The sequence below is a fragment of the Pseudoclavibacter sp. AY1H1 genome (assembly GCF_002931055.1).
Taxonomy (GTDB): domain Bacteria; phylum Actinomycetota; class Actinomycetes; order Actinomycetales; family Microbacteriaceae; genus Pseudoclavibacter.
In genome coordinates, this window is sequence record NZ_PSXX01000009.1 from 1 (window position 1) to 55,918 (window position 55,918).

The following is a 55,918-nucleotide window of genomic DNA, read 5'->3' on the forward strand; positions in this document are numbered from 1 at the left end:
GAAACCGCCACCTGGAACCTCAGCGACTTCTGCAAAAACCATCACATCGTCAAGCACCACACCGCCTGGACCGTCACCCAACACGACGGCGGCACCCTCCAATGGACCACCCCAAGCGGAAAAACCTACACAGACCACCCCAAACCCCACGGCCCCACCTTCACACCCACCGACCAACTGCCCTGGCGGCGAGGCGGCAAACCGCCCCGCGAACGAGACGAGGATCCCCCGCCCGCGGCACCCAGTGCCCCTGCGGAGCCACCGTTCTGACTCGACTCCACTCGAGGGTTGAGGAAGGGGTCCGTCGGCGTGCCGTCTGGGCCGGCGGCCCGCCGGCTTCGCCTGGGAATAGGCGAGAAAGGGGCCCTGTTGCATTGCGTGTGACGACAGCAGCGCAGAACACATCTCAGGCCGCATCGACCCAGGCTCCGATCCGCATCGACATCTGGTCGGACATCGCCTGCCCCTGGTGCTACATCGGCAAGCGGAAACTGGAGAGCGGCATCGAGCAGTTCTCCGCGTCGGGTGACGCCCCGGCCGTGGAGATCGAATACCACAGCTACGAGCTGTCCCCCGATACGCCCATCGACTTCCACGGCTCGACCACCGAGTACCTCGCCGAGCGCAAGGGGCTCCCCGTCGTGCAGGTCGAGCAGATGCTCGACCGTGTCACCGGCATCGCGAAGGACGTCGGCCTCGACTACGACTTCGACTCCGTCCAGCACGTCAACACCGTGCGCGCGCACGAGCTCATCCACTTCGCGAAGGCCAACGGCCGCCAGCTCGACGCGAAGGAGCGCCTCCTCAAGGCCTACTTCGTCGAAGGACGCGACCTCAGTGACATCGCAGTGCTCGCCGACCTCGCCGAAGAGCTCGGCCTTGACCGCGCCGCTGCCGTGCACGCCCTCGAGGAGCGAGTCCATCACGACGATGTCCTCGCCGACCAGCAGCAGGCGTACGGCATCCAAGGCGTCCCGTTCTTCGTCATCGACGGCAAGTACGGCGTCTCCGGGGCCCAGGAAGCGGCGACCTTCGCGGATGTCCTGAACAAGGTCACCACCGACCGCGACAACACGACCGCGTGACCGACCACTTGACCGACGGCGTGAACGAGTCCGCCACCGCCACGACCGACGCCCCCACCACTGCTGCGGCCGTGGATCCAGCTGCGGCGGCTCCGGAGACGGCGACGGCGACGGCGACTCCAGGTGCAACTACGGATGCGGCGGCGACTGCGGGCACGGGCACGGGCACGGGCACGGGCACGGGCACGAGCACTTCGAGCGTGAGCACTGGCACCCTGAGCGCTTCGGGCGTGACGCCAGCTGCAGTGGACGCAAACTCGGACGCCGCTCAGGGGTCCGTTCAGGCAGGCGGCTTCACGATGCTGGGGGACGCAGGCATCGCCTGCGAGGGCGACGCCTGCCTGATCTGAGTAGAGCAGGGCAGGGCAGAGCTGCGTCGCGCACAGCAGCTCGGCTCTGAACTCCCCCGCCGCCGAGGCAGCAGGAAGAGCGCGAGTTGGCTCCGGCCCGCGTCTCCGCTCCTGAGCGGCGCGGGCGCTCCGGTGTGATGGACTCTCCCCATGGGATTCACGAGTTTCGTCGCCGTTGGTGACAGTTTCACCGAGGGCGTGGGCGATGAGCTGCCGGATGGCCGGGTGCGCGGCTGGGCTGACCTCGTCGCGCAGGGTCTCGCCGTCTCTTCGCCGGAGCCGGTCACCTACGCGAACCTCGCCATCCGGGGGCGACTTCTCGACGCGATCCTCGAAGAGCAGCTCCCCGCCGCCATTGCCCTCAAGCCACAGCTCATGAGCCTCAACGGCGGCGGCAACGACATCCTCCGCCCACGCGTGTCCATCGATGACGTCGCCCAGCGGCTCGTCGACGGCGCCAAGCAGGCACTCGATGCCGGCATCCACGTCATCCTCCTCTCGGGCGCGAACCCCTCGGACCACCTCCCCATGGGTAAGCGCATCGCCGCGCGCGGAGACGCGCTCGCCGCCGCGGTGCACGCCAAGATGCCGCCGCAAGCCGGCATCACCTTCGTCGACAACTGGGCGGACCCTGAGCTGCGCCACCTCGACTACTGGTCACGCGACCGCCTCCACATGGGGGTGAGCGGCCACCGGAGGGTCGCCGCGAACGTCCTCACCGCCCTCGACGTGCCCGCACCTGACTTCGGGCCCCAGACCCCCAGCATCCAGCGCCCCCGCAACTCCGAGTACTGGCGGGAGTACGTGCTTCCCTGGATCGGTCGTCGACTCACCGGCAAGTCGTCAGGCGACTCGCGCACGCCGAAGTACCCGACGCTCGACCCGGTCGCCACCGACTAGCAGCGCCGTCAGCGAAAGAGGCGGGCCGCAGACGCTGCCGTCGATGTCATCGCTCATGAGAAAACCTTCTCATTCAGGCTTCGTGCCGTATAGTGGTTGAGTCGACGCATGGTCACCCCGCTTCTCGCGGACATTCCAGATCCTGCCTGTCGCCATCCGCGCCACCGGATCCGTGGCCACCAGGACCCAAGTCCGAGACGCCCACCCTGCTCACGAGCACGAGTCGGCTGACCAGCAGGCGCCCACAGCGGCGCACACATGCTTGAAAGAACGCGCCCCGCCAACGCTGGCGGGTTGCGCCGCAACGAAACGAAGAATCGCATCACACTCGCAATACCATTCACCCTGCCCGCACCTCGAGTCTCTTGGCGACAAGCCGACGACGACGTGTACGCGGCAACCATCAGCGACGAGTTCGCTGGCTTCATCACGATCGCAGACACCGGACTGCACACCCTCCAGGGCCCCCAGGGACAGAGCATCGGCGACTACGGGACGCTCGACGAAGCCCAGGGAGCCCTCTCCGAGGCGCTCTTCCCCGTCGAGCACGACCAGACGGACGTCGCGGCGGCACGTCCCCGGTGCCGCCGGACCGGACGCCGCGCGCCCGCCAACGCCCGCACAGCCGGATAGCGGAACCAGCCAGATGGCCTGACCAGCTGCAGAGCGGGCACATCTGCACAGTGGGTGCATCCGGACAGCGGGCTCATCTGCACAGCGGTGCGTCCGGATGGCGGGCCCAGCCGCAAGCGGGCGCATCAGGATTTCAGGTGCGTCCGGCTAGCGGCCCAGCCGCAAAACCGGCGCACCCAGCTGGGCTGCCCCGTGCGGCTGCGTCATACCGAGCGCTCCAGTCCAGGGCTGCCCCGCTCAGCGTCGTGCCGGACGCGATCTCGGACACGTCTCCTCCTGCGCGACCTCGAGTCCCACTGTCAGCGAGCGGCCCTGAGCTAGCGGGCCTGTTCGTCCGATCCGGTCGGCACCGGGGCGGGCGGCGTCACTCCATCGGGTGCCGCCACCGCTGACGGCGCCGAGTTCGGCACCACGGGGTCGGGACGCCAGCCGTGTGCGTGGAAGTGCGTGCTCTCACCGGAGCCGCCTTCGTCTCGCCACCTCTCCTCGCCCTCGGGAACTCCCTCTTCGATGTTGGTGACTCCCATGATCTTCGCCGCCTCACTGCGCTCGGATCCTCGCGGGCGACTGACTGCCGCCCCACTCACCCCAGGGAAGCACTCGAGGCTCCGAACGGCGTGCACGCGAGACGTGGACTCGCCCCGGATCCGCGCAACCGGCCAGGTGCCACGACAGCACCGGCGGGCCCATCAGACGGGGCCGGTCAATCCGCCCGGCGAGTCAGTCAACACCGCTCGAAACCCCGCCACCCACCCGGGGACGCCACCATCTGGGCGTGCCGCCCCCTGATGGCCGCTATTCGAGCACCTCGATCTCGGTGATCTTCGCGGACCACGGGCAGTACACGTCGCTGTGGGTTGCGTCGAACATCCGCTCACGGCGACAGCAAGCCCGATTGTCGCGGCGAACGCAAGACCGACGGATGCGGGGCGTGGGAACTCGAGCGTCAGGGACCTCCGTTGGTGGGCACGTGCCACTCGAGCCAGCGCTCGAGCTCGGGGAGCGCCTCGTAGGCGATGGTTCCGTGGCTCGCTCCGGGCACGGTCACGGCGTGAACTTCGATCCCGATCGATTCCTCGTGGGCGACGAACGCAGCTGTGTCGGCGGGGAGCACAAGCTCGTCGGCGCTTCCCTGTGCGACGAAGAGAGGCGCATCGATTTTCTTGCCCCCGGCCGAGTTGTCGCGCAGGAGAGTTGCCCACGGCTCCGCCGTAGTGGGGTCGTGCAGCGTGAACTCGCCGACGAGCGGCTGCCCGATGTCGTGCAGCTCGGTGAGGCTGCTCATCAGGCACAGCGAGTTCATCTGCGGAGCCTTGTCGATCGCGGCCGGGGTGAGGATGCTCGACAGCTCCGCGCCCGGCACACTCGCGTACACCTCGGCGAACGCAGGGAACGCGTACGAGCCGATCGTGACCCCGGAGATGTCGTCCAGGTGCGACCCCATGAGCTTCGTGAGATCAGCGGCGGGTGCCGCGACGGCCACCGCGGCGATCGTGAGCTCCGGCGCATAGCTCGGCGCCTCCTGTGCCGCGAAGAGCGCAGCCTGACCGCCCTGCGAGTGCCCCCAGAGCACGACGTCGTCGCCTGCCTGCACTGGGTCGATCTGTTGAGCGGCTCGCACCGAGTCGAGCATGCTGCGCGCAGCCGTCTCCCCCACGAGGTAGGAGTCCTGCCCCGCCTGCGCGCCGTCCGCGGTGGTGACCCCCATGCCGAGGTAGTCGGTCGCGACGACCGCGTAGCCGCGATCGAGCATGAGGCGCATCCCCTCGATGCCGATGAACGGATCGAAGGCCCGAGACGGCGCACACGATGGTTCCGTGCCGGTCGTCGGATGGCCCCACGCGAGCACCGTCCGCCCGTCTGCGGGGGCTTCGCCGTCCGGGACGACGACGACCCCGGACACGAGCACCGGAGCCCCGTGGAGGTCGGTCGACGAGTACAGGATGCGCCACGCCTGCGAGCCGATCGGGGTCCCGAGCAGCTGCTCGCTGCGCACCAGCGTCCCTGGCTCTGAGGGGACGTCTCCATCCGGCTGCACGTAGAACGCAGCGAGGTCCCCCTGCTCGATGGTGTCGCCGCTCACCCGCAGCACCTCCGCACCTAGGAGAACCGCGGCGACCGCGAGCGCCCCCGTCACGACGAACGCGACGACTCGCCTCGGTGAGCGTGAGCGTGAGCGTGAGCGTGAGCGTGAGGCTGCACGGCCCAGGTTACGAGGCGTCAGCGCCCCTCCCCGCGGAGGCTCCTGCGGCGGGTCCGACGGCCTCTCTGCCACTGGCTGTCCTCTCCCGAATCTTCTTCCACGGCCCGCGAGCCGGAAGCATCCGGAGACGAGCGGCAACGCAGCCAGCGAAGGTATGTCGGCTGCGAGTTCAGTGTCGGCCCGGCCCCGCACCCGGTCAAGGGGTCGCCGCCGAATGCCGCGGAGGTGCGCGAGCCCGCGAGCCGTCCGCAGGGGCTCCCAGAGTGCGCGAACATAGAGCAATGACCGCAACCCTCGTCGCCAAGGACCTCGCGGGTGGCCACGACCACCGCACGCTCTTCTCGTCCCTCGACCTCGTCGTCGCCCCCGGCGACGTGGTCGGCGTCGTGGGCGCGAACGGCGCGGGCAAGTCGACGCTGCTGCGACTCCTCGCCGGCATCGACGAGCCGATGGAGGGCAGCGTGTCGCTGGCCCCGGCGGACGCCTTCATCGGCTGGCTCCCCCAGGAGCACGAGCGCGTCGCCGGAGAGACCGTGGCCCAGTACGTCGGCCGCCGCACCGGCACCACCGAAGCCACCGCGGAGATGGATGCTGCGGCCGAGGCCCTCGCCGAGGAGGCGAAGCCAGGTGCCCCGGACCCCGGCGACGTGTACGCCGTCGCCCTCGAGCGCTGGCTCGCGAGCGGAGCGGCCGACCTCGAAGAGCGCCTCCCGGTCGTCCTCGCCGAGCTCGGACTCGAGCTCAGCGCCGACGCCCTCATGACCTCCCTCTCCGGCGGGCAGGCCGCGAGAGTCGGCCTCGCCGCCCTCCTGCTCTCCCGTTTCGACATCGTGCTCCTCGACGAGCCGACCAACGACCTCGACCTCGATGGGCTCGAACGGCTCGAGGCGTTCATCCAGGGCCTCCGCGGTGGCGTCGTCCTCGTGAGCCACGACCGCGAGTTCCTCGCCAGGAGCGTCACCCGCGTGCTGGAACTCGACCTCGCCCAGCACAGCAACCACGTGTACGGCGGCGGGTACGAGGCCTTCCTCGAGGAGCGGGCAACAGCGAAGCGCCACGCGCGCGAGGAGTACGAGGAGTTCGCCGACAAGAAGGCGGACCTCGTCGGGCGGGCCAGGACGCAGCGCGAATGGTCGAGCCAGGGCGTGCGCAACGCCATGCGCAAAGCACCGGACAACGACAAGATCCGGCGGAAAGCGGCCACGGAGTCGAGCGAGAAGCAGGCGCAGAAGGTGCGCCAGATGGAGAGCCGGATCGCGCGCCTCGACGAGGTCGAGGAGCCGCGCAAAGAATGGCAGCTGCAGTTCACGATCGGCACGGCTCCCCGTTCCAGCTCCGTGGTCTCGACGCTCTCCCGCGCCGAGCTGCACCTCGGGAGCTTCACGTTCGGGCCCGTCTCCGTGCAGGTCGACGCCGGTGACCGCATCGGCATCACCGGCCCGAACGGCGCAGGAAAATCGACGCTCCTGCGCCTGCTGCTCGGGCACATCCAGCCGAACTCGGGAACCGCGAGCCTCGGCTCCAGCGTCGCCCTCGGTGAGATCGACCAGGCACGGGCCGCCCTCACCGGGCCAGCACCGCTCGCGGAGCAGTTCGAAGCCCAGGTGCCCGACTGGCCAACCGCCGAGGTGCGCACCCTGCTCGCCAAATTCGGCCTCAAGGCGGACCACGTGGGACGCCGCGCCGACGAGCTCTCCCCCGGCGAACGAACCCGGGCAGGGCTCGCGCTCCTCCAAGCCCGGGGTGTCAACCTGCTGGTGCTCGACGAGCCGACCAACCACCTCGACCTCGTCGCCATCGAGCAGCTCGAGCAGGCCCTCGAGAGCTACGAGGGCACCCTCCTCCTCGTCACGCACGACCGGCGGATGCTCGAGACCGTGCAGCTGAACCGCGCCTGGCACGTCGAGGGCGGTCAGCTCACGGAACGGTGACGGTCGCGGCGGCGCACCCGGGCGCCTCCGAACGCAGGAGCCTCCCGACAGCAGAGCCTCCCGACAACAGAGCCTCCCGCCGCGCACGGCTCGGACCTGGACGCCCGCACGGCTCCCGCCGCCGCGCACGTCCTAGGCTGTGCCGCATGGCCACCGTCATCCTCGTCCGACACGGACGCACCACTGCGAACGCGAGCGGGCTGCTCGCGGGACGCACCCCCGGAGTCCTCCTCGACGAGACCGGCCGAGCACAGGCCGCAGCGACCGGGGCTCGCCTCGCCGCGGTGCCCCTGGCACGGCTCGTCACGAGCCCCCTCGAGCGCTGCCTCGAGACAGCTGCAGCCATTCGCGCCCAGCAGCCGACCGCACCGTTCGCGGATGCGCACCTGGAGCCGGCCCTCGACCTCGTCGACGACGACCTCACCGAGTGCGGCTACGGGGCCTGGCAGAACCGGAAGCTCGCCGATCTCGCCAAGGAGGAACTGTGGGCGAGCGTGCAGACGCAGCCCTCCGCCGTCACCTTCCCCGACGGGGAGTCGATGGCCACCATGCAGTCTCGGGCAGTCGCCGCCGTGCGCCGCCACGACGCGGAGGTCGAGCGCGAGTTCGGACCCGGCGCCGTGTGGGTCGCCGTGAGCCACGGCGACATCATCAAGTCGATCCTCGCCGACGCCCTCGGCATGCACCTCGACCTGTTCCAGCGCCTCGCGGTCGGCCCCGCCTCCACCTCGATCATCAGCTACGGCAAGGCGCGCCCGAGCGTCCCCATCATCAACTCCGATGCCGGCGACCTCGCCTGGCTCGTCCCGGCCCAGACTTCCCCGGATGGCGCGTCCCACTCGGGCGACGCGACCGTCGGCGGCGGCGCGGGCAGAGCGTCCTGAGCATAGGCTTGAGACCATGACGACCCTCGTGCACGAATTCGACTGGCCGGACCGATTCATCGTCGGCACGCTCGGCAAGCCCGGCGAGCGCACCTTCTACCTGCAAGCCCGCGACGGCGCCCGCGTCATCAGCGTCATCCTCGAGAAGGAGCAGTCGGCCCTGCTCGCCGAGAAGGTCGACGAGATCCTCGACCAGCTGATGCTCGAGGACGGGAACCGCTACAGCGTGCCCAGCTCGACCCCCATCGAGCTCATCGACGAGGAACCGCTCGACACGCCCGTCGACGGGCGCTTCCGCGTGGGAACCATCGGCCTCGGCTGGGAGCCGGCGACCGCGCAGGTCATCCTCGAGGTGATCCCCGTGGTCGAAGTCGAACTCGAGATCGACGCGGATGCGGACACCGAGGCCCTCGAGGCCGAGCTCGCCCGCATGGCGGGCCTCGACGAGCTCGTCGAAGCCGTCGAGCCGGAAGAGCTGCTGCGCGTCCGCATCCCCGTCGGCTCGGCGCGCGCTTTCGCGAAGCGCACCCTCGAGATCGTGGGCGCCGGCCGATCGCTCTGCCCGCGCTGCGGCCTCCCCAAGGATCCCGAAGGCCACGACTGCCCGGCCGACGACGGCCTGTGACCGACCCAGCACCGAACACAGAACCGAACACTGACGTGGCGCACGATGACACACCCGACGACGGGACCTCGTCCGTCGAGACGACGCCGAACGGGCCGACCCTCGAGCTCACCGCGAGGCTGATGGGCGCCTCCAACGCCTCCTTCGTCGGGAACTACACGGTGCTCGGTGAGGAACCCGTCGAAGTCGTCTACAAGCCCTCACAGGGCGAGCGCCCGCTGTGGGACTTCCCGAACAACGACCTCGCCAAGCGAGAGGTCGCCGCCTACCTCGTCTCCGAGAGCCTCGGCTGGAACATCGTGCCCCGCACCTGGCTCGGCGACGGCCAGTTCGGGCCAGGCATGCTGCAGCTGTGGCAGGACATCGACGAGTCTCAGGATGCCGTCGATCTCGTCGACGCCTCCGAGGTGCCCGACACCGGATGGCGGACCGTGCTCACGGGCGAGGACGAGACCGGTCGCGAGGTCGTCCTCGTGCACGAGGACTCCCAGACCATGCGCCACATGGCGATCTTCGACGCGATCGTCAACAACGCCGACCGCAAGGGCGGACACGTCCTCGCCATGGCCGACGGCCACCGCTACGGCGTCGACCACGGCCTCTCCTTCCACGCCGAACCGAAACTGCGCACCGTGCTCTGGGGCTGGGTCGGCGAGGGGTTCACGGGCGAGGAGCTGGCAAGCGTCCGGAAGCTCCGGGCGGCACTCGACGACAAACGCGACTCCGGGCTCGGGGCGCGGTTGTCCGAGCTGCTGTCCGACGTCGAGCTCCACGAGCTCGCAGCGCGCGTCGACCGACTGGTTCAGGACGGTGAGTTCCCCGCCCCTGAAGGCGACATGCCCGCCGCCCCCTGGCCGCTCTTCTGATCGCACCCTGCAGCCGCTCCGACCGGCCCGGACGACCTGACCGACCCGGGCACTCCGGACGCTCCGGATGCTCCGGACGCTCCGGATGCTCCGAGGCGACTCCAAACCGTGGCACCTAGCCTGCTGCCAGCTCGGCTCGCACGCTGACGAAACTGCAGCTGCCCTCGAGTCGACAGAGGCAGAGGAGAGACGCCATGACCAGTCCGGAAGCCGTCGCCCAACCCGAATTCACCCTGCACCGCAGCGTCGGGGCTCCCCGCGAGCGGGTCTGGCGTGCGTGGACCGACCCAGACGAGCTCACCCTCTGGCATCACCCGGCCGGGGTCTCGACGCCGCGGGACTCCATCGCCGTCGACGTGCGCGAGGGCGGCACCTACCGGTACACGATGGTGAACGATGAGAATGGTGAGGAGTATCCGACGGCGGGCACCTACCTCCTCGTCTCGGAACCCGACCGGCTCGTCTTCACGTGGGGCTCCCCCGACGACGACCCCGCCGAGTCCCCCGTCGTGGCCGTCGACTTCACCGCGAGCGGCGACGAGACTGAGCTCGCGCTGCACGTGCGAGGCATCGCGGGCGAGCCGGGCGATGACAACGTCTACGACGGCTGGACCCAGGCCCTCGAGAACCTCGCCAGGCACGTCGCTCGCTGACAGATCAAGCGCTGCAGCGCGCGAGGGAGATCTTCCGTGCCCCGACCAAGCGCCCGCACGGGACGCCTGGTCGGCCTTGCGAGACGCGCAGCGACTGGCAGCCCGTGATCTCTGCCAGCCCGTGATCTGCCAGCCCCTCATCCGCCCGCCGCGGTGCGTCAGCCTCGCTGCATCAGCCGACGTGCATCAGCCGCACGGGTTCAGCCGTCGCGCGTCAGCCTCGGGGCTTCAGGACGACCTTGATGCACCCATCCGTCTTCTTCTGGAACACCTCGTACATGCGGGGCGCGTCCTCGAGCGGCATGCGGTGCGTGACGAGATCCTCGGTGCCGAGCGGATCGCTGCGGTCCTCGACGAGCGGAAGCAGCTCGGGGATCCACCGCTGCACGTTGCACTGGCCCATGCGCAGCGTCAGCTGCTTGTCGAACATCGTCATGAGCGGCATCGGGTCGGCCGTTCCCGCGTACACCCCGCTGAGCGAGACCGTCCCGCCGCGGCGCACCGCGTCGATGGCCAGCATGACGGCGGAGAGTCGGTCGACACCGACCGTCTCGATGACCTTCTTGGCGAGCGCATCCGGGAGCAGCCCGGCGCCCTTCTGCGCGATCTCTGCGATCCCGCTGCCATCACCGGCACCGTGCGCCTCGAGCCCGACCGCATCCACCACCGAGTCCGGTCCTCGCCCCTCGGTCGCGGCGCGGAGGGCCTCCGCGGTCTGCGAGTCGTAGTCGAAGACCTCGACCCCGTAGCGCTCCGCGAGCGCGCGACGCTCGGGCACCGGGTCGACCCCCAGCACCCGGTAGCCGAGGTGCTTCCCGATGCGTGCCGCGAACTGGCCAACCGGTCCGAGCCCGAGGACCGCGAGGGTTCCGCCCGCCGGGACGTTCGCGTACTGGACGCCCTGCCAGGCCGTGGGGAGGATGTCGCTGAGGAACAAGTACCGCTCGTCGGACAGCTCGTGGCCGACCTTGATGGCGTTGTTGTCGGCGAGGCGCACGCGCAGGTACTCCGCCTGCCCGCCTGGCACCGATCCGTACAGCTCCGTGTAGCCGTACAGCTCGGCACCGGTGCCCTGATCGGTGTTCTGCGTCACCTCGCACTGCGTGGAGAGGCCGGAATGACAGGCGACGCAGTCGCCGCAGGCGATCACGAACGGCACGACCACCCGGTCGCCGACGCTGAGCTTCGTCACCCCGTCGCCGACCTCCTCGACGATGCCCATCGTCTCGTGGCCGAGGATGTCGCCCTTCGCGAGGAACGGCCCGAAGACGCTGTACAGGTGCAGGTCGGAGCCGCAGATCGCGGCCGAGGTGACGCGGATGATCGCATCCCCCGTCTCTTGGATCAGGGGCTTCGGGACCGTCTCGACGGTGACCTTGCCGGTCGACTGCCAGGTGAGTGCGCGCATGAGGATTCCTCTCTTCGCGGGAGAACGGGCGCCTGCCTCGAGCGGGCGCCCGGAGATCCCTGGGGTTCGCCCCGAGGCTACGGACCGGCGCCCCTGCGCCGCGCGGGGTTGACTTCCCAGCCGCATCTGCGGCTCGCCGGGAGCTCGCCGAGGCGGTAGCGTCGTGCACGTGAGTCGATCGGGAGCACCCTGGAGCGTCGTGCACGCGGAGCGCGAGGCGCTCATCGCGGACCTCGAGCGGCTCGACGACACCGCATGGGCGACCCCCTCCCTCTGCACGGGGTGGACGGTGCACGACGTGCTCGCGCACCTGGTAAACGACGCGAAGACCACGCCGTTCAGCTTCGTCGCGCAGCTCGCGTCGGCGCGCTTCGACTTCGACGCCCTCAACCAGCGCGGAATGGAAGCCGAGCGGCAGGAGCATCCGCGCGACACGCTCGAGCGCTTCCGAGCCGCCGCCGGACGCACCTCGAGCGCACCGACGCCCGCGGCAACGCGCTACGTGGAAGCGTTCGTGCACGGCGAGGACATCCGCAGGCCCCTCGGCATCACCCACACGTACCCGCGCGCCGCGGTGCTCGAGGCGATCGCCCACCAGCGCAAGTCGCCCGTCGCCATGGGCGGCGGCCGGGAGCTCGCCGCCGACCGCACCCTCGTCGCGATCGACGCGGGTGCCTCACCAGACCGATCTCTGACGCTCGGCCACGGGCCGGCCGTCCGGGGAACAGCCATCGACCTGCTCATGTGGCTGAGCGGTCGCGATGTCGCACCGGAGGCGATCTCATGAACCAGCGGGAACCATCCACCGACAGCACAGCGTCCAGCTCCGAGCACCACGACAGGTCCGAGCGCCACGACTCCGCAGGTCACCTCACGAGCGCCCACCTCGCGAGCGCCCTCGTGCTCGGTGAAGCCCTCGTCGACCTCCTGCCGGGAGACGCCGGCTCCCCGGAGGGGCGCGCCCTGCCGGGCGGCTCCCCCATGAACGTCGCCGTGGGACTCGCGCGTCTCGGCCATCCCTCCCAGCTCGCCGCACGCCTCGCCGACGACCAGCTCGGGCGCCTCGTGCTCGCGCACCTCGAGGAGTCCGGCGTCGCGCTCGTCGACGGAGCACTCGACGGCGAGCGCACCTCGACGGCGAAGGCCACCCTCGACGCGCAGGGCAGCGCCAGCTACGAGTTCGACCTCGACTTCTCGCTGCCGACGCCGCACCTCGATGGCGTCGACGTGCTCCACACCGGGTCGATCGGCGCGGTCGTCGACCCTGGCGGCGCCGTCGTCCGTGCGTCCTTCGCCGAGGCCAGGGCACGCGGCGGCATCCTCACGAGCTACGACCCCAACGTGCGCGCGGCGATCATGGGCGACCGCGAGACGGTGCGCGAGCGCGTCGAAGCCCTCGCCTCGCTCAGCCACGTCGTGAAGCTGAGCGACGAAGACGCCGAGTGGCTCTACCCGGGCGTCTCCCCCTCCGAGGTGCTGCGGCGCTTCAGGACGCTCGGAGCGCGCCTCGCCGTCATGACCCGCGGCAGCGAGGGCGCACTCGCGCGCACGTCACGGCGTGAGCTCACCGCAGAGGCTCCGCTGGTCCGCGTCGTCGACACCGTCGGCGCCGGCGACGCCTTCATGTCCGGACTCCTGCACGCCGTCTCCGCCGCGAGCACCCGCCACGCGCTCGTCGAAGGCCTCGATGAAGATGCGTGGGCGGATGCGGCCCTCGCGACCGCGGCACGCAGCGCGGCCGTCACCGTGGCGCGTGCGGGCGCCAACCCACCCTGGCCGCAGGAGCTGGCCGGCGAGGAGCCAGCGCCCCGACTCGGCTAGGGCGCCCCGGGTCTGTGCCTCGGGGCTGTGCCTCGGGGTGGAGGGTGGAGGCTGGTGCTCGGGATCCGGCGCTCGGGTTCTGACGCTCGGCGACGGGCGCGGGGCAACCGGCGCGAGGCAGCAGGTGCGGGCCAAGAGACACCGACCGACGGGCACCGAGCACTCCGTTGTCGTCACGACAGGACAAAACCGAGTTCGGGCCTAGACTTTTCTGATGCTCGAGCTGCTCCCCCAACTCCCCACGTTCGCCTGGGTGCTGCTCGCCGTCGCCGCGTTCGCCGTCGGCGTCTCGAAGACCGCACTGCCGGGGGTCACGACGCTCTCCGTCGCGACCTTCGCCGCGGTCCTCCCCGCCAAGCAGTCGACCGGGGCGCTGCTCGTGCTCCTCATCGTCGGCGACATGTTCGCCCTGTGGACGTACCGACGCCACGCCGACTGGCCGACCCTCGTCAAGCTGATCCCGGCCGTCGCCGTCGGCCTCCTCGCCGGCGCCGCGTTCCTCGCCTTCGCCGACGACAGCTGGGTTCGCCGTGTCATCGGCATCATCCTGCTCATCCTCGTCACGATCACCGTGTGGCGCCGCTACCGCACCCCGGAGACGCCGAGCGATCGGGCGGCGAAGGTCGCTCGCGCTGGCTACGGCTCGCTCGGCGGGTTCACGACCATGGTCGCCAACGCCGGCGGCCCGGTCATGGCCATGTACTTCCTCGCCGCGAAGTTCCCCGTGAAGGCCTTCCTGGGGACGGCCGCCTGGTTCTTCGCGATCGTCAACATCGCCAAGCTGCCGTTCTCGGTCGGCCTCGGGCTCATCACTCCGGGCACCCTCGTGCTCGACCTGCTCCTCGTGCCGCTCCTCATCGGCGGGGCCTTCCTCGGGCGCTGGCTCGCACCCCGCCTGAGCCAGAAGGTCTTCGACCGCATCGTGCTCGTACTCACGGTCGCCGGCGCCGTCTACCTGCTCGTCTGAGGTCCGAGAACGCTCCTCGGCTGAGCCCTGCGCTCGGTTGAGATCGCCACTCGCCTGGGGCGGGTGCTCGCCGGGGATCGCTGCCTGCCCGAGATCGCTCCTCGCCTCCGGCCGCCAGCCCGCACCTGCTAGGGCGAGCGCCGGAAGAGCGCCTTCAGGCGTGACACGTGGCGGTCGGTGAACTCGTTCGAGAGCTTCATGGTCTCGGCGGTCAGGTTGCCGCCCGACATGATCGACCGGAGCGTCGCCTCGGCGCGTTCCTGCTGGGTGAGCGCTGGCGGCTCAGTCTCGTCGGCGAGTTCGGATGGGACCTGGTCAGCATCAGCCATGACGGCAAGGCTACACAGCAGCCCGACGCCACCGCCGTGAGCGTGAGCGCTGGCTGACCTGACCGGCGGCCAGCAGCCAGCAGAGCAGTTAGGCAGCCCCTGCGGCCTCGCCATCGCAGGCTCCGCCGAACTCCCGCAGCCAGCGGATGCCCACCTCGCGCGTGCGACTCACGCCCTTGTACTCGGCCATGTCCTCCGGGAGCTCCTCGAGCACATCCGCCGTCCGCACCGCCCACTCCGGCACCGTCGCGAGCGCCGCGAACGGCAGCAGGTAGCTGCGGATCAGGAACATGATGGCGTTCGACTCTGGCAGGCGGATGAGGTGCTGCACCTCGGTTCGAAGGTGGAGTCGCGTGCCGACGTCCGCGATCGGCCCGTCGACGAGCGAGGTCCTGTCCGGCCCCCACTCGGGGTACGTCTCCGTCGACGTGTCCAGCTTCCCATCCACGGTCAGGGTCCAGTTCGTGCGGCGGTAGCTCTGACCAGGCTCGAGCCGCAGGAGAAACGCCTTGGCCCGAGGGATGACCCCCTCGTCGTGCACGCGAGGCACCGGCCCGTGGATCTCGAGGAACGACATGCCCACGTCGAAGCCGAACGACCAGTCCGCAGCGAACGTCACGAGCCCGGCGTCGGCCCAGAGCTCGTCGTCGCGCTGGTCGAGGAGCACGACGTCCTCCTGCATCTGCTGGCCGATGAACCCGAGGGGCCCCTCCGGCATCGAGGAGGACTCACCGACCGCGAAGCAGCGGTCGATGCCGAGGAGTCCGTTGTGCCAGTGCCAGCCCCCGCCCTCACGCGTGAGGCTCATGTGCTCGGGGTAGGCCTCGGAGAGCCGCTCCATGAGCACGAACATCGCATCCCATGCGGCGGGCACCATGTGCGGCAGGCACTGCAGCCGCGAGGGGTCGGCGCTGAGGATGCGGGCCCGCTCAGCGAGCTCGCCGCGGTAGGCATGGTCGATGTCGACCGGATGCTCGCCCCAGGAGCCGACCGGCGTCGCACGGGGCACCGAGGCGGGCTCCACGTTCGTGCTGTACCGGTAGGTCTCCTTGGGGAACGGGAAGGGGAATCCGGCGACGGCGACCGAATGGTCGACCTCGCGGGCGGCGAATGCGGTCACAGTTCAAGCTCCAGGATCTCGCCTCTCGGGCGGGAGACGCACGGCATGAGGCAGTCGCCGCGGCCCTTCTCCTCTTCGGTGAGGAAGCTGTCGCGGTGCTCGATGCCGGCCATCTCCGCACCGCGCGCCGGTCGGACGCCGACGCGACACTCACCGCAGACGCCCTGCCTGCAGAGGTTCGGCACCGGAACGTTCTCGGCGAGCAGGGCGTCGAGGAGCGTCGTGCCCGACTCGACGCGGATCGTCCGACCGAGGCCCAGGAGCCGCGCGTCGAACGCCTCGCCTGGCTCGAGCTCTGGAGCCGTGAAGGCCTCAGCGTGGATGCGCGCCGCGGGCCACCCGGCGGCGAGCGCCGCCCTGCGGACGGCGTCGATCATGGCCACCGGCCCGCACACGTAGAGGTGGGCACCGAGGGGCTGGTCGAGGAGCGCCTGGTCGAGGTGCTCGCTCAACGCGGTCCTGCTGCCGCACACGGTGAGACGCCCGCCGCTGAGGCGCTCGAGCTCCTCACGGTGCGCACCCCCGCCGTCGCCGAACGCGTAGACCACTTCGAACGAGCGACCCCACTCGGCCGCCGCCCTCGCATGGGACAGGATCGGCGTGACGCCGATGCCGCCGGCGACGAGCAGGTGATGCCGGGCGGACAGCACGGGCGGGAACGCACTCGAGGGCACGCTGACCGTGACGGGGTCGCCGATCCTGCGATCGTGCATCCACCGCGACCCGCCTCGCCCTCGGTCGTCGAGCCGCACCGAGACGGAGTAGTGGTCGGGGCGGCGACCGGGGCCGGTCAGCGAGTAGGAGTTGCGCGACCCGTCGCCGAGCTGCACCGCGATGCTGCTCCCCGGCGCGAACGACGGCAGCACGCGGCCCTCCGGATCCCGCAGCTCGATGGCGCGGACGCCGACGCAGAGCTCGCTGACACCGGCGACGACCATGTCGAGGACGGCGCCGCTCACGCGAGGGCCAGTTCTGAGCGCTCACGCGTGACGGGGCGTCGACCCGCCGAGGGGTGCTCGGCAGGGTCCTGACCGGCAGGCTCCTGCTCGGCACTGCCCTGCTCTGCGGCGGCGAAGTACCCCAGGTACGCGCCCTGGCGACGCGAATAGTGGTAGTACACGGTGAGCGCGATGCCGCATCCCCCGCAGGCCACCAGCTCGGCCAGCGCGGCCTGCTGCGCCGAATCCGCCGGACTGCTCGTCTGCGCCGCCGCCGTGCGCGTCTTCGCGTGACAGTGACCGCAGTAGACCGTGACCTGCGCGTCGGTCTGCCGGGGCGCCGCCAGCACGAACTCGATCTCCTCGTCGAGGACACCGGCCTCGTGCAGGATCGCCCGCAGTGCACCGAGAGCGGCCTCGTCGCCGCCGACGCGGAATCGCCACCCGGTCCGGGCTCGCGCGAGCGCGGCGTCGATCCGTGCTCGGGATGCGGGCGAGGCCACATCCCCGAGCTCGACGACGATACCGGCGCCGGTATCGGCGACATCCGCCGTGTCGACGAGGAACGTGATGCAGCGGGCGCGAGCATCCTCACCCAGGTCGGGATGCGTGTCCCGGCTGCTCCCCGCGGCCAGCAGCCGCCGCCAGCGGGACGAGCTCGTCGCGGCCGGGCTCACACCCGGGGCGACTTCGGCCTCGACCGCCTCAGCGCCTGCCACCGGTTCCACGGCTGTCGCCTCCATCATGGTCAGGGCGCGACGGAGCGGTGGCCGACGTAGAACGCGAGCGCCGAATCCTCGGTGCTGAAGAGGATGCGCGATCCCTTCGGGAAGAAGATCGCGTCCCGCGGGCCCGCGAACGAGACCTGCCCCGTGTCGACGTTCTCGAGGCGGAACGTGCCGGAGAGCACGACCTTCATCTCGTCGTAGTCGTAGAAGTAGTCGAGCGGCGCATCGGTGTGGTTCAACGCGAAGTAGCCCGCCGACATGGCGGAGCCGTCGGGGTTCGAGTAGACGTCCGCGATGTAGCCGTCGGTGCCCGGATACTGCTCGAGCGGCATCCGGGGCAGCTCGGACCAGAAGTCCGGGGTCACCCGGAACCGCGGTACGGCGGTGGTCACGGCGTCGACGCTCAGGAATTCAGTGCTCATGAACCAAGTATCGAGTGAACACAGTTTCCCACGTGTAAACAGTGGTGGTCGATCGTGTGGCGGTCGAGTCCTCAGGTGCCCGACTCGTCGAGGGCATCGAGATCCGTGAGCGCCTCCCGGGCGCGCTGCAGACGTGCCTCCTCCGGCTCCTCCCACCAGCGCGGGCCGCGCTCCCCGAGCCCGTGCTTGGCAAGGCCGACCCTCGTCCGGGCTTCCGCCACCGCGGCATCGTCACCTCGGCGCTTCGCAGCACCGACCCCGGAACGGCCGCGCCCGAGATGCGACTTCAGGCGCTCCACCATGTCCACAGGCAGCGCCGGGTCGGTGCGCCGCCAGCGTCGACCCTTGACGACCAGCCACCGCTCGTCGTCCTGCGCAGCGTCCCCGCCCTGCCCAGCGTTGCCCTCCTGCGCAGCCTCGGTACCCTTGGCACCGGCATCATGCTGCTCAGCGGCACGGCCTCCGCGGCCCTCGTCTCCGTCGTCGCCCATGGGCGCCGAGCCTACGCGGCGTGCGAGCTCCCGTGCCCGGGGATGGCGTCGATGAGCTTGCGGGTGTACGGCTCCTGCGGCTTCATGAGGATGTCCCCGGTCTTCCCGAGCTCGACGAGCACCCCGTTCTTCATGACCGCGACCCGGTCGGAGATCTGCGCGACGACCGCGAGGTCGTGCGTGATGAACAGGTAGGTGAGGTCGTTCTCCTGCTGGAGCTCGGTGAGCAGGTCGAGGATCTGCGCCTGCACCGAGACGTCGAGCGCCGAGACGGCCTCGTCGAGGACGATGAACTCCGGCTCGAGGGCGAGCGCCCGCGCGATCGCCACGCGCTGGCGCTGACCGCCGGAGAGCTCGTCGGGCCCGCGGTTGAGGAAGAGCTGCGGCAGCGCAACCTGGTCGAGGAGCTCTCGCACCCGCTTCGCGCGCGACTTCGAGTCGCCGAGCTTGAACGAGACAAGCGGTTCCGCGATGAGCTGCTCGATCGAGAAGCGCGGGTTGAGGGAGGCGTACGGGCTCTGGTAGACCATCTGGAACCTGCGGCGGAGCGCACGCAGGCGCTCCCCCTCGAGGTCGGTGATGTCCTGGTCGTCGAAGACGATTCGGCCGGAGGTGGGCTTCTCGAGGCGCAGCACGAGCCGCGCGGTCGTGCTCTTGCCCGACCCGGACTCCCCGACCACCGCGAGCGTCTCGCCGCGGTGCAGGTCGAAGCTCATGTTGTCGACGGCCGTCAGGGTCTTCTTGCCGCCGCGCCCACCGGGCAGGGCGAACTCCTTCGTGAGGTTCTCGACCCGCAGGAGCGGCGAGCTGATGTCGGGAACGCCGGCACGCGCATCCGTTGCCTGCCCGCCCTTCGCCCCCGCGGCCGCTCCCGTCACCGCGCCTGCGGCCCTGCCCGTCGCCTTGTCCGTCACGAGCACGGTGCGCGCCTCGTGGCTGTGGAGGCTGGGCGCCGCGCGCAGGAGCTTCTTCGTATAGTCGTGCTGCGGTCGGAGCATGACGTCGTCGGCGGTGCCCGTCTCGACGATCTCCCCCTTGCGCATGACGATGATGCGGTCGGCGCGGTCGGCGGCGACCCCGAGGTCGTGCGTGATCATGAGCACCGCGGTGCCCAGCTCCTGCACAAGAGAGTCGATGTGGTCGAGGATCTGCTTCTGCACCGTCACGTCGAGCGCACTCGTTGGCTCATCGGCAATGACCATCTCGGGCTGACCTGCGAGCGCCGTCGCGATGAGCGCGCGTTGCTTCATGCCGCCGGAGAACTCGTGCGGGTACTGCTGCGCGCGAGCGGCGGGCTCGGTGAGCCCCGCCATGTCGAGCAGGCGCACCGCCTCGGCGTGGGCGTCCTTCCGGCTCGCGAGTCCGTGGATGAGCAGCGGCTCCGCGACCTGCGCGCCGACCTTCGTCGTCGGGTTGAGCGACAGGGCCGGGTCCTGCGGGACGAGCCCGATGCGGCGACCGCGGATGCCGCGCCACTGCGCGTCGCTGAACCCCTGGATGGGCTCACCGTCGAACTTGATCTCGCCCGACGTCACGGTCGCGTTGGGGGCGAGCAGGTTGATGAGCGCGTGCGCGACGGTGCTCTTGCCGGAGCCCGACTCCCCCACGACCGCGAGGACCTCCCCCGCGTACAGCTCGAAGGAGACACCCCGCACCGCGTCGACGGCTCGGCCGCCGATGCCGTAGGAGATGCAGAGGTCGCGCACGGAGAGGAGCATGGGCCTCCCGGCCTTGTCGTCGTTCGCCACCAGATCGGGCTGGGGAGCCTCGGCTCGCCCCGCCGCCTCGGCCAGTTCTTCGGCCTGGAGCTGCTGCTGCGTCATTCGCTGGTCCATTCTCACACCTCGTCGTGTTGGATTGGTTGCTCTGGGTGCTCGTGCGTCGCCCGCTAGGCGCGGACGAGCGCCGGCCGCTTCGGGTGGAATGCCCACTCGGGCATGAAGGTCTTCATCGCGAACGCATCGTCGCGCGCCGAGTTCTCGAGACCCAGGTAGAGCTCGTGCGCGCGGCGGACGGCGTCGTCGTCGAGCGTGACCCCGAGGCCGGGGGCCGTCGGCACGCGGATGACGCCGTCCTCGATCTTCGGGGCGGCCGTCGTGAGCTCCTCCCCGTCCTGCCAGATCCAATGCGTGTCGATGGCCGTCGGCGTTCCCGGCGCGGCGGCCGCGACGTGCGTGAACATGGCGAGGCTCACGTCGAAGTGGTTGTTGGAGTGGGAGCCCCAGGTGAGGCCGAGCTCGTCGCAGAGCTGCGCGACGCGCACGGAGCCGCTCATGGTCCAGAAATGCGGGTCGGCGAGCGGGATGTCGACGGCCTGCGAGCGGATGGCGTGGCCGAGCTCGCGCCAGTCGGTCGCGATCATGTTCGTGGCCGTCCGCATGCCCGTCGCACGGCGGAACTCGGCCATGACCTCACGGCCCGAGTAGCCGCTCTCGGCGCCGACCGGGTCCTCGGCGTAGGCGAGGACTCGCTTGAGGTCCGGGCCGAGGCGCAGGGCTTCCGCGAGCGGCCAGGAGCCGTTCGGGTCGAGCGTGATGCGGGCATCCGGGAACGCGGCGGCGAGGTCGGTGACGACCCCAGCCTCGACGGATGGCTCCAGCACGCCGCCCTTCAGCTTGAAGTCGCGGAACCCGTAGCGCTCCTGCGCCGCCGTCGCGAGTCGGACGACCCCGTCGCTGTCGAGCGCCGTCTCGCGCCGCGCCCGACCCCAGGCGTCGCTGTCGTCGTCGCCGCGCAGGTAGTCGAGGCCAGTGGCGTCGGGGTCGCCGACGAAGAAGAGGTAGCCGAGCACGTCGACCGTCTCGCGCTGCCTGCCCTCGCCCAGGAGGGACGAGATGGGGAGGCCGAGCTGCTGGCCGAGGAGGTCGAGCAGAGCGCACTCCCAGGCGGTGACGACGTGCACGGTGGTGCGGAGGTCGAACGTCTGCGCGCCGCGACCCGCGCTGTCCTGCCAGGCGAATTCCTCATTGATGCTGCGGAGGATCGCCCGGTAGTCGGCGACCGGCCTGCCGACGATGAGCTCCGCGGAGGCCACGAGCGTGGAGCGGATGCTCTCACCGCCCGGCACCTCGCCGATGCCGACGCGCCCGTCGCTGTCCGTGAGCTTCACGAGGTTGCGTGTGAAGAGGGGCGCGTGGGCTCCGCTGAGATTCAGCAGCATGCTGTCGTGGCCCGCCACGGGAATCACGTCCCACTTCTCGACCGTCACCTGGTTCATAGCTCCGCCTCCATCGCCGCGCTGACTGGTCACGCGTGGCGTTGGCCACGGTGCCGTATTGCCACTCTAAAGAGCAGCATCCATTCGATCGAGGGCGAATTCGGCATGATCGGATGCGCCTTCGGCATTGATCGCGAAAGCCCGACCCTGGCCCCGGCGGCTCACGCGTGGCGCTGCATGAGCTCGACGACCGCCTTCACGAGGGGGTTCTCGGAATCCTCGCGCCACGCGATATCGAGATGCACGCGGTTGTAGGGCTCGGAGCGGTCGCCGTCGGCGACCGGCCGGCAGATGACCCCATCCGGGGCGAGCTGCGTCGCCGACTCTGGGATGAGGGCCACGCCGATGCCGGCGTTCACGAGGGCGAGCAGCGCGGGAACCTGGCCCGCGTACTGCACGATGCGCGGGTGACTCGAGGAGGCGACGAACATGCTGAGCAGCAGGTCGTGGAAGTAGCGCGCACCGCCCGGCGAGTACATGAGCAGCGCCTCGTCGTTGAGGTCGCTCAGGAAGATGGGTCCGCTGAACTCCGCGAGCCTCGAGCCCTTCGGGAGGGCGAGGACCAGACGCTCCGTCAGCACCGTCGTCGACTGCACGCCAGGCCGGTCGCGCATGGGACGCAGCAGGCCGATGTCGACCGTCCCGCGCTCGAGCTCATCCATCTGGTCGACGGTCACCGACTCCTGCAGGATGAGCTGGAGGCCCGGCAGCTCCTCGGCCGCCGCCCGAAGCAGCTTGGGGAGCACGCTGTGCGCGGCGACCGCCGTGTAGCCCACCGTGAGCGTACCCGTCGCGCCCTCGCCGACCGCGCGGACGTCGGCGGCCGCCTTCGCCGAGAGGTCGATGAGCTTGCGAGCACTCGGCAGCAGCGTGCGCCCCGCCTCCGTGAGCGCGACCCGGCGGCTCGTGCGCACGAACAGCTGCGTGTCGAGCTCGCGCTCGAGCTGCTGGATCTGACGACTGATGGGCGGCTGCGTCATCCGGAGCCGCTCGGCGGCCGCCCCGAAGTGCAGTTCCTCGGCGACGGCGACGAAGCACTCAAGCTGGACCAGGGTAAACATCAATTCACTCCCAACATTGATTCATCCACACTTTAGTTTGTTTGCGCATCCATAAGACCATAGCGTCGCAGATAGCCGGGCAAACAACTCGGAACAGCCGCACCGTGCAACGACGCACCGCGGAGACACGCAACTAAGGAGATCGACGTGCTCGACAGAATCCTCTTCTTCCCGGTCACCCCCTTCACGGCTGACGATGCCGTCGATGTCGCAGCCCTCGCGCAGCACCTCGAGCAGGGCCTCGCCCACGAGCCCGGCGGCATCTTCATCGCCTGCGGCACCGGCGAATTCCACGCCCTGAGCCTCGACGAGTACACGACCGTCGTCGACACCGCCGTGAAGACCACCAAGAAGGCGACCCCCGTCTTCGCGGGAGCCGGCGGCACGGTCGCCGACGCCAAGGCGCAGGTGCGCAGTGCGGAAGCCGTCGGCGCCGACGGCATCCTCCTCCTCCCGCCCTACCTCGTCGCAGGCCCGAGCGAGGGGCTCGTCGCCTACGTCGAGGAGGTCGCCGGGGCCACGACGCTCCCCGTCATCGTCTACCACCGCAGCACCGCCCGCTTCGACGAGCACAGCGCCGTCACCGTCTCGCGCATCTCGAACGTCATCGGCCTCAAGGACGGCGTCGGCGACATCGACCTCATGTCGCGCATCGTGCGGTCCGTCACCGACGACGCCCAGTCGCGCGGCGAGGACTTCCTCTTCTTCAACGGCCTCCCCACCGCCGAGATCGCGCAGGAGGCCTACAAGGCCATCGGCGTGCCCCTGTATTCCTCCGCGTCCTTCGCGTTCGCCCCCGACATCGCCCTGGCGTTCTACGACGCGGTTGAGTCGGGCGACAAGGAACGCCTCGCCGAGCTCAACCGCAGCTTCTACCACCCGCTCGTCCGCCTCCGGAACTCGGTTCCCGGGTACGCCGTCTCGCTCGTCAAGGAAGCCACCAAGCTGTCGGGCATCGACGCCGGCCACGTGCGCGCGCCCCTCATCGACGCAAAGCCGGAGCACGTCACCGAGCTGAAGCGACTCATCGACGACACGAGGGCACTCCTCGCGAAGCGCGCCGACTCCCCCACGGAGCAGGACCGCGTCGCAGCCACCGTCGCCTGACGCTGAGCTGAGGGCACCCGATTGTGCCGTCGGGCACAATCGGGTGCGCCCATCTGACCACCGACCGCGACGTTCAACGACGAACCGAGGGAGACGACATGACCGCGTCGAGCACAACCACGCAGACCGCAGCCGCTTCAGCAGCAGAGACCGGGCTCCCACAGCCCTTCGACCGGAGCCCCGGGAACGAGATCGCGAGCGTCACGATCACGCCGGTCGCCTTCAAGGACCCGCCGCTGCTGAACACGGTCGGCGTCCACGAGCCGTACGCGCTGCGCGCGATCGTGCAGGTCCGGACACGAGCCGGGCTCACGGGCCTCGGCGAGACCTACGGGGATGCACCCCACCTGCACCGTCTCTCCCTCGCCGCGGATGCCGTCGTCGGCGTGAACGTGTTCGACACCAACCGGCTGCGTTTCCAGGTGGCCGCGGCCCTCGTCGCCGACACCTCGCAGGGCGGGCACGGCATGAGCGGCATGGTGACCGGGTCGAGCACCGCCGACCGCGTCCTCTCCCCCTTCGACGTCGCCGCCCTCGACCTGCAGGGCAAGATCCTCGGAGTGCCAGTCAGCTCGCTCCTCGGGGGCGCCCTCCGGCCGGAGGTCGCCTTCAGCGGCTACTTGTTTTACAAGTGGGCCGGCCATCCCCCTGCTCCGAGTGGGTCCTACAAGTGGGCCGGCCATCCCGGCGCTGGCGACGACGAGTTCGGCGAAGCCCTCACCCCCGAGGGCATCGTCGAGCAGGCACGCCAGCTGGTGGACGGCTACGGCTTCACGGCCCTCAAGCTCAAGGGCGGCGTCTTCGAACCCGACCAGGAGATCGCCGCGATCCTCGCCCTCGCCGACGCCTTCCCAAACCTCGGGCTCCGACTCGACCCGAACGCCGCCTGGAGTGTCGACACGTCGCTGCGCGTCGCCAAGGCCCTCGAATCTTCGCTCGAATACCTCGAGGACCCGACCCCCGGCCTCGCCGGCATGGCCGAGGTGCGCCGCGGCACGACGCTGCCGCTCGCCACCAACATGTGCGTCGTGAGCTTCGCCGACGTGAAGCCCGCCGTCGAGCAGGGCTCCATCGACATCGTGCTCTCCGACCACCACTTCTGGGGTGGGCTCACCCGCTCGCGCACCCTCGGCGGGCTCGCCGAGTCGCTCGACTGGGGCCTGTCCATGCACTCCAACTCGCACCTGGGCATCAGCCTCGCCGCCATGGTGCACCTCGCCTCCGCGACCCCATCGCTCAGCTACGCGTGCGACACCCACTGGCCGTGGAAGCAGACAGACGAGGACATCGTCACGCACGACCTCTCGTTCGTGAACGGCGCCGTCCGGGTGCCGACAGGCCCCGGCCTCGGCGTCGAGCTCGACGAGGACGGCCTCGCGAAGCTGCACGAGCAGTTCCTGGCGAGCGGCATCACGCAGCGCGACGACACCGGCTACATGCAGCGCTTCCAGCCCGACTACACCGTCGCCAGCCCACGCTGGTAGCCGCGAGCCCCGCCGCCCCTTCGAGAGAGCCGGAGACCGCCATGCGCATCCTCGTGACCGACCCGATCATCGCCCGCTTCGCGGAGCTCCTCGCCCGCACCGAGCGGGAGCACGAATGGAGCTTCGCGGCCGAGCTCGGCCCCGCGGAGCTGGAAAGCGCGCTCCGCGGGGCCGACATCGTCATCGCCTCCGTGCTCACCGCCCAGCAGGCGTCGTCACTCCGACCCGACGCGCTCCTCCACGTCACCGGCGCGGGGGCCGACCGCGTGAGCGTCGACGCCCTGCCACCGGGGGTGACGATCTGCAACACCGGCCATCACGGCGCGGCCATCGCCGAGCACGTCGTCATGACGGCGCTCATGCTGCGCCGGCGCGCCCTGCAGGCGGATGCGCAGATGCGCGCGGGCGAGTGGCGCACCATCGGCAACGACGCGAGCGTCCCCTTCCACCCGATGCTGCGCGGAACCACCCTCGGGCTCCTCGGGGTCGGCGAGATCGGCACCGAGGTGGGTCGCCTCGCGCAGGCCCTCGGCATGCGCCTCATCGCGCTCCGGCAGCGGCCGGATGCTCCCCGCCCCGACGGGATCGACCTCGCGGAGGTCTTCGGGCCAGACCGGATGCTCGGCTTCGTGGCGGCGTCCGACGTGCTCGTCGTCTCCATCCCCCTCTCGGAGCGCACACGCGGCACGATCGGCGCCGCCGAGCTCGCCGCCGCGAAGCCCGAGCTGGTGCTCATCAACGTCGCGCGCGGCGGGGTCGTCGACGAGGACGCCCTCTTCGACGCGCTCGCCGAGGGACGCATCGCCGGCGCCGGCATCGACGTGTGGTGGGGAGCTCCGGATGCGGACGGCCACGCTCCCGCGTCGGTCGAGCGCTTCTCGCCCCTCGCCAACACCGTGCTCACGCCTCACCACTCCGGCCACGCCCGCCAGGTCTTCGAGCTGCGGGCCGCCGACATCGCGCGCAACATCGACCTGCGCGCGGCCGGCCTGCCCCTGGAGCGCGTCATCCGCTAGCCCCATTCCCTGACCCCTGCCACTGCCCCTCCCCTGCCGCAGGCTCACGGGGAGATGGTGTCGCGGATGCTGCGGTGCGTGCGCGTCCGCCCGGTCGCCCAGACCTGTGGATTCAGCACCCACGCGCAGCGCAACGCGTGCGCAACCCCCAGGTCTGCACAGCACGCCCCCGCGCCCCCACAAACCTGGGACTTCAGCACCCACGCGCAGCCCAACAAGCGCGCAACCCCCAGGTCTGCACAGCACGCCCGGCCCAACGCGTGCGCAACCCCAATGTCTGCACAGCACACCCCCGCGCCCCCACAGACCTGGGACGTCAGCACCCACGCCCGGCCCAGCAGGTGCGCAACCCCCAGGTCTGCACAGCACGCCCCGCGTCCCCACAAACCTGGAACTTCAGCACCCACGCGCAGCCCAACACGTCCGCAACCCCCAGGTCTGCACAACACGCCCCGCGTCCCCACAAACCTGGGACGTCAGCACCCACGCCCGGCCCAACACGTGCGCAACTCCAAGGTCTGCATAGCGCGCCCGGCCCGACGCGTGCGCAACCCCACGGTCTGCACGGCGCGCCCCCGCGACCCCCACAGACCTGGGACGTCAGCACCCACGCCCGGCCCAACACGTGCGCAACCCCCATATCTGCACGGCGCGCCCCGCGCCCCCACAAACCTGGGACTTCAGCACCCACGCGCAGCCCAACACGTCCGCAACCCCCAGGTCTGCATAGCGCGCCCGGCCCGACGCGTGCGCAACCCCACGGTCTGCACGGCGCGCCCCCGCGACCCCCACAAACCTGGGACGTCAGCACCCACGCGCAGCCCAACACGTCCGCAACCCCCAGGTCTGCATAGCGCGCCCGGCCCGACGCGTGCGCAACCCCACGGTCTGCGCAGCACGCCCCCGCGCCCCGACAGACCTGGGACTTCAGCACCCACGCCCGGCCCAGCAGGTGCGCAACCCCAGAGTCTGCACAGCATGCCCGGCACCACTCCAGACCTGGGGGTTCGACGTCAACGGCTGCCCTGCAGAATGCGCGAACCCTAGGTCTGCGCCGCAAGGGAGCGGACACAGAAGCAGACACAGGCGCGGGCGCGGGCGCGAGCGCTCAGGCGAGCAGCTGCACGAGCTGCGTCGCCACGAGGAGCACGCAGCCGAGGAGGGACGCGCCGAGCGCGAGCCGCTTCGTGCGCGTCTTGTCGAGATGCGGGGTGATGAACCTGCTCGCGACGAAGCCGAGCAGGACGACGGGGATCATCCACACGACGACGAGCCACGTCTGCGGGGCGACCGCGCCGAAGGCGAGCAGCAGGCCGAACGAGATGATCGACCCGACGAGCAGGAACGCCGACAGCGTGCCGCGCAGACGAGCCGAGTCCGAGCCCTGCCAGATGATGGCCATGGGCGCCCCGCCGATGGAGGTGGTGGTGCCCATGACGCCGGATGCGGCACCCGCCACGATCTGCGACCACCTGGTGACCTTCGGGGCCCATCCGCGCAGCGAGAACACGACACCGGTGACGACGGTCGCGACCACCACCCACGAGAGGACGGCGGGTGCCATGACCGTGACGAGCAGCGCCCCCGCGACGCTGCCGGGAACGCGGCCGACGAGGGCCCAGCCCGCGCCCCGCAGGTCGAGCGAGTCCTTCTCGGCGACCGTCACGATCGAGGTGAGGAGGATCGACATGATGATGACGGTCGCCGGCAGGAGGGCCGGGTCGATGAGCGCGATGAACGGGGCCGCGAGCATCCCCATCCCGAAGCCGATGCCGGCCTGCAGGCAGGAGGCGGCGAGGAAGATGACGACGAGCGCAACCCACTCGGCCGGAGTCATCGTGCGACTCCGGCCGAGTGGGTGACTGCGGCGCCAACCGCAGGCTCAGACTGCAGATCCTGGATGAGGTTCACACCTCGCCGGCGGGCTCGCGCGTGGGGAGCGCCGGGCGGCGCTTCACCTTGGTGGCCTTCTGCATGAGGCGCCACTTCTGGTTCGGGTCGGTCGCGATGCGCAGCCAGGAGGCCAGCACGTTCGCGGCGACGGCCGTGATGACGATCGCGAGGCCGGGAAGCACCGAGAGCCACCACGCCTGCTGCAGGTACTGGCGTCCCTGCGCCACCATGAGGCCCCAGCTGACGTCTGGCGACTGCACGCCGATGCCGAGGAAGCTCAGCGACGACTCCGCGAGCATGACGTAGCAGAACTCGAGCGTCGCGAGCGTGACGAGGGTCGGCACGACGTTCGGCACGATGTGGCGGAAGATGATGCTCCGCGGCTTGGTCCCGAAGTTGGTCGCCGCATCCACGAACATGCGCGAACGCAGCTCAGCGGCCTCGGCCCGCGCGGTACGCAGGTAGATCGGGATGCGGGTCAGCGCGAGCACCGCCACGATGTTCGCGAGGCTCGGGTTGAAGACGTACAGGATGACGACGGCGAGCAGCAGCGACGGGAAGCTCATGATGATGTCGGCGATGCGCATCGACACCGACTCGCGCCAGCCCCGGAAGTAGCCGGCCCAGACGCCCCAGATGGAGCCGATGATGAGCGCCACGAGCACGGCGGGCACCGCGACGCCGAGCGTCGTCCCCGTCGCGATGACGAGGCGCGCCAGCATGCTGCGGCCGAGCGAGTCGCTGCCGAGGATGAACGCCCAGCCGTTGTCGAGGCTGAACGGGGCCAGGTTGATCGCCGTGAGGTCCTGCTTCGACGCGAGCTCGCCCACCATGAGCGGGCCGAAGACCGCCACGACGGCCACGACGGCGAGGACGGCGGCCGCGACCGTCGCGACCTTGTCCTTGAGCAGCAGCGTGAACATGGAGGGCCGCTCGGCGACGTTCCGCTCGCGCTTCTCCCTCTGCAGGAGCACGTTCGTCGTCGCGGGGGGCTGCTGCGGGGCGGCTCCCGTGCTCGGGCCGCCCGAGATCGGTGGGTTCTGGGGGTCAGACATGCGCCTTGCCCTTCTCTGCGTTGCTGCCGGAGGTGCGAGCGGCAGCTCCGGCCGCGTCCCGCTTGTCGTCCTTGGTCGTCGGGCGGATGCGCGACTGCTTCGCGGCGGGCCTGACCCGCGGGTCGAGGAGCGCGTAGCCGAGGTCGATGAGGATGTTGAGGATGAAGATCGACAGGGCCGTGATGAGCACGGCGGCCTGCAGCACGGCGAAGTCGCGTTGCAGGATCGAGTCGATCATGAGCTTCCCGATGCCGGGCCAGCCGAAGATCGTCTCGACGACGACCGCGCCGTTGATGAGGCCGACCGTGAGGTCACCCGCCACCGTCAGAGCTGGGGCCGCCGCGTTGCGCAGCGCGTGCTTGAACACGACCCGGAGCTGGCCTGCGCCCTTGCTGCGGGCCACCTTGATGAACGGCTGCCCGAGCACGCTCACCATGGAGCCGCGGACGATCTGCGTGAGCACACCGACGGGCCTCAGCATGAGCGTCGCTATGGGGAGGATCCAGGAGAGCCCGCCGCTGTCGACGCCCGAAGTGGGCAGCCAGCCGAGCGTGATCGCGAAGATCCAGATGCCCATGATGGCCAGCCAGAAGTCCGGAACGCTGGCAGCGGCCATCGAGAAGAAGCTCGCGATGCGGTCGGCGACGCCGTTGGGCTTGAGCGCCGCCCAGCTGCCGATGATGACGGCGAGGACCACGGTGAGGAGCATCGTGACGCCGGCCAGCTGCAGCGTGGCCGGGAAGGCCCGCAGCACCATGGCTGCTGCGGGCTCTCCCGTTCGGAGGGACTCGCCGAAGTCGAAGCGCAGCACCCCGGAGAAGTAGTTGACGATCTGCATCCACAGCGGCTGGTCGAGCCCGTTGCGGACCGCGAAGTCCTCTTTCATCTGCTCCGTCGCGTTGAGCGGCAGGTACAGGCTCGCCGGGTTTCCGGTGAGGCGAGCCAGGATGAACACGCCGAGGACGACGGCCACGAGCGGCAGCAGGCTGGAGACGATTCTGGTTCTGAGATAGGTCCACATGAGCGGCTGCTTTCTCCGGGGTGGCGGGCGGCCGTCAGGCCGCTGGCTTCACCTCGGCGATGCGCAGCTCGTCGCCGCTCGCCGAGTTCGGCTCGTAGGTGATGCCAGACGCGATGCCGAGCAGGCCCGTCTGGTGCGCGATGTGCGCGAACTGCACGATCTCCTCGTTCTGGTCGGCGAAGATCTGCTCGTACGCCGTCTGTCGCTCGTCGCCGGAGGTCTTCGCCGCAGCGTCGAGCTTCTGGTCGAACTCGGGGGTGCCGAACGTCGACTGGGCTCCCGTGGAGCTCATGTACTGGTCGACCGTGAACTGGGCGTCACCGGCCTGGTTGCCGTGCTGCACGAGCAGCGCGATGGGGCCCTCGTTCGTGACGAACGGGCGCAGCTGGTACTGCAGGTGCTGCGTCGTGTCGACCATGCGGAGCTCGACGTTCAGGCCCGCCTGGGTGAGCTGCTCCTGCAGGACCTGCGAGAGCTCGTTGACCTTCGGGAACTGCGCCGTCCGCGTCACGAGGGTGATCTTCGTGTCCACGGGCACGCCGTCGGCCTTGGCCTCGGCAACGAGCGCCTTCGCCTTGTCGAGGTCGAACGCCCACGGCTCGAGCGAGTCGTTGTGTCCGACGACGCCCTCGGGGATCAGCTGCGAGGCGACGACGTCGCCGTTCGGGTAGAGGGAGGAGATGATGCCCTCCTTGTCGACGGCGAAGTTGATCGCCTGACGGACGCGGATGTCATCCAGCGGCGCGATGTCGCCCGAGAAGCGGAGCGCGATCGTCTCGTTGTTCGGGTAGCTGACGCCGTTCTCGCCGATGCCGTCATCCGGGCTGAGGCCCATCGCGATGTCGGCCTCGCCGCCCGTGATCATGGCGGCACGGACCGTGCCCTCGCCGCGCCACTGGTAGTCGACCTGCGGGTAGGCGGGGGCGTCGCCCCAGTAGCCGTCGTAGGCGTTCAGCGTGAGCTTCGTTCCCACGTCCCACTGCCCGATCTGGTACGGGCCGGTGCCGATGGGCTCGCGCACCTTGTCGGTGGTGCTCGTCGTGGTCGGGACGATCTCGATGAAGGACAGCTTCAGGGGGAGGATGGGGTCGGCCTCGGGCGTCGTGACGGTGAGCGTCGTCGCGTCGACCGCGTTCACCTCGAGGTCGGTCTCGCCGAAGACGTAGCCCTCGACGTTGCAGCCGAGGTCGCTGTTCACGGCGCGGTCGATCGAGAAGGCCGCAGCCTCGGCGTCGAAGGGCGTGCCGTCCTGGAAGGTCACGTCGTCACGCAGCGTGAAGGTCCACTCGGTGTCGCTCGTCTGCTCCCATTCGGTCGCGAGCAGCGGGTCGAGGTCGCCCGTCGTGGGGTTGCGCTCGATGAGCGGCTCCGTGATGTTCGAGCGCACGACGACGCCCGTCGAGGTGAGGTTCGCCTCGCAGGGCTCGAGCGTCGGCGGCTCCTGCTGGAGGACGACCCGGAGCGCGCCGGCCGCTCCGCCGCCAGTGCCGCCCGCGGCGCCGTCCGAGTTGGCGACGGCGCAGCTCGTGAGGAGCAGCGCGGCGGCCCCGACGGCGACGGCCTTGGTGACGGATGCGATGGGACGGCGTGCGCGTGACGGGCGGTGAGCTGGGGATCGCCCGATGGTCGGGGACGGTTCGTGTGAAGAAGACATCGTTGTTCCTCCGGTGTTGTGAACTCGAGAGCCTTGCCCTGAGTCAGTGGTTCTCCTCGTTGAGACGCCTTCAGCTTGTGTCCGCCGATTCGGCGGCGTCAACAGAGCTGAGCGAGGGAGCCGCGGGGGACGGCGGGAGGCGCGGGGCCGGACTCAACACTAGCGACCCGCGTTCCCTTGCGATTACTGGCAACACACGCATCAATGCTCCGAGTGAATCAATCTATGCAAAGTGCATCTTGGACCAGCATCGGTCGTGCGTCCTACGATCCAGACATGGAAACCCCTCTCGCGTCGACCCCAGCCACCGCTCCCAACGGCTCGCCGGACACCACGCCCGTGTCCCCCTCGCCCGGCACTGCGGCCACCGTGCTGCGCGTCGGACCGCTCATGCCGCAGCTGGAGAAGGAGCTCATCGCCGAGTTCGACGCTCCACGCATCTCGGCCGTCGCCGACGAGCTGACACCGGAGCGCGAGCAGGAGCTCACGCAGGTGCGCGTCGTCGTCACCGGCGGACGCTTCGGCGTGTCCGCAGCGCTCATGGACCGCCTCCCCGCCCTCGAGGCGATCGTGAACTTCGGGGTCGGCTACGACACGACCGACACCGTCGCAGCCCGCGAGCGCGGCATCGCGCTCAGCAACACCCCCGACGTCCTGAACGACTGCGTCGCCGACACCGCCCTCTCGCTCCTGCTCGACGTGTACCGGGGCATCAGCGCCTCCGACCGCTACGTGCGAGCCGGCTCCTGGGCCTCGGGCAACTTCCCGCTCACGACCAGATTCACGGGAACCAGAGTCGGCATCGTCGGCCTCGGGCGGATCGGCTCCGCCATCGCGCAGCGTCTGCAGGGCTTCGACTGCCGTATCAGCTACCACAACCGCCGCGAGATCCCGGGCTCCCCGTTCCCGTACGTCGACTCGCTCGTCGAGCTCGCACGCCGCAGCGACGCCCTGGTCGTGGCCGCGGCGGGAGGGCCGGACTCGCAGAAGCTCATCTCCGCAGAGGTCCTCGAGGCGCTCGGCCCGGACGGGGTGCTCGTGAACATCTCCCGTGGCTCCGTCGTCGACGAGGACGCGCTCGTGGCCGCCCTGACGGCCGGCACGATTCGCGGAGCCGGCCTCGACGTGTTCGCGGACGAGCCGAACGTGCCAGAGGAGCTCCTCGACCTCGACAACGTCATCCTGCTCCCCCACCTGGGCAGCGGGACCGTCGAGACCCGAGCGGACATGCGGCAGCTCGTCCTCGACAACCTCGCATCCTGGCTCGAGAACGGCACCCTGCTCACCCCCGTGAAACTCTGAGCAGGCCAGCTCGGCGCTGAGCGCAGCTGACCACACGAGGCGTTCAACAGTGTCAGAGTCGGTGTCGTTTCAGCACGACTGGCGGTGGCTCAGTACTTGGCGGGCAGCTGAATGCGCCCCTCGACCATGCGAGGAACGCCCCACTCATTGGCGTCGCGCAGCGCCTCAGGCAGGAGAGCGTCTGGCACGTCCTGGTAGGCGACGGGGCGCAGGAACCGTTCGATGGCGAGCGCCCCGACCGACGTCGAGCGCGCATCCGACGTCGCCGGGTACGGCCCGCCGTGCACCATCGAGTAGCCGACCTCGACGCCGGTGGGCCAACCGTTGAAGAGGATGCGCCCGACCTTGCGCTCGAGCACGGGCAGGAGGGCTCGGGCCTCGTCGGCGTCAGCGTCGGCCGCGAGGACCGTTGCCGTCAGCTGCCCCTCGAGCTGCTCCGCGAACTCGCGAAGCTGCTCGGTGCCGTCGTAGCGCAGGACAAGCCCGGCGGCGCCGAAGATCTCCCCCTCGAGCGCTTCGCCGAAGGCCTCGACGGCATCGCTGAACACGATCGGCGCCGGGGCGTTCGCCGCAGTGTCGGCCTGCCCACGCGCGACGACCGTCGCACCGGAGGCCTCGCGTTCGGCGACCCCTTCGCGGTAGGCGTCGCCGATGCCGGACGTGAGCATGGTCTGGCCGTTCGCCGCGGCGATGCGAGTGCCCACCTCGACGAGGAAGGCATCTCCCGACTCACCGCTCGGCACGAGGACGACCCCGGGGTTGGTGCAGAACTGGCCGGAGCCCAGCGTGAGCGAGCCGACGTAGTCGGCTGCGACCTTCGCGGGGTCGGCGGCGAGTGCCGCCGAAAGGACGAACACGGGGTTGACGCTGCTCATCTCGGCGTAGACCGGGATCGGCTCCGCTCGCTGCTGGGCGACGCGCACGAGGGCGAGCCCGCCGGAACGTGAGCCGGTGAAGCCCACCGCCTTGATGCGCGGGTCGGCCACGAGGCCCTGCCCGATGACCCGCCCGGAGCCGTACAGCTGCGAGAAGACGCCGCTCGGCAGGCCGGAGGCCTCGACGGCGCGCGCGATCGCGTGGCCGACGAGCGCCGCCGTGCCCAGGTGGCCGCTGTGCGCCTTCACCACGACGGGACTGCCCGACGCGAGCACGGAGGCCGTGTCGCCGCCCGCCGTCGAGAACGCGAGCGGGAAGTTGCTCGCGCCGAAGACGGCGACGGGGCCGAGCGGGATCTTCCGCTGGCGGATGTCGGCGCGCGGGAGGGGCGCCCTGTCCGGCAGCGCCTCGTCGACGCGGGCCCCATGCCAGCTGCCCTCCGCCACGACCTTGGCGAAGAGGCGCAGCTGCCCGGTCGTGCGCCCGACCTCGCCGGTCAGCCGCGCGACCGGGAGCCCGGTCTCCTCGTGGGCGCGGGCGATGATCTCGTCCTTGTCGGCCTCGATCTCCGCCGCGATCCGCTCCAGGAAGGCCGCCCGATCAGCCGGTGACGTCGAGCGGTACTCGTCGAACGCCTCGTGCGCCGCCTGAACGGCGGCCTCGAGCTCCTCGCTCGTGTTGCTGCGGAAGGTCGGCGCGAGCACCGCCCCGTCCGCGGCGCGACGAGCAACGAGCTCGTCGCCGCCCCCGAGTTCGCTGCTTCCGGCGATGAGCGAATGTGGTGCCAGCGTCATTGCGTGCCTTTCTTCGTGCGTTGGAGCGAGCCTCGTGCGTTGGAGCGAGGCCCGTGCGTTGGAGCGAGCCTCATGCGTTGGAGCGAGCCTCGCGCTGTGGTGAGTCCTCCTTCGAGGCTATGGCCGACCACCGACAGTGGCGCTTCAGAATCTGCATGACCCGATGCCGATTCGACATGCACGCAGCACGCGCCTCCCTCCTCTCACGGGGCAGGTCCTTTCCTGGCGCGGGGCGGGTTCGGGCGTGAACCGCTCAGCGGCCGCCCTCGTCCTCGCCCTCGTCCTCGTCCTCGTCCTCGTTCCCGACTTCCCCCGCCGAGCCGGCCTCGTACTCCCCCAGGTCGCCCGCGTCCCGGTCCCACGCGTCGAGCACGGGACCCACGATGCGCCAGAGCTCCTCGGCGACATCCCCACGCACGGAGAGCAGCGTGCTGCCGCCGAGCATGCCGGCGATCACCCTCGCGTAGGGGTCAGCGCTGTTGTCGTCGGCGGGGGCGTCGAGCGGGATGCGCGTCGGCTCCGCTCCCGGATCGGCGGGCGTCAGGACGATCTCCTGCCTCGCAGCCCCGATGGCCTTCCCGGAGCGCAGAAGGAACGGGATGCCCCGCCACCTCGGCGTCTCGACCCGCAGCGTGATCTCCGCGAGCGTCTCGGTGCCGCGCTCGGGTTCCACGTCCTCTTCGTCGACGTACGCCGGGAGCTGCTTGCCGCCGACCTCGCCCGCCGTGTAGCGCGCCCGGCGTGCAGAGACCGGCTCGTCGTCCCACACGCTCACGTTGCGGAGCACGTCGATCATGGCGTCGTCGAGCGTGCCGGCCGGCTCGCCGGGGTGCGCCGCATCGCGCGCGCTCTCCTGGTCGCCCGGCCGTTCCATGGCCGTGAGCGCGAGCATGAGCATGAGGTGGCTCTGCAGCATGTCGCGCAGCGCACCGGTCTCGTCGTAGAAGGCGCCGCGTCCCTCGATGCCGAGCTCCTCCTCGAAGACGATCTCGACCCGCCCGAGGGGGCCGCCCTCGCTCGCCTCGACGAGGGGGACGCCGCTCGCGTCGACGACCTCGCGTGAGCGCATCAGCTCGACGGCGGCCGGCGTGCCCAGGAAGTGGTCGATGCGCCACAGTCGCTCGTCGGGCACGACTTTGGCGAGGGCCTCGTTGAGTTCCCGCGCATCGGCCTCGCTTTCACCGAAGGGCTTCTCGATCGCGATCCGCAGCTCTCCCGGCAGCTCGAGCTCGGCAAGCGCCGCAGCAACCTTCTTGCCCATGGCGGGCGGCAGGGCGATGTAGAGCAGCGGCGCGGTCGGGCACGCATCGAGCAGCTCCCGCAGCTCCTCGGGCGACGATGCGTCGGTCGCCACAAACTCGGACCTCGCCACGAGCCCATCGATGGTCGCGGCGGACACGCTGGCGGCCTCGAGGCTGCGGCGGACGACGCCCCGCCACTCGTCGCGGGACTGCGGCGTGCGGGCAGCCCCGATGAGGTGCACCTCGACCTCCGGGCTCGCGTCGACGACCTTCGCGATGCCGGGCAGCAGCAGGCGCTCCGTCAGGTCGCCGCCCGCGCCGAGGATGGCGATCGTGCGTCTGACCGGGCCGCCGATGGCGATCTCCGGAATCTCGGGCGTCTCGGTGCTCGTGTCCATGCGGCCTCGCAATGCTGGTCTTGGGATACTGGTCTCGGGATGCCGGCCCCTGTGGGGCTCGTTCCGGCGCGAGACTACGCGCTCGTGCCCGGGAATCCTCCGGAGTCGCCCGACCTCGACGGCTGCTCCGGTTTCGGCAACTGCTCCGGTTTTGGCAACGGCTCTGGCTCCGGGGCTGAGACCGACAACGGCACCGGCCCCGGGGCAAGCACCGGCACGATGCCGTACTCGAACTCGCCGAGGTAGCGGAACACGTCCCCGAGCACCGGCGCCCGCAGGCGCACGTCGACGCACTGGCGCCCGTCGCCGTCCGGATGCGCGCGCTCGTCGAGCGTCATGGTCACGATGCGCGGCAGCGGGATGCGCAGGTGCCGGATGGGTGACGCGGCGTCCGCCCCGGGCACTCCGCGCACCCCGTGAACCCGGCGCACCCCGGGCACCCCGCGCGTCGGCAGGTGCGGCATGCGGAGCCTGAGCGCGAGCCTCGTCGATCGCATCCGCAGACCGCCGTCTTCGACGGACAGCTCGAGCTCGACCTCGAGCCCGCGACGCCTGCCGAGCCGGTCGACGAGGCGCGGCCGCGCTCCCGGGCTGCGGATGACGCTCATGGTGTCCTCCATCACTCGGGTCACGTGGGAGAACTCGAACTCCCGTCGCGCGGAGAGCGCCTCGGGCCCATCCGGCCGGTTGACGACCGTGAACGGCACGTCGCGGCCGCGCTCGGGGAAGAGGATGTGACGCCACGCGAGCCAGGCAAGCACCGGGCGCAGCAGCCGGTAGCGGGAACCGGCCCAGGCGTAGATGCCTCGCCCGCGGCCCTCATGCCCGGCCGGGATCGGCCCGAAGTAGCGCTGGAGCTGGGCGTCAAGGCGCGCGAAGTCGTCACCGAGCACCGCCTCGGAGACGGACAGCGACCCCACGGCCCGCGGCTCGTCGCCAGGCCCGACCCCGGCCCCGAGGCCGGGCTCGGGCTTGGGCTTGGGTAAGCCAGCGCGGTCCATCTCGCGGTCCAGCCCGCGCTTCATCCCACGCTCCACCGCGCCCTCTCCCCCGGCCATCAGGCCCTCACGTCGGAGGCCAGCGCGAGGAGCTCGCGCAGCGGGGCCCGCACGACGGGGATCCGCGTGAGCGGCAGCGTCATCCGCAGCAGGTTGAGCGCGCGGTCCAGGATGCGGCTCGTGCGCTCGCGCCCGGGCGAGGAGTCGTAGACCCAGAGCAGCGCGAGCAGCAGGTGGCTCAGCACGAGCGCCTGCGGCAGGCCAGCCCTGAACTCGTCGGGAAGCGGCGACTTCGCCCCCTCGACGGCGCTCTCGAAGAGCCCCCGGATCACCGCGAGCGCTGGCGCGGACTCCTCGGAGAGCGGGTTGATGGGCGAGCGCGGCGACACCGAGGCCGCGAGGAACTCCGGGGCGTGCGAATGGTAGGGCTCGAGCTGCTCGAGTCCGGTGCGGTAGACGACGGCGAGGCGATCGACGAGGTCGCGCACCCCGTCGAGCTGTGGTTCGGCTGCGGCAGCGTGCCCGAGCTGGACGTCGAGGTACAGCTCCTGCACGAGGTGGTTCTTGGTGGCGAAGTGGTAGTTGGTGGTGCCGACCGATACCCCGGCCTCGTCGGCGATGCGCCGCACCGTCGTGGCGTCGTACCCGCGCTCGCGGAAGGACCGGAGCGCGATGTCGCGGATGAGGGCGCGGGTCCGCTCGCGCTTCGTGGGTGCCGCTCCCGGTTCGATCATGTCGCCACTCTCAGAACTGAACATGTTCAGAAAGTACTACACTCGGCCACATGGAACCGAAGAACCACGCCGAGCAGTCCCCCGCCACCAGCCGACGCCGCGTCGTCATCGCCGGGGCAAGCGGGTTCGTGGGCCGAGCCCTCGCCGCCGATTTCGAGCGCGACGGCTGGGAGATCACGCGCATCGGCAGACACGAGTCGGTGCGCTGGGGCGACCCCGCGGCGATCCAGCGGGCCATCGACGGCGCCGAGGTGCTCATCAACCTCGCCGGCAAGTCCGTGAACTGCCGCTACACCGACGCCAACAGGAACGAGATCCTGCGCTCGCGGGTCGAGACGACGAGCGCACTGCGGGTCGCCGTCGAGACCGCGGCCGCCCCTCCGCGCGTCTGGTTCAACGCGTCGACGGCCACCATCTACCGCCATGCCACCGACCGGCCGAACACGGAGTCGACGGGCGAGCTGGGGCAGGGCTTCTCCGTCGACGTCGCCCGCAGCTGGGAGCACGCGTTCTTCGAGGGCGAGCTGCCCGGCACCCGTCGGGTCGCGCTCCGCATGGCGATCGTGCTCGGCGACGGCCCCGCCGCGAGCAAGCTCTTCACGCTTGCCCGCATCGGCCTCGGCGGGCCCAACATCGACGGCTGGGCGCCGAACCACCGTCGCTACCGGGGCATCGGCAGCGCGCCGAGCGGCGACGGACGCGCCCCGCAGTACCGCACGCGAGGCCGCCAGAAGTTCAGCTGGGTGCATGTCGACGATGTCGTCGGGGCCGTCCGCTTCCTCATCGACCGAGCGGAGCTCGACGGCGTCGTGAACGTGTCCAGCCCGAACCCGAGCGACAACCGCACCCTCATGGCCGGCATCCGCCGCGCCGTGCGGGCCCCCTTCGGCATGCCGTCCTGGCGGTGGATGCTCGAGCCCGCGATGGCCGTGCTGCGCACCGAGCCCGAGCTCATCCTAAAGAGCCGGTGGGTGCTGCCCGAGCGCCTCACGGCGGCCGGCTACCACTTTGTGCACCCCGAACTCAACCCCACGCTGCGGGAGGTCGCCCGGGAGCTAGGCTGAGCCGCACCCCCACCCCCACCCACCTCGGCAGGTTCGGAGAACGCTCCCCTCGATGACGCACGCCACCGCACGCCTCGCGCACCTCGCGGAGTTCTTCGCACCCGAGAACGGCCCCGTTGCCGGGGACGACCGCCCCGTCGGGCTCGCCATCGGCAACTGCCAGGCAGAATCGCTCCGTCTCGCGCTCGGCGACGACGTCCGCTTCGTGCGCACTCCGCCGGTGCACGAGCTCGAGGCCACTGACCTCCCGTACCTCGAGGCCTGGCTCGGCCGCGCGAGCTTCCTCGTCTCCCAGCCCGTGCGCGACGACTACCGCGGGCTGCCCGTCGGCACGCGGCAGCTCGCAGCACAGCTGCCGAGCGACGCGCGCGTGGCCCTGTTCCCCGTCATCCGGTTCGCTGGCCTCTACCCCTTCCAGGCGATCATCCGCCCACCGTCCGACACCTCGCTGGTGCCACCCCTCGTGCCGTACCACGACCTCCGCATCCTGGCCGAGGCGGCGGGGGTGGATGCGCTCCCCGTGTCCGCCTCGCGGAACGCGGTCGCGGCCGTCGCCGCCGAGTCGATCGCCCAGCTGCGCACCCGCGAGGAGCACCACGGCACCGTGACGGTCTCCGAGCTCTTCCGGCACCCCACGTTCGCGCAGGCGCGCACGATCAACCACCCCGGCAACCCCATCTGGCTCGAGACCGCGAGCCGCGTGCGCGATCGCATCGGCCTCCCGGAGGTGGCCATCAGCCTCGACCGCGAGATCCTGAACTCCATCCACGCACCCCGCGAGCAGTCCGTCATCGACGCGTGGGGGCTCGAGGACGTCGCGACCGAGTCGTGGACCGTCGAAGGCAAGGCCATCCCGGCCGACCGCATTCGCGACGCCCACCTCGCCTGGTATCGGCAGCACCCGGACGCCGTCGCGGCGGGGCTCGCCAGGCACGGGGCGACGATGGAAGCGCTGAGGGCCGCGTGAGCACCACGCCCCTGCTCCTGCACCGCGACGACGAGACCCACGGCGTCGACCAATACGCGCGCGCCGTCGCGACAGCCGTCGCGAAGCTCGACTCCGCCGTCACGTACCGCAGTGCGCACGGGCTCGACTCCTCGCAGCTCGCGCACGTCCACTTCACCGACCGCCTCTGGGGCAGCACCCCCGAACGCGCCGCCGAGCGGTTCGAGCGCCTCGCCGCGCGCGGACCCGTGAGCGTCACCCTCCACGACGTTCCCCAGCCCTCCGACGGTGAACGCGGCTTCCCCCGTCGCACCGACTGCTACCGCAGGGTCGTGGCGGCCGCGGCCGGCACCGTCTGCAACAGCGCCCACGAGCAGCGACTCCTCGAGCTCGCCCTCGGCCGCCGCGTGGAGGTGCACGTCGTGCCGCTCCCGGCGCAGCCACCGCAGCCCCGCCCCGCCGACTGGCAGCCGAGCGACGAGATCGCCGTGCTCGGCTTCTACTACCCGGGCAAGGGGCACCTCGAGGTCGTCGAGGCCGTCGCCACCATCCCGGCCTCCGATCGTCCGCGCGTCGTGGCCCTCGGATGCGCGTCCGCCGGGCACGAGCAGGAGCTCGTCGACCTCGGCAGGTACGCGGCCGAGCTGGGCGTCGAGTTCACGAGCACCGGGTTCCTCTCCCCCGAGGATCGCCTCGCGCGCAGCCGGGCCGTCGCCGTGCCGATCATCGCGCACCAGCACGTGTCGGCCTCCGGCTCCCTCACCGACTGGCTGTCCGCAGGCCGCAGGCCGCTCACGGTCGACTCCGACTACTTCCGCGAGATGGACACCATCCGCCCGAAGACCATGCTGCTCGTCCGGGATGGCCAGCTCGCCGAGGCGCTGCGAGGTGCGCTTCGCGAGCCCGAGTCGACGTGGCTCGACGAGACCACGTCGACCTCCCCGAGCATCGAGGAGATCGCCCGCGCCTACCTCAGCTGGTGGGCGGCGCTGTGAGCGCAAGCGCATCCGAGCTGCCCCCGTTCGGCCGCTCGGTGCCCGGCAACCGCTGGGACCTCGCCCTCGCTGACGCTGGCTCCAGCAATGACGGTGGCGGTGGCACTGGCGCTGGCGCTGGCGCTGGCGCTGATGCACGTGCCGGGAACCCCGAACCGCGAAGCGTCTCGGTCATCGTCGTGCACTTCGAGCAGCAGTCGGAGCTCGACCGCACCCTCGCCGCCCTCGCGCGGCAGACGCATCCGGCCGAGCTGCTCGAGGTCATCGTCGTCGATGACGGGTCGCGAGCGGCGCCACGTGTGCCACCGGAGGTGCGCCTCCTCGTCCAAGAAGACCTCGGCTTCCGGGCCGGTGCCGCGAGGAACCTCGGCGCGCGCGCCGCGACGGGCGACGTGCTGTGCTTCCTCGACGCCGACACTGCACCCGAGCCCGAGTACGTGTCGCGGATGGCGGCACTTCCGTGCCTCCTCCCGGAGGCGGTCGTCGCGGGGCACCGCAAGCACGCGGACTTCGCCGGCATCGACACAGACGCTGCGGTCGAGGTCGCCGGGCCCGAGCGCGAACTCGAGGAACCCGCCTGGCTCGCCGACGCCTACCGTGATTCGCGCAGGCTGCTCGATGCCGACGACCGCTCCTACCGGTTCGTCATCGGCGCCGTCTTCTCCTGCACCCGCTGGTTCTTCGACCAGACGGGTGGCTTCGACGAGGACTTCCTCGGCTACGGCGGCGAAGACTGGGAGTGGGCCCACCGAGCCTGGCTCGCCGGGGCGGTGCTCGCCTATGAGCCGGCCGCCGTGGCGTGGCACGACGGCCCGGACTGGGCGGGAAGGACCGCCGCCGACGCAGATAGCCAGGTGCACAAGAACGACGAGACCCTGCTGCTCTCGCGGAAGATCGGCGTCGACGGCTCTCGACCCCGCGCACTCCGCACGGCGGCCCCCGACGTCATCGCCGTACTGGCCGCTGCGCCGAGCGCGGGCGCCGCCTTCGTCTGCGTGGACAGCCTCCTCGAGCACCTCCCCCACGCGAGCGTCGTCGTCCCGGACGAGCACCACCGGGTCTTCGGTTCGGACACGAGGGTGGTCCCAGCCTCGCGCGCCCTCCCTCGCGGGCGAGTCCGCATCGAGATCGACGCCGCCGTGCGCTTCGATCGACCCGAGGCAGATACCCTGCAGCGCGCCGTGTCCGAGGTCGGCATCTCCGACCTCGGGGCGGTCCGCCTCGGCGAGCACGTCGTCGTGAGGTCGGAGCGCGCGCTCCGTCGCACCGAGCGCTGGGGTGCGGCCGCCGCGTGGCGCACCGAGCAGCGGCCCGACGCCACGGTCCGGGCCCTGCCCGGCGACGTCAGCGTCGCCGCCCATCTCGGCGGATGGCTCTCCCTCGACTGAACGCCCCGCACGTGGATGCCGCACCGGTGAACGCCGCGCACGTGAATGCCGCACACGAGAATGCCGCACACGAGCGACATGGGCGCGGAATGCTCGAAACTAGGGAAAAATAGCAAGGTCGCACTAACCCGAGGCGTCTCGCGGCTCAATTCCCGCACATCCGAAGCACGTCGACCGCACCAAGCAGGAGGCCACCGCGTGGCAGCAGCGCAGACGACCGGGCCGAGGCGCCTCATCGTGCAGACCGCGATGAGCGTCAAGCGCTGGCTCGCCCCGGCGACGGCCCTCTTCGTGTCGCACCAGCTCTGCGAGGTGGCGGTGCCGGTCGTGGTGGGCCTCGTCATCGACCGAGGCATCGTCGACCGGGACGTACCCCAGCTCGCGGTGTGGGTCGCGGTGCTCATCGCCGTCTTCGTGCTGCTGGCCTGGTCGTACCGGACCGGCGTCTACTTCCTCGTGAACGGCATCCAGCGAGCACACCACGAGCTGCGGATGCGGGTGAGCGAGCGGAGCCTCGACCCCCGCGGATTCGGCGACCGGCAGCGGCCCACGGGTGAGCTGCTCGGCGTCGGCGGGTCCGACGTGCAGCGGGTCGCGTTCGGGGGTCTCCTCTTCGTGCACCCCGTCGCCGAGCTCGCCGCCGTCATCGCCGCCGGCGCCGTGCTCATCAGCATCGCCTGGCCGCTCGGGGTCGCCGTGATCGTCGGCGGCCCCCTCTTCCTCCTGCTGCTCGACCGCTTCGGCAGGCACCTGCGCGCGCGGGCCGAAGACCAGCAGCGGCTCACCGCCGACTCCGCGTCGCTCGCCGCCAACGCCATCGCGGGGTTCCGCACCCTCACAGCGCTCGGGGCAACGGGCCGCGCCGCCCGCAGCTATGCGGAGGCGAGCCAGCGGGCGCGCGTCGCGGCGATCGCGACGAGGCGAGCCGAGGCGTGGTTCGTGGGCGTCTCGAGCACCGCGACGGGGATCTTCGTCGTCGCGATCGGCCTCATCGCCGCGGCCCTCGCCGCCCAGGGCAGCATCACGGTCGGGCAGCTCATCACCGTCGTCGGCGTCGTCCAGGTCGTCATGGGCCCCATGGAAGCGCTCGCCGTCAACGTGGGCGCCGTGTGGGCGCGAGCCGGCGCCTCCGCGAAGCGCGTGCTCTCCCTGCTCCAGGCCCCCTACGCGCGGGAGCCGCGCGAAGGCGACGGACCAGCCGTCGACCCGAGTGCGGAGACCTCGGGCGGCGCGTCGGCCCACGAACGCCCGACCGCAGCGCGCCCGGTCCGTGTGGGCCTGACCCCGGCACTCGCGGTCTCCGGCCTCACCGGCGCGCACCTCCGCGAGGTGAGCTTCACGGTCGAGCGGGGCGAGATCATCGGCGTCGTCGCCGACGCCCACGACGCCGCCGAGCTCGTCGGACTGCTCGGCGGGCGCATCCACCCGCCCCTCGGCACCATCACGGTCGACGGGCTCCCGCTCGCGGAAGTCGACGCCGAACGCCTCCACGAGCTCGTGACCGCGGCGCCCCACGCCGCCCACACCGTTCCGGGCACCGTCGCGGCGAACGTCGTCGGCGTGACCGGGGTCGCCGGCGCGCGACGATCGCCCGACGACGCGCTCGCGGCCGCCGCCTTCGAGGACGTGCTCGAGCAGCTGCCGAACGGCATCCGCACCCCACTCGGCGGTGCGGGGCGCACCCTCTCCGGCGGCCAGCGCCAGCGGCTCGCCCTCGCCAGGGCCCTCGCCGCCCCGGCCCCCGTCCTCGTGCTGCACGAGCCGACCGGATCCATCGACGCCGTCACCGAGCAGCACATCGGCGAGCGGATGCGCACGGCAACGGCCCAGCGCGCGACCGTCGTGGTCTGCTCCAACCCGCAGCTCCTCGTCAGGGCCGACCGCGTGCTCGTGCTCCGCGACGGCAGCATCGCGGCAGAGGGAACCCACGACGAACTGATGTCGACGGACCCCCGCTACGCGGAGGCGGTCGCATGACGGGCGTGCACTCGTCGGCCAAGCCCACGACGCTGCCGATCGCGAGCGGCAAGCGCACAGCCAGGCTCGCCTGGCATCTGCTCACCCTTCGCCCGTGGATGCTCGTGCTCTCGATCGCCCTGCTCGGGGCCGCCGCGTGCGCAGCGCTGCTCGTGCCCACGGGGCTGGGGCGTCTCGTCGACGCCGTCACGGGCGCCGACCACAGCCTCCTCGACGTCGCGCTCCTGCTCATCGCCGGGATCGCGGGCAGCGCGGCCCTCGGCGCCCTCGGCTCGATGGCGCTCGCCGCGGTCCTGGAGACGGCGCTCGCCCGCCTCCGCGAGGACTTCGTCTCCGCCGCGCTCTCCCTGCCGCCCGTCCTCGTCGACGAGATCGCCGACGGCGAGCTCGTCTCCCGGGCCACCGACGACGTCGACACCGTCGGCGAGGTGACCACGGGCGCCGTGCCTGCCGTCGTCTCGGCGGGCCTCGCGGTCATCGCGACGGGCATCGGCCTCGCCGTCCTCAACCCCCTGTTCCTGCTCGCCATGCTCACCGTCGTGCCCGTGCACGCCTTCGCCTTGTGGCGCTACCTGCGGAAGGCGCCACGCCTCTACGCCGCCGAGCGGGTCGCCGTCGCGGCGCGCTCCCGCGAGATGGTCTCCGCCATCCAGGCCCTCCCCACCGTGCACGCCTTCGGGTGGGGCAAGGCCATCACCGAGCGCATCCGCACGCGCTCCTGGAACGTGCTGCGCTGGTCGCTGCGCACCCGCATCGTGCAGAGCCGCTTCGGGTTCCGCATGAACATGGCCGAGGCCGTCGGCCTGGCATCGGTCCTCCTCGTCGGCGCCTGGCTCGCCTTCAGCGGTTCGGCGACGATCGGCGAGGTCACGACCGCAGCGCTCCTCTTCCAAGCCCTCTTCGGGCCCTTCATCGCGCTGCTCATGCTCGTCGACGACCTGCAGTCGGCGGGCGCCTCGCTCGCCCGCGTCGCCGGCGTCATCCAGCTCGCTCCGGCACGGGCCGGGCTCTCCGCGCCCGCCTCCGCGGCAGGCGCCGCGATCGCGGCCGCCGTCGCCGTCGCCGGGGAGCCAGCCACCCCCGACGTGGAGCTGCGCGGTGTCGTCGCCGCATACCCTGGCCGCCCGGCGGTCCTCTGGATCGACGAGCTGCGCATCCCGGCAGGCCAGCGCGTGGCGATCGTCGGCTCGTCCGGCGCAGGCAAGAGCACCCTCGCGCGCGTGCTGATGGGGCTCCTCGACGTGCGCGAAGGGCGCGTCGACGTCGCCGGGCTCGACCCGGCGCTCATGGAGGAGAACGAGCGGGCGCGACGGGTCGTGATGGTGAGCCAGGACGTGCACGTCTTCTCGGGAACCCTCCGCCACAACCTCCTCATGGCGCGCGAGAACGCAAGTGACTCGGAGCTGCACGAAGCCCTCGAATCGGTCGCGGGGCCACGATGGCGGCACACGTTCGCCGACGGCCTCGAGACGCTCATCGGCGAGGGCAACGCCGAGCTCACGGCCACGGATGCGCACCGGCTCGCCCTCGCTCGTGCGCTCGTGACCCGCGCCTCCATCGTCATCCTCGACGAGGCGACGGCCGACGCCGACACGACCGACGCACGCGCCCTCGAGGCCGCGGCACGGCGAGCCCTCGCGGGGCGGACGGTCGTCACCGTCGCCCACCACCTGACGCAGGCGAGCAGCGCCGAACGGGTGCTCGTCATGGAGCACGGCCGCATCGTGGAGGACGGAACGCACGACGAGCTGCTCGATTCCGAGGGCCCCTACCGTGAGCTGTGGGCCGCCTGGTCGTCGCACCGATCCCGCGCGCCCCGCGAGCAGCGGCAGCGGGCCGAGCCCAGCGGCACGACCGACACCGAGAGGCAGCGACCATGAGTGAAGCGCTTGACCGGGTCGAGATCCAGGAGCTCCTGCATCGCTACAGCCTCGCCGTCGACGACCGGAGATGGGACCTGTGGGAGACGCTCTTCACCGGCGACGCCGTCATCGACTTCCGGGGCTCCTTCTGGGCGGAGAACCCCCAGGGTTGGGGCCTCCATTCCCCCGCCGAGCTCAGGCAGATCCTCACCGACTCCTCCGGGCCCGACCGGATCACGGGGCAGCACCTCGTGCTCAACTCCATCATCGACCTGGGCGACGACACGGCCACGGCGCACAGCGAGTTCCTCGCCATCACCGTCCGCCGCACCGGAGATCCCGCCACCTGGCACGGCGGCGTCGCCGCGAAGGTCTCCACGGGCGGAAGCTATGACGACGAGTTCGTGCGCGAGGGAAGCCGGTGGCGCATCCGCCGACGCGCCTCAGGCATCCGCTGGCAGAGCACCGAGCAGATCACCCTCCCGGAGAACCGACGCTGACGGGTGCGCCGCACCGAACGGCCTCAGCCCCATGAGCCTGGCCCGCTACGCTCGAGGGCATGAGCGCCCCCGAACGCAAGACCCTCCGCGAACGCTGGACCTCCGCGGAGCTCTCGTCGCTGCGCACCCAGCTCTCGCGCCTCTCGAGCGTCGTGCCCGGCCCGCATCGGCTCACCCCCAGCTGGCATGATGCGTCCGCCGGAACCACAGACCTCCGCGAGCTGCAGGCCGGCAGTCTCGGCATCGCCATCGCGCACCTCGAGCTCTCGAACGTCGACGCCAGCGGACTCGTCGGCGGACTCAGCATCAGCAACAGCACCCTCACGCACTGCCACTTCGATGGCGCCAAGCTGACGGCGCACACCCGACTCGAGGGGTCACTGCGGGCCTGCGCCTTCACGGGCGCGAGCATCCCGCAGGCCTCCATCGGGCCGGAGGTCTCCGACTGCACGTTCCGCGACGCGAAGCTGCGACGCCTCCGCGCCGTCCCCGGCACGGTCTTCTCGAACTGCGCCTTCGATGGCGCCGAGCTCTCCGGCGCCGAGTTCACGAACACGCGGTTCATCGACTGCAGCTTCACCGGAGCCAAGTTCAACGCAGCCACGACGTTCCGCGGATGCACGTTCGTCGGCGAGGCACCGAAGTTCGGCAAAGCGAACGAGAGCGGCACGACGATCAAGAGCGGCACGACGATCGAGCCGCTCGCCGGCTGACCCCGGCGACCACGCCGGGCAGGCACGCCCGGCCAGGGCTGGGGAGCTCTGAGTCATAGCAAAGTCATACAGACGGGCTCGGGCTGAAGAGCAGTTCACCCTCCGGGCTTCCCATCATGCAAGCAAACGCGGCCCCGCAGACGAGCGTCGGTGAAGCTCGCGTCGCGGACGAGCTGGAACACCCGGGGCGCACCCGGACAGCTCGGCGTCGCCCTCGACCCGCGCTTCTCAGGTTCCCGCTTGCCTCGCTTCCTAGCGTCGACCGCATGTCAACCTCAGCGAATGCCGCTCTGCTCATCCTCCGTATCGCGCTCGGCGCGACCATGCTGCTCCACGGAGTCCAGAAGCTCACGACCACGGGAATCGGCGGGGTCCAGGAGATGCTCGGTGGCCTCGGCGTCCCGCTCGCCGACGTGGCCGGCGTCGCCCTCCCCTTCGTGGAGATCGGTGCGGGGGCGCTGCTCATCGCGGGCCTCTTCACTCGCGTCGCCGCAGCCCTGCTCGCGATCGTCTCACTCGGTGCCATGTTCACGGTGCACTTCACGGCCGGCTTCTTCGCGCAGGACGGCGGCTACGAGTTCGTGCTCGTCCTGGCACTCCTCGGCATCGCGCTTGTCCTCACGGGAGGCGGACGGTGGGCCGTCGACGCCCTCCTGCGTCGACCGCGCAGCGCTCGCACCGCCAGCGCTGAGCGCCACGCAGTCGCCCAGACGGCGTAATAGCTAGCATGGCTAGCAAAAATCTGGCGGGTCGATAGCCCCCGAAGCCGAAGACACGATACGGTCCAATCCACCGGCTTCCCCTGCTCCGAATCCTTCGTACACGGGCGAGACAGCCCGGCGCGCGAAAGGCGGCTGCAGTGCTGGAATCCTCGACTCCCCTCCTCGTGGGCCCCGACGTCATCGGAGCCCCCGGCGGGTACCGCAACGTCACCGATCTGCTCGCCCGACGTGCCGAGATCGCCCCGGACCACGCGGCATTCGAGGTGCCGAGTGACCCCACCGATCCGAGTGCTCCGTGGCGCAACGTATCGACGAGCGAGTTCACGGAGACCGTGCGAGCCGTCGCCAAGGGGCTGCTCGCCATCGGCGTGCGCCCCGGCGACGCGATCGCCATCATGGCGCCCACCCGCTACGAGTGGGCCGTCGCAGACCTCGCGGTGTGGTTCGCCGGCGGCGTCGTCGTGCCGATCTACGAGACCTCGGCACCCACCCAGGTCTCGGCCATCATCCACGACGCCAAGGTGGTGCTCGCGGTCGGCGGCAGCGCCCACCACGTGGGACTGCTCACGACGCCACTCGATGCGCGCGGATCCGACGCGCTCGGCGTCTGGTCGATGGATGCGGCCGACGGCCCCGGCGAGCATCGCGACCTCGAGCGCCTCGCCGCCCTCGGGCTCGGCGTCGCCGACGAGGCCCTCGAGGAGCGCCGCCTGCTCGCCACCCCCGACTCCCCCGCGACGATCGTCTACACCTCCGGCACCACGGGAGAGCCCAAGGGGGCCGTGCTCACGCACGAGAACTTCCTCGGCCAGGTCCTCAACATCGCAGCTGCCTACGGCGAGGTCGTGCATCCCGCGGGCAACACCATCATCTTCCTGCCCCTCGCCCACGTGCTCGCCCGCGGACTGCAGCTCATCTGCCTCGCGAGCGGCATGCGCATCGCCCACCTCGCCGACCCGACCGCCGTCGTCGGCACCCTCGGGCAGCTGAAGCCGACGTTCCTCGTCGTCGTGCCCCGCGTCCTGCAGAAGATCCAGGCCGCAGCCGGTGCCAAGGCCGCCGCGAGCGGGCTCGCCAAGGTCTGGGCGTCGGCGCAGAGCACCGCCGTCCAGTGGGGTGAGTTCCTCGAGACGAGAGCTCCGGCCGCACGCGCCCCTCTTGGCCTGCGCATCCGGCACCGCCTCTTCGACTCGGTCTTCTACCGCCGACTGCGGCAGGTCATGGGCGGCCGCGTCACCCACATCCTCTCCGGAGGCGCCACCCTCGACGCCGAGCTCTCCCTCTTCTTCGGCGGCATCGGCGTGCCCGTCATCGAGGGCTACGGCCTCACCGAGACGACGGCGCCCCTGACCGGCAACCTCCCGAGCGACATCCGCTCGGGAACGGTGGGTCGGCCGCTGCCCGGCTCCACGGTCCGCATCAGCGACGACGGGGAGATCCTGGCCCGCGGTATCGGCGTCTTCAGCGGCTACCGCAACCCCGAGCACAACCAGGACGCGTTCGTCGACGGCTTCTTCCGCACCGGCGACCTCGGCCGCCTCGACGAGCAGGGCCGGGTTGTCCTCGAGGGCCGTCTGAAGGACGTCATCGTCACCTCGAACGGCAAGACCATCGTTCCCATGCGGTGGGAGTCCTCCGTCGAGTCGGATTCCCTCGTCTCGCACGCCGTCATGATCGGCGAGGGACGCAACTACCTCTCGGCGCTCATCATCCTCGACCCAGTGGCACTCGCCGAGTTCTCCGCCGAGGTCGCAGCGAGCGCGCACCCGAGGCCAGAGCAGCACGAGCTCCTGACGGTGGTGGATGCGAAGGCGCGCGAGCACGTCCAGCGCGCCGTCGACCGCGCCAACGAGCTCGTCGCCCGCAGCGAGCAGGTGCGACGCTTCACGCTCATCGCGACGGACCTCGACGATCCGACCTTCGTGACGCCGACGCTCAAGCTCAAGCGCGCAGCGGTGCTGCAGCGCAGCACGGACGTCGTCGACGCCCTCTACTCTTCCTGATCACCACTCTTCCTGATCACCCCATTCCCCCTGGCGCACAGCGCCTCGAGAGGCAGCAGCATGACGAGCGACATCACCCCAGGCGGCACGAGCACCGCGGGAAGCAAGAACCGGGCGACGATCATCACGATCGCCATCGCCGTGCTGATCGGCGCGCTCGTCGCGCTCGCCGGCAGCCAGGGCGGGGCGGAGCTGGCCGGGTTCCCGCTCTACGCGTGGGCCGTCGCGGCCGCGTTCCTCATCCAGGTACTCGTCTACCTGCCCTCGGCGGCGGCGAAGACCGAGCGGTTCTTCGACCTCACGGGAAGCGCGACGTTCATCGTAGTCACCATCGGCCTGCTCATCGCGGCACCGGCACCGGATGCTCGCTCCTGGATCCTCGGAGCCATGGTGATCCTGTGGGCCCTGCGGCTCGGCTCGTTCCTCTTCGCGCGCATCCACCGCTCGGGCTCCGACGATCGCTTCGACGACATCAAGGGCGACAAGCTGCGGTTCCTGCGGGTCTGGATCATGCAGGGCCTCTGGGTGAGCCTCACGGCCGCCGCCGCGTGGATCGCGATCGCCGGGGGCACCGCGGAGCGCGAGCCCATCGGCTGGCTCGGCATCGTCGGCATCGTCATCTGGGTGGCCGGGTTCGTCATCGAGGTCGTCGCCGACCTGCAGAAGAACGCGTTCAAGGCCGACCCGGCGAACAAGGGTCGATTCATCCGCACGGGCCTCTGGTCGCGTTCGCGCCACCCCAACTACTTCGGCGAGATCCTGCTCTGGGTTGGCGTCGCCATCGTCGCCATCCCCGTTCTGGTCGGCTGGCAGTGGATCGCGCTCATCTCGCCGGTCTTCGTCGTGCTGCTGCTTTCGAAGGTCAGCGGAGTGCCGCTGCTCGAAGCCAAGGCCGACAAGAAGTGGGGCGGCGACGCCGACTACGAGGAGTACAAGGCGAAGACGCCCGTGCTCCTGCTGAAGCTCACGCGCCCCTGACCTCGGCCGGGGCGCGTGAGCCCCGAGCTACTGGAAGGCGGGTACGACGTGCTCGATGAACAGCTCGAGCGAGCGCTTCTTCTGCTCGTGGGAGAGGGAGTTGTCGCTCCAGAAGCTGAACTCGTCGACCCCGAGCGACTCGTACTCGCGCAGGCGCGCGATGACCTCGTCCGGCGTGCCGATCATGGCGGTCTTGTGCAGTGACTCGGGCGTGAACTCGGGCCGCTCCGAGAACTTCGCCTCCGGGCTCGGCTCGAGGAACCCGTCGACGGGGTCGGTCGTGTTGCCGAACCAGGCGTCGAAGGTGCGGTAGAACTTGTTGACCCCCTCGGCGGCCGGTCGCCAGCCGTCTGGGTCGCTCTCCTCGTGCACGTAGGTGTGGCGCAGCACCATGATCTCGGGGCGTGCGACCTCGGGATGGTTCGACACCGCCGTCTCGAACTTGGTCACGAGGTCGGCGACCTCCTCGTCGCCCTTCATGAGCGGCGTCACCATGACGTTGCAGCCGTTGGCGACCGCGAAGTCGTGCGTGTCGGGGTCGCGGGCCGCGACCCACATCGGCGGAGTCGGCTGCTGCACGGGCTTCGGGACGCTCGTGGAGACGGGGAACTGCCAGACCTCGCCGTCGTGGGCGTAGTCGCCCTGCCAGAGCTCGCGCACGGCGGGGATCAGCTCGCGCAGGTGCTTGCCGCCCTCCTTGCCTGGCATGCCGCCCGCGAGGCGGTCGAACTCGAACTGGTACGCGCCGCGCGCCAGTCCGACCTCGGCGCGCCCGCCGCTGATGACGTCGAGCAGGGCCGTCTCTCCGGCCACCCGGAGCGGGTTCCAGAAGGGGGCGATGATCGTGCCTGCGCCGAGGCGGATCTTCGTGGTGACCGCGGCGAGGTACGCGAGCTGCGGCATGGGGCTCGGCGAGATCGTGTACTCCATCGAGTGGTGCTCGCCGATCCACACCGTGCTGAAGCCGGCCTTCTCGGCCAGGAGCGTGAGCTCGACGAGCTCGGCGAAGAGCTGCTCGGTGCTGACGGAGTCGTCCCAGCGCTCCATGTGGATGAACAGAGAGAAACGCATTGTCGTGTCCTTTCGAGAGTGGAGGTGCTGCTGCCGTCAGCGGCGGCTGGCGCGTTCCGCGATGGTGGTGTTCCCGCGAGACCAGTGCTCGTGCTCGATCTCGCGGATGACGACCGTGATGTTCTCCGGTGCGGCGCCCACGGTCTCCTCTGCGACGCGGTGCACGCCGTCGATGAGGGCCCTGAGCTGCTCCGGGGTGCGCCCCTTGGCGATGGAGATGTCGATGAGTGGCATGCGGCCCTACCCCCGCATCACGAACGGGTCGGCGACGGGCGATTCGTCGGTGTTGATCCACACGCTCTTGAGGCGGGTGTACTCGTGCATGGACTCGATGCCGTGCTCGATGCCGACGCCGGAGTTCTTGAAGCCCTGCCTCGGCGACATGGGCGACATGGCGCGGTAGGTGTTGACCCAGATGGTGCCGGCGTCGAGGCGACGCGAGAGGCGATGGGCGCGGGCGAGGTTCTGCGTCCACACGCCGGCCGCGAGGCCGAACTCGGTGTCGTTGGCCAGCCCGACGACCTCGTCCTCCGTGTCGAAGGGCATGATGGCGGCGACGGGCCCGAAGATCTCCTCGCGGACGACGCGCATGCTGTTGGTGACGTCGGTCAGCACGGTGGGCTCGAAGTAGTAGCCGGGGAGCTGCACGTCGGGGCGGCCGCCTCCGGCGTAGAGGGTCGCGCCCTCGTCGACGCCGATGCCGACATACGATCTGACCTTCTCGAGCTGGTCGCTGAAGGCGAGCGGGCCGAGCTCGGTCGCATCGTCGAGGGGGTCGCCGATGACGATGGACTTCGCGCGAGCGGAGACGCGCTCGAGCAGCTCGTCGTAGACGGAGCGATGCGCGAAGACGCGGCTCCCGGCGATGCAGGTCTGGCCCGCCGCGGCGTAGATCCCCGCGATGACCCCCATCGCCGCGTTCTCGATGTTCGCGTCGTCGAACACGATGTTCGGGCTCTTCCCGCCCAATTCGAGCGTGCATCCGATGAAGCGTGCCGCCGCGCTCGCCGCGATGGCCGAGCCCGTGCGCGTCGACCCCGTGAAGGAGATCTTCGCGATGAGGGTGCTCTCGACGAGCGCCGCGCCTGCCTCGGCGCCGAGACCCGTGACGACGTTGACGACGCCGTCGGGGAACCCGGCCTCGCTCGCGAGCTGCGCGAAGCGGAGCACCGTGCGCGAGGTGTACTCGCTCGGCTTGATGACGACGGTGTTGCCGGCTGCCAGCGCAGGCGCGAGCTTCGAGGTCGTGAGCGTCAGCGGGGAGTTCCACGGCGTGATCGCGCCGACCACGCCGAGCGGCTCGTGCTGCGTGTAGTTGAGGATCTGCAGGTTGCTGGTGGGGATCTGCGAGCCCTGGATCTTGTCAGCGAGCCCGCCGTAGTAGTAGAGGTACTCGGGCAGTGACGCGAGCTGGCCGCGCATCTCGCGCAGGAGCTTGCCGTTGTCGAGGCTCTCCAGTCGGGCGAGCTCGTCGGCGTTCTCGGCAACCAGGTCGCCGAGGCGGCGCAGCAGCTTCCCCCGCTGCGTCGCCGTGAGGCCACTCCAGCTCGGCGCCTCGAACGCCCGGCTGGCCGCGGAGACCGCCAGCTCGACGTCGGCGGCGTCGCCCCTCGCCGCCTCGTACAGCACCTCGAGGGTCGCGGGGTTGATGCTCTCGAAGTAGGCGCCGCCGGCGGGATCGCGCCAGCCCCCGTCGATGAAATGTCCGTAGCGGTCAGTCATGGTGTGCTCCTTCGTGGTGCCTGGAGTTGGCGAGTTCCGTGTCTTCGATGTGCTCCGCGAGCTCCGCGGCGAAGGCCTCGGGCGCTTCGACGGGAAGCATGTGCCGCACGCCGGCGACGATGCGCGACCGGGCATCCGGGATGGCGGCGGCGAGCCTGCGGCTCATGTCGGGCGTCGAGCCGGGGTCGAGCTCCCCCGTGATGGCGAGGGTCGGGACGGAGATGGAGGCCAGATCAGCTTCGATCTGCCGGTCACCCGTCGCGAAGATCTCATAGGCGTGCCCGAACGACTCGACGTCGTTGGCTTCGAGCACCCGCCTCGTCGCGTCGACCGTCTCGGGAGCCACGTCGCTTCCCGAGTACCAGCGTTCGAGCGAGCGCTCGACGGTCGCTGCGAAGTCGGTCCGCGCCGAGGCGAGCCGGGCGAGCACGGCGTCGCGCTCCTCCGGGGTCCGCTGGCAGACGGAGCTGACGCAGACGAGCGACCGGACTCGGTCGTTCGAGTGGCTCGCGATTCGCTGGGCGACGAGCGCCCCGAGCGAGAAGCCCACGAGGTGGACCGGCCCGCTCGGAAGCCGCTCGGCGACATCGGCCGCGAACTCGGCGAGCGACATCGCCCCGCGCAGCCGCGGCTGGGCTCCATGACCCGGCAGGTCGAGCGCGATCGTCGGCCGGTCGAGGAGCTCCTCGACGCGGCCCCACATGGTCCGATCGAGCCCCACCCCGTGCAGCAGCACGATGGGCGTGCGTGTCGGCGTCGAGCTCACGTCGGCGCCCCGCTACAGCTCGGTCGAGAGCGCCGCGAGTCGCTGCTGCGGGCGCCCCTGGGCAGCCCCGGCCAGGGCGACGAGGATCTCGTCCGGGTGCGGCGCATCCGCGATCCGCACCTCGAACGACTGATGGTGCGAGCGGATCGTCGCGTCGGTGAAGTGCTTGAGCGGGATGTCGAACGCGACGCCGGCCGGCCCGCGCTTCTCGACTGCGGGCAGCAGGGTGCTCGCGTTCGCCGCCTTCCGGAAGTGGTCGCCGAACTTGAGCGTGTGGATGAGCGCCGAGCCGTGCTCGACCTCACCGTTCAGCCCGATGATCGCGGCCTTGCCGTATGCCTCGAGCGGTGCTCCGAGCGCCTCCATGACGCGGGGGGCGAGCAGCGCTCCGAGCTCGGACGCGACGGCGTCGATGCCGGCGCTCAGGTCCTCGACGAAGCCTTGGCCGGCCCACGGGTTCTCGATGATGGCGGCAACGACCGCGGTCCTCGCCGCGGGCGAGACCGTGCGGCCGCCCTCGATGAGTGTCTCGTCGACGATGGTGATGACTCTGCGAACCTTCATGCTGCGATTCCTTTCAGGATGTCGGAGGTGACCTTCACGTCGGTCGTGCGGTCTCCGATCCGGGGGTGTGGGCGGGGGCCGGACGACGCGACCGCGATGACCGCGATCTCGTCGCGGTGCGGCGCATCCGCGAGGTGCACGTCGAGCGACTGGTAGTGGCTGCGCGTTGCCGCGGCGGTCTTGTGCCAAAGCGGCACTCGCAGGTCGCCGCCGGCCTCGGCTCTCGTGTCCGAGAAGCAGATGATCGAGGTGCCCTCGAGGAACTCGCGGAGCAGGTTGCCGAAGTAGGGGGTGTGGATGAGCGCGCCAGCGTGCTCGATCTCGCCGTCGACGCCGACGACGGCGGCCTTCCCGAACGCTTCGACGTTCGCGGCCCCGCCGAGCGCCTCGAGGAGGCGGTCGCTGAGGAGCTTGGCGACGATGGGGGCGATCTCGGACGTGG

Annotated in this window: 53 protein-coding genes and 1 pseudogene (1 of these 54 cut by a window edge); 28 read left to right on the plus strand and 26 right to left on the minus strand. The window is 70.6% G+C overall.

The annotated features are described in order from the left end of the window. The 5 genes and pseudogenes from C5E05_RS20535 to C5E05_RS13570 form a co-directional block, all read left to right on the plus strand. A pseudogene (locus C5E05_RS20535) lies at positions 1 to 270 on the plus strand (hypothetical protein); the annotation flags it as partial. 110 nt (positions 271 to 380) lie between these two features. Next, positions 381 to 1,085 (plus strand): DsbA family oxidoreductase, encoded by a 705-nt coding sequence (locus C5E05_RS13560; protein ID WP_258064871.1) that lies wholly within the window; start codon positions 381 to 383, stop codon positions 1,083 to 1,085. After that, positions 1,082 to 1,435, plus strand: coding sequence for a hypothetical protein (locus tag C5E05_RS20205; RefSeq protein ID WP_181059590.1), 354 nt, complete (start codon positions 1,082 to 1,084; stop codon positions 1,433 to 1,435). The genes C5E05_RS13560 and C5E05_RS20205 overlap by 4 nt, the downstream gene beginning before the upstream one ends. Positions 1,436 to 1,585: 150 nt before the next feature. Then, entirely contained in the window at positions 1,586 to 2,335 is a 750-nt protein-coding gene (locus C5E05_RS13565) for an SGNH/GDSL hydrolase family protein (protein ID WP_104342206.1), read from the plus strand. 294 nt (positions 2,336 to 2,629) lie between these two features. Then, positions 2,630 to 2,968, plus strand: a complete 339-nt coding sequence (locus tag C5E05_RS13570; RefSeq protein WP_146081118.1) for a hypothetical protein — start codon at positions 2,630 to 2,632, stop codon at positions 2,966 to 2,968. 317 nt (positions 2,969 to 3,285) lie between these two features. Here the strand turns inward: C5E05_RS13570 and C5E05_RS13575 are convergent, their stop codons facing one another. Continuing rightward, positions 3,286 to 3,495: a hypothetical protein gene (locus tag C5E05_RS13575; RefSeq protein WP_104306485.1), complete on the minus strand. Its 210-nt coding sequence runs from the start codon at positions 3,493 to 3,495 to the stop codon at positions 3,286 to 3,288. A 419-nt stretch (positions 3,496 to 3,914) separates the two neighbouring features. After that, positions 3,915 to 5,051, minus strand: coding sequence for a lipase family protein (locus C5E05_RS13580; RefSeq protein WP_258064872.1), 1,137 nt, complete (start codon positions 5,049 to 5,051; stop codon positions 3,915 to 3,917). 401 nt (positions 5,052 to 5,452) lie between these two features. Here C5E05_RS13580 and C5E05_RS13585 point away from each other — a divergent pair, with 401 nt between their 5' ends. The 5 genes from C5E05_RS13585 (at position 5,453) to C5E05_RS13605 (ending at position 10,130) form a co-directional block, all read left to right on the plus strand. Then, positions 5,453 to 7,102 carry an ABC-F family ATP-binding cassette domain-containing protein gene (locus C5E05_RS13585; RefSeq protein ID WP_104241002.1) on the plus strand — a complete coding sequence of 550 codons (1,650 nt, stop codon included), beginning with the start codon at positions 5,453 to 5,455 and terminating at the stop codon, positions 7,100 to 7,102. 146 nt (positions 7,103 to 7,248) lie between these two features. After that, positions 7,249 to 7,986 carry an MSMEG_4193 family putative phosphomutase gene (locus C5E05_RS13590; RefSeq protein ID WP_104299540.1) on the plus strand — a complete coding sequence of 246 codons (738 nt, stop codon included), beginning with the start codon at positions 7,249 to 7,251 and terminating at the stop codon, positions 7,984 to 7,986. Positions 7,987 to 8,002: 16 nt separating this feature from the next. Beyond that, a complete protein-coding gene (locus tag C5E05_RS13595) occupies positions 8,003 to 8,611 on the plus strand; it encodes a DUF3090 domain-containing protein (protein WP_104241000.1) in 609 nt (202 codons plus the stop codon). A gap of 122 nt (positions 8,612 to 8,733) precedes the next feature. Next, positions 8,734 to 9,477, plus strand: a complete 744-nt coding sequence (locus C5E05_RS13600) for an SCO1664 family protein (RefSeq protein WP_104299593.1) — start codon at positions 8,734 to 8,736, stop codon at positions 9,475 to 9,477. A 194-nt stretch (positions 9,478 to 9,671) separates the two neighbouring features. Continuing rightward, positions 9,672 to 10,130, plus strand: coding sequence for an SRPBCC domain-containing protein (locus C5E05_RS13605; protein ID WP_104342208.1), 459 nt, complete (start codon positions 9,672 to 9,674; stop codon positions 10,128 to 10,130). Between the two features lie 214 nt (positions 10,131 to 10,344). Here C5E05_RS13605 and C5E05_RS13610 read toward each other — a convergent pair whose 3' ends face one another. Next, positions 10,345 to 11,538 carry a zinc-dependent alcohol dehydrogenase gene (locus C5E05_RS13610; RefSeq protein ID WP_104240997.1) on the minus strand — a complete coding sequence of 398 codons (1,194 nt, stop codon included), beginning with the start codon at positions 11,536 to 11,538 and terminating at the stop codon, positions 10,345 to 10,347. 169 nt (positions 11,539 to 11,707) lie between these two features. Between C5E05_RS13610 and C5E05_RS13615 the strand changes: the two genes are divergently transcribed. The 3 genes from C5E05_RS13615 (at position 11,708) to C5E05_RS13625 (ending at position 14,326) form a co-directional block, all read left to right on the plus strand. Next, positions 11,708 to 12,325, plus strand: coding sequence for a maleylpyruvate isomerase family mycothiol-dependent enzyme (locus tag C5E05_RS13615; RefSeq protein ID WP_104342304.1), 618 nt, complete (start codon positions 11,708 to 11,710; stop codon positions 12,323 to 12,325). Next, entirely contained in the window at positions 12,322 to 13,359 is a 1,038-nt protein-coding gene (locus C5E05_RS13620) for a carbohydrate kinase (RefSeq protein ID WP_104342209.1), read from the plus strand. Before C5E05_RS13615 ends, C5E05_RS13620 begins: the two co-directional genes overlap by 4 nt. A 214-nt stretch (positions 13,360 to 13,573) precedes the next feature. Continuing rightward, positions 13,574 to 14,326 carry a sulfite exporter TauE/SafE family protein gene (locus tag C5E05_RS13625; protein ID WP_104240995.1) on the plus strand — a complete coding sequence of 251 codons (753 nt, stop codon included), beginning with the start codon at positions 13,574 to 13,576 and terminating at the stop codon, positions 14,324 to 14,326. Positions 14,327 to 14,454: 128 nt separating this feature from the next. On the opposite strand, the gene C5E05_RS13630 is transcribed toward C5E05_RS13625, so the two are convergent. From C5E05_RS13630 to C5E05_RS13670, 9 genes are all read right to left on the minus strand, one after another. Beyond that, the gene (locus tag C5E05_RS13630) at positions 14,455 to 14,655 is read right to left on the minus strand and encodes a hypothetical protein (protein WP_104240994.1); all 201 of its coding nucleotides are present in this window, start codon (positions 14,653 to 14,655) and stop codon (positions 14,455 to 14,457) included. An 88-nt stretch (positions 14,656 to 14,743) separates the two neighbouring features. After that, positions 14,744 to 15,775: a DUF3445 domain-containing protein gene (locus C5E05_RS13635; RefSeq protein WP_104342210.1), complete on the minus strand. Its 1,032-nt coding sequence runs from the start codon at positions 15,773 to 15,775 to the stop codon at positions 14,744 to 14,746. After that, a complete protein-coding gene (locus C5E05_RS13640; protein ID WP_219819538.1) occupies positions 15,772 to 16,734 on the minus strand; it encodes a PDR/VanB family oxidoreductase in 963 nt (320 codons plus the stop codon). The genes C5E05_RS13635 and C5E05_RS13640 overlap by 4 nt, the downstream gene beginning before the upstream one ends. After that, positions 16,731 to 17,441 carry a dimethylamine monooxygenase subunit DmmA family protein gene (locus tag C5E05_RS20210; protein ID WP_181059594.1) on the minus strand — a complete coding sequence of 237 codons (711 nt, stop codon included), beginning with the start codon at positions 17,439 to 17,441 and terminating at the stop codon, positions 16,731 to 16,733. Before C5E05_RS20210 ends, C5E05_RS13640 begins: the two co-directional genes overlap by 4 nt. Positions 17,442 to 17,461: 20 nt before the next feature. After that, positions 17,462 to 17,863 carry an ethanolamine utilization protein gene (locus tag C5E05_RS13650; RefSeq protein ID WP_104342211.1) on the minus strand — a complete coding sequence of 134 codons (402 nt, stop codon included), beginning with the start codon at positions 17,861 to 17,863 and terminating at the stop codon, positions 17,462 to 17,464. A gap of 71 nt (positions 17,864 to 17,934) precedes the next feature. Beyond that, on the minus strand, positions 17,935 to 18,219 hold the full coding sequence (locus tag C5E05_RS13655; RefSeq protein WP_104307236.1) for a biopolymer transporter Tol: 285 nt from the start codon (positions 18,217 to 18,219) through the stop codon (positions 17,935 to 17,937). Positions 18,220 to 18,365: 146 nt separating this feature from the next. Next, entirely contained in the window at positions 18,366 to 20,177 is a 1,812-nt protein-coding gene (locus C5E05_RS13660; protein ID WP_308471898.1) for an ABC transporter ATP-binding protein, read from the minus strand. Between the two features lie 65 nt (positions 20,178 to 20,242). Beyond that, the gene (locus C5E05_RS13665; protein WP_104342212.1) at positions 20,243 to 21,571 is read right to left on the minus strand and encodes an enolase C-terminal domain-like protein; all 1,329 of its coding nucleotides are present in this window, start codon (positions 21,569 to 21,571) and stop codon (positions 20,243 to 20,245) included. Between the two features lie 161 nt (positions 21,572 to 21,732). Continuing rightward, a complete protein-coding gene (locus tag C5E05_RS13670; protein WP_104240988.1) occupies positions 21,733 to 22,632 on the minus strand; it encodes a LysR family transcriptional regulator in 900 nt (299 codons plus the stop codon). 147 nt (positions 22,633 to 22,779) lie between these two features. Here C5E05_RS13670 and C5E05_RS13675 point away from each other — a divergent pair, with 147 nt between their 5' ends. From C5E05_RS13675 to C5E05_RS13685, 3 genes are all read left to right on the plus strand, one after another. Beyond that, on the plus strand, positions 22,780 to 23,739 hold the full coding sequence (locus C5E05_RS13675) for a 5-dehydro-4-deoxyglucarate dehydratase (RefSeq protein ID WP_104240987.1): 960 nt from the start codon (positions 22,780 to 22,782) through the stop codon (positions 23,737 to 23,739). Positions 23,740 to 23,837: 98 nt separating this feature from the next. Beyond that, positions 23,838 to 25,223 carry an enolase C-terminal domain-like protein gene (locus C5E05_RS13680; protein ID WP_104342213.1) on the plus strand — a complete coding sequence of 462 codons (1,386 nt, stop codon included), beginning with the start codon at positions 23,838 to 23,840 and terminating at the stop codon, positions 25,221 to 25,223. Between the two features lie 41 nt (positions 25,224 to 25,264). After that, positions 25,265 to 26,239 (plus strand): 2-hydroxyacid dehydrogenase, encoded by a 975-nt coding sequence (locus C5E05_RS13685; RefSeq protein WP_104342214.1) that lies wholly within the window; start codon positions 25,265 to 25,267, stop codon positions 26,237 to 26,239. A gap of 1,108 nt (positions 26,240 to 27,347) precedes the next feature. Here C5E05_RS13685 and C5E05_RS13690 read toward each other — a convergent pair. From C5E05_RS13690 to C5E05_RS13705, 4 genes are all read right to left on the minus strand, one after another. Then, complete coding sequence (locus C5E05_RS13690) at positions 27,348 to 28,076, minus strand: sulfite exporter TauE/SafE family protein (RefSeq protein WP_104240984.1); 729 nt, start codon at positions 28,074 to 28,076, stop codon at positions 27,348 to 27,350. A 70-nt stretch (positions 28,077 to 28,146) separates the two neighbouring features. Then, the gene (locus C5E05_RS13695) at positions 28,147 to 29,187 is read right to left on the minus strand and encodes an ABC transporter permease (protein ID WP_104342215.1); all 1,041 of its coding nucleotides are present in this window, start codon (positions 29,185 to 29,187) and stop codon (positions 28,147 to 28,149) included. Next, entirely contained in the window at positions 29,180 to 30,208 is a 1,029-nt protein-coding gene (locus C5E05_RS13700) for an ABC transporter permease (protein ID WP_104342216.1), read from the minus strand. The genes C5E05_RS13695 and C5E05_RS13700 overlap by 8 nt, the downstream gene beginning before the upstream one ends. A gap of 34 nt (positions 30,209 to 30,242) precedes the next feature. Then, positions 30,243 to 31,862 (minus strand): ABC transporter substrate-binding protein, encoded by a 1,620-nt coding sequence (locus C5E05_RS13705; protein WP_104240981.1) that lies wholly within the window; start codon positions 31,860 to 31,862, stop codon positions 30,243 to 30,245. A 276-nt stretch (positions 31,863 to 32,138) separates the two neighbouring features. On the opposite strand from C5E05_RS13705, the gene C5E05_RS13710 reads away from it, so the two are divergent. Further along, positions 32,139 to 33,164: a 2-hydroxyacid dehydrogenase gene (locus C5E05_RS13710; RefSeq protein ID WP_104342217.1), complete on the plus strand. Its 1,026-nt coding sequence runs from the start codon at positions 32,139 to 32,141 to the stop codon at positions 33,162 to 33,164. A gap of 89 nt (positions 33,165 to 33,253) precedes the next feature. Here C5E05_RS13710 and C5E05_RS13715 read toward each other — a convergent pair whose 3' ends face one another. From C5E05_RS13715 to C5E05_RS13730, 4 genes are all read right to left on the minus strand, one after another. Then, a complete protein-coding gene (locus C5E05_RS13715) occupies positions 33,254 to 34,834 on the minus strand; it encodes an aldehyde dehydrogenase (NADP(+)) (RefSeq protein WP_104342218.1) in 1,581 nt (526 codons plus the stop codon). Between the two features lie 253 nt (positions 34,835 to 35,087). Next, positions 35,088 to 36,473 carry a glucose-6-phosphate dehydrogenase gene (locus C5E05_RS13720; protein ID WP_104342219.1) on the minus strand — a complete coding sequence of 462 codons (1,386 nt, stop codon included), beginning with the start codon at positions 36,471 to 36,473 and terminating at the stop codon, positions 35,088 to 35,090. A gap of 74 nt (positions 36,474 to 36,547) precedes the next feature. After that, positions 36,548 to 37,498 (minus strand): DUF4166 domain-containing protein, encoded by a 951-nt coding sequence (locus C5E05_RS13725; RefSeq protein WP_181059596.1) that lies wholly within the window; start codon positions 37,496 to 37,498, stop codon positions 36,548 to 36,550. A gap of 32 nt (positions 37,499 to 37,530) precedes the next feature. Next, positions 37,531 to 38,205: a TetR/AcrR family transcriptional regulator gene (locus C5E05_RS13730; RefSeq protein ID WP_258064874.1), complete on the minus strand. Its 675-nt coding sequence runs from the start codon at positions 38,203 to 38,205 to the stop codon at positions 37,531 to 37,533. A gap of 50 nt (positions 38,206 to 38,255) precedes the next feature. On the opposite strand from C5E05_RS13730, the gene C5E05_RS13735 reads away from it, so the two are divergent. The 11 genes from C5E05_RS13735 (at position 38,256) to C5E05_RS13780 (ending at position 51,353) form a co-directional block, all read left to right on the plus strand. Beyond that, entirely contained in the window at positions 38,256 to 39,269 is a 1,014-nt protein-coding gene (locus C5E05_RS13735; RefSeq protein ID WP_104342222.1) for an epimerase, read from the plus strand. A 52-nt stretch (positions 39,270 to 39,321) separates the two neighbouring features. Next, positions 39,322 to 40,236: a WcbI family polysaccharide biosynthesis putative acetyltransferase gene (locus C5E05_RS13740; protein ID WP_104342223.1), complete on the plus strand. Its 915-nt coding sequence runs from the start codon at positions 39,322 to 39,324 to the stop codon at positions 40,234 to 40,236. Further along, entirely contained in the window at positions 40,233 to 41,210 is a 978-nt protein-coding gene (locus tag C5E05_RS20215) for a hypothetical protein (RefSeq protein WP_181059598.1), read from the plus strand. Before C5E05_RS13740 ends, C5E05_RS20215 begins: the two co-directional genes overlap by 4 nt. Continuing rightward, positions 41,207 to 42,598: a glycosyltransferase gene (locus C5E05_RS13745; RefSeq protein WP_181059600.1), complete on the plus strand. Its 1,392-nt coding sequence runs from the start codon at positions 41,207 to 41,209 to the stop codon at positions 42,596 to 42,598. Before C5E05_RS20215 ends, C5E05_RS13745 begins: the two co-directional genes overlap by 4 nt. Positions 42,599 to 42,796: 198 nt before the next feature. Continuing rightward, positions 42,797 to 44,575: an ABC transporter ATP-binding protein gene (locus tag C5E05_RS13750; protein ID WP_181059602.1), complete on the plus strand. Its 1,779-nt coding sequence runs from the start codon at positions 42,797 to 42,799 to the stop codon at positions 44,573 to 44,575. Next, entirely contained in the window at positions 44,572 to 46,455 is a 1,884-nt protein-coding gene (locus tag C5E05_RS13755) for an ABC transporter ATP-binding protein (RefSeq protein ID WP_104342226.1), read from the plus strand. Before C5E05_RS13750 ends, C5E05_RS13755 begins: the two co-directional genes overlap by 4 nt. Beyond that, a complete protein-coding gene (locus C5E05_RS13760) occupies positions 46,452 to 46,937 on the plus strand; it encodes a nuclear transport factor 2 family protein (RefSeq protein ID WP_104342227.1) in 486 nt (161 codons plus the stop codon). The genes C5E05_RS13755 and C5E05_RS13760 overlap by 4 nt, the downstream gene beginning before the upstream one ends. A 59-nt stretch (positions 46,938 to 46,996) precedes the next feature. Next, positions 46,997 to 47,650, plus strand: coding sequence for a pentapeptide repeat-containing protein (locus C5E05_RS13765; RefSeq protein ID WP_104342228.1), 654 nt, complete (start codon positions 46,997 to 46,999; stop codon positions 47,648 to 47,650). Between the two features lie 266 nt (positions 47,651 to 47,916). After that, positions 47,917 to 48,369 (plus strand): DoxX family protein, encoded by a 453-nt coding sequence (locus C5E05_RS13770; RefSeq protein ID WP_181059604.1) that lies wholly within the window; start codon positions 47,917 to 47,919, stop codon positions 48,367 to 48,369. Between the two features lie 140 nt (positions 48,370 to 48,509). Then, a complete protein-coding gene (locus C5E05_RS13775) occupies positions 48,510 to 50,375 on the plus strand; it encodes a long-chain fatty acid--CoA ligase (RefSeq protein WP_104299563.1) in 1,866 nt (621 codons plus the stop codon). A gap of 60 nt (positions 50,376 to 50,435) precedes the next feature. Beyond that, entirely contained in the window at positions 50,436 to 51,353 is a 918-nt protein-coding gene (locus tag C5E05_RS13780; RefSeq protein WP_104240966.1) for a DUF1295 domain-containing protein, read from the plus strand. 27 nt (positions 51,354 to 51,380) lie between these two features. On the opposite strand, the gene C5E05_RS13785 is transcribed toward C5E05_RS13780, so the two are convergent. The 6 genes in view from C5E05_RS13785 to C5E05_RS13810 are tightly spaced (at most 36 nt apart) and all read right to left on the minus strand, a layout consistent with a single transcriptional unit that may run on beyond the window. After that, on the minus strand, positions 51,381 to 52,424 hold the full coding sequence (locus tag C5E05_RS13785; RefSeq protein ID WP_104240965.1) for an LLM class flavin-dependent oxidoreductase: 1,044 nt from the start codon (positions 52,422 to 52,424) through the stop codon (positions 51,381 to 51,383). A gap of 36 nt (positions 52,425 to 52,460) precedes the next feature. After that, positions 52,461 to 52,658 carry a 2-hydroxymuconate tautomerase gene (locus C5E05_RS13790; RefSeq protein ID WP_104299565.1) on the minus strand — a complete coding sequence of 66 codons (198 nt, stop codon included), beginning with the start codon at positions 52,656 to 52,658 and terminating at the stop codon, positions 52,461 to 52,463. 6 nt (positions 52,659 to 52,664) lie between these two features. Next, positions 52,665 to 54,146 (minus strand): aldehyde dehydrogenase, encoded by a 1,482-nt coding sequence (locus C5E05_RS13795; protein WP_104342230.1) that lies wholly within the window; start codon positions 54,144 to 54,146, stop codon positions 52,665 to 52,667. Continuing rightward, positions 54,139 to 54,912: an alpha/beta fold hydrolase gene (locus tag C5E05_RS13800; protein WP_258064875.1), complete on the minus strand. Its 774-nt coding sequence runs from the start codon at positions 54,910 to 54,912 to the stop codon at positions 54,139 to 54,141. The genes C5E05_RS13795 and C5E05_RS13800 overlap by 8 nt, the downstream gene beginning before the upstream one ends. Before the next feature lie 12 nt (positions 54,913 to 54,924). After that, positions 54,925 to 55,476 carry an amino acid synthesis family protein gene (locus C5E05_RS13805; protein ID WP_104240962.1) on the minus strand — a complete coding sequence of 184 codons (552 nt, stop codon included), beginning with the start codon at positions 55,474 to 55,476 and terminating at the stop codon, positions 54,925 to 54,927. Beyond that, on the minus strand, positions 55,473 to 55,918 hold the 3' portion of the coding sequence (locus C5E05_RS13810) for an amino acid synthesis family protein (protein ID WP_104240961.1). It continues 211 nt past the right edge of the window; only the last 446 of its 657 coding nucleotides appear in the window; the start codon falls outside the window, past its right edge; it ends in the stop codon at positions 55,473 to 55,475. Before C5E05_RS13810 ends, C5E05_RS13805 begins: the two co-directional genes overlap by 4 nt.

What these genes read in the sequence shown, in the direction of transcription:
- C5E05_RS13565 (WP_104342206.1), top strand. Translation starts at nt 1,586, where the DNA reads ATGGGATTCACGAGTTTCGTCGCCGTTGGTGACAGTTTCACCGAGGGC.
- C5E05_RS13575 (WP_104306485.1), bottom strand. Translation starts at nt 3,495, where the DNA reads ATGGGAGTCACCAACATCGAAGAGGGAGTTCCCGAGGGCGAGGAGAGG.
- C5E05_RS13585 (WP_104241002.1), top strand. Translation starts at nt 5,453, where the DNA reads ATGACCGCAACCCTCGTCGCCAAGGACCTCGCGGGTGGCCACGACCAC.
- C5E05_RS13590 (WP_104299540.1), top strand. Translation starts at nt 7,249, where the DNA reads ATGGCCACCGTCATCCTCGTCCGACACGGACGCACCACTGCGAACGCG.
- C5E05_RS13595 (WP_104241000.1), top strand. Translation starts at nt 8,003, where the DNA reads ATGACGACCCTCGTGCACGAATTCGACTGGCCGGACCGATTCATCGTC.
- C5E05_RS13600 (WP_104299593.1), top strand. Translation starts at nt 8,734, where the DNA reads ATGGGCGCCTCCAACGCCTCCTTCGTCGGGAACTACACGGTGCTCGGT.
- C5E05_RS13605 (WP_104342208.1), top strand. Translation starts at nt 9,672, where the DNA reads ATGACCAGTCCGGAAGCCGTCGCCCAACCCGAATTCACCCTGCACCGC.
- C5E05_RS13610 (WP_104240997.1), bottom strand. Translation starts at nt 11,538, where the DNA reads ATGCGCGCACTCACCTGGCAGTCGACCGGCAAGGTCACCGTCGAGACG.
- C5E05_RS13620 (WP_104342209.1), top strand. Translation starts at nt 12,322, where the DNA reads ATGAACCAGCGGGAACCATCCACCGACAGCACAGCGTCCAGCTCCGAG.
- C5E05_RS13625 (WP_104240995.1), top strand. Translation starts at nt 13,574, where the DNA reads ATGCTCGAGCTGCTCCCCCAACTCCCCACGTTCGCCTGGGTGCTGCTC.
- C5E05_RS13630 (WP_104240994.1), bottom strand. Translation starts at nt 14,655, where the DNA reads ATGGCTGATGCTGACCAGGTCCCATCCGAACTCGCCGACGAGACTGAG.
- C5E05_RS13650 (WP_104342211.1), bottom strand. Translation starts at nt 17,863, where the DNA reads ATGAGCACTGAATTCCTGAGCGTCGACGCCGTGACCACCGCCGTACCG.
- C5E05_RS13660 (WP_308471898.1), bottom strand. Translation starts at nt 20,177, where the DNA reads ATGACGCAGCAGCAGCTCCAGGCCGAAGAACTGGCCGAGGCGGCGGGG.
- C5E05_RS13665 (WP_104342212.1), bottom strand. Translation starts at nt 21,571, where the DNA reads ATGAACCAGGTGACGGTCGAGAAGTGGGACGTGATTCCCGTGGCGGGC.
- C5E05_RS13670 (WP_104240988.1), bottom strand. Translation starts at nt 22,632, where the DNA reads ATGTTTACCCTGGTCCAGCTTGAGTGCTTCGTCGCCGTCGCCGAGGAA.
- C5E05_RS13680 (WP_104342213.1), top strand. Translation starts at nt 23,838, where the DNA reads ATGACCGCGTCGAGCACAACCACGCAGACCGCAGCCGCTTCAGCAGCA.
- C5E05_RS13685 (WP_104342214.1), top strand. Translation starts at nt 25,265, where the DNA reads ATGCGCATCCTCGTGACCGACCCGATCATCGCCCGCTTCGCGGAGCTC.
- C5E05_RS13690 (WP_104240984.1), bottom strand. Translation starts at nt 28,076, where the DNA reads ATGACTCCGGCCGAGTGGGTTGCGCTCGTCGTCATCTTCCTCGCCGCC.
- C5E05_RS13695 (WP_104342215.1), bottom strand. Translation starts at nt 29,187, where the DNA reads ATGTCTGACCCCCAGAACCCACCGATCTCGGGCGGCCCGAGCACGGGA.
- C5E05_RS13700 (WP_104342216.1), bottom strand. Translation starts at nt 30,208, where the DNA reads ATGTGGACCTATCTCAGAACCAGAATCGTCTCCAGCCTGCTGCCGCTC.
- C5E05_RS13705 (WP_104240981.1), bottom strand. Translation starts at nt 31,862, where the DNA reads ATGTCTTCTTCACACGAACCGTCCCCGACCATCGGGCGATCCCCAGCT.
- C5E05_RS13710 (WP_104342217.1), top strand. Translation starts at nt 32,139, where the DNA reads ATGGAAACCCCTCTCGCGTCGACCCCAGCCACCGCTCCCAACGGCTCG.
- C5E05_RS13715 (WP_104342218.1), bottom strand. Translation starts at nt 34,834, where the DNA reads ATGACGCTGGCACCACATTCGCTCATCGCCGGAAGCAGCGAACTCGGG.
- C5E05_RS13720 (WP_104342219.1), bottom strand. Translation starts at nt 36,473, where the DNA reads ATGGACACGAGCACCGAGACGCCCGAGATTCCGGAGATCGCCATCGGC.
- C5E05_RS13725 (WP_181059596.1), bottom strand. Translation starts at nt 37,498, where the DNA reads ATGAAGCGCGGGCTGGACCGCGAGATGGACCGCGCTGGCTTACCCAAG.
- C5E05_RS13730 (WP_258064874.1), bottom strand. Translation starts at nt 38,205, where the DNA reads ATGATCGAACCGGGAGCGGCACCCACGAAGCGCGAGCGGACCCGCGCC.
- C5E05_RS13735 (WP_104342222.1), top strand. Translation starts at nt 38,256, where the DNA reads ATGGAACCGAAGAACCACGCCGAGCAGTCCCCCGCCACCAGCCGACGC.
- C5E05_RS13740 (WP_104342223.1), top strand. Translation starts at nt 39,322, where the DNA reads ATGACGCACGCCACCGCACGCCTCGCGCACCTCGCGGAGTTCTTCGCA.
- C5E05_RS13755 (WP_104342226.1), top strand. Translation starts at nt 44,572, where the DNA reads ATGACGGGCGTGCACTCGTCGGCCAAGCCCACGACGCTGCCGATCGCG.
- C5E05_RS13760 (WP_104342227.1), top strand. Translation starts at nt 46,452, where the DNA reads ATGAGTGAAGCGCTTGACCGGGTCGAGATCCAGGAGCTCCTGCATCGC.
- C5E05_RS13765 (WP_104342228.1), top strand. Translation starts at nt 46,997, where the DNA reads ATGAGCGCCCCCGAACGCAAGACCCTCCGCGAACGCTGGACCTCCGCG.
- C5E05_RS13770 (WP_181059604.1), top strand. Translation starts at nt 47,917, where the DNA reads ATGTCAACCTCAGCGAATGCCGCTCTGCTCATCCTCCGTATCGCGCTC.
- C5E05_RS13780 (WP_104240966.1), top strand. Translation starts at nt 50,436, where the DNA reads ATGACGAGCGACATCACCCCAGGCGGCACGAGCACCGCGGGAAGCAAG.
- C5E05_RS13785 (WP_104240965.1), bottom strand. Translation starts at nt 52,424, where the DNA reads ATGCGTTTCTCTCTGTTCATCCACATGGAGCGCTGGGACGACTCCGTC.
- C5E05_RS13790 (WP_104299565.1), bottom strand. Translation starts at nt 52,658, where the DNA reads ATGCCACTCATCGACATCTCCATCGCCAAGGGGCGCACCCCGGAGCAG.
- C5E05_RS13795 (WP_104342230.1), bottom strand. Translation starts at nt 54,146, where the DNA reads ATGACTGACCGCTACGGACATTTCATCGACGGGGGCTGGCGCGATCCC.
- C5E05_RS13805 (WP_104240962.1), bottom strand. Translation starts at nt 55,476, where the DNA reads ATGAAGGTTCGCAGAGTCATCACCATCGTCGACGAGACACTCATCGAG.